This is a genomic window from Flavobacterium ovatum, assembly GCF_040703125.1.
GTDB lineage: Bacteria > Bacteroidota > Bacteroidia > Flavobacteriales > Flavobacteriaceae > Flavobacterium > Flavobacterium ovatum.
Window position 1 is genome coordinate 1,441,784 of sequence record NZ_CP160035.1, and the last position, 57,671, is coordinate 1,499,454.

At 32.8% G+C, this 57,671-nt stretch carries 49 protein-coding genes (2 of these 49 running past the window's edge); 35 read left to right on the forward strand and 14 right to left on the reverse strand.

All coding sequences use genetic code 11. The annotated features are described in order from the left end of the window. The 3 genes in view from ABZP37_RS06200 to ABZP37_RS06210 are tightly spaced (at most 7 nt apart) and all read left to right on the forward strand, a layout consistent with a single transcriptional unit that may run on beyond the window. Positions 1-163: the end of a phosphatase PAP2 family protein gene (locus ABZP37_RS06200; RefSeq protein WP_366186533.1), read on the forward strand. It extends 470 nt beyond the left edge of the window; the window shows 163 of its 633 coding nt (coding positions 471-633); its start codon lies off the left edge, out of view; it ends in the stop codon at positions 161-163. A gap of 7 nt (positions 164-170) precedes the next feature. Next, positions 171-548 carry a GtrA family protein gene (locus ABZP37_RS06205; protein ID WP_366186535.1) on the forward strand — a complete coding sequence of 126 codons (378 nt, stop codon included), beginning with the start codon at positions 171-173 and terminating at the stop codon, positions 546-548. 1 nt (position 549) lies between these two features. Beyond that, positions 550-2,079 carry a glycosyltransferase family 39 protein gene (locus ABZP37_RS06210; RefSeq protein ID WP_366186537.1) on the forward strand — a complete coding sequence of 510 codons (1,530 nt, stop codon included), beginning with the start codon at positions 550-552 and terminating at the stop codon, positions 2,077-2,079. A 75-nt stretch (positions 2,080-2,154) separates the two neighbouring features. On the opposite strand, the gene ABZP37_RS06215 is transcribed toward ABZP37_RS06210, so the two are convergent. Beyond that, a complete protein-coding gene (locus tag ABZP37_RS06215; RefSeq protein WP_366186538.1) occupies positions 2,155-2,544 on the reverse strand; it encodes an SPOR domain-containing protein in 390 nt (129 codons plus the stop codon). A gap of 217 nt (positions 2,545-2,761) precedes the next feature. Between ABZP37_RS06215 and ABZP37_RS06220 the strand changes: the two genes are divergently transcribed. The 25 genes from ABZP37_RS06220 to ABZP37_RS06340 all read left to right on the forward strand — a co-directional run bounded on the left by ABZP37_RS06220 (position 2,762) and on the right by ABZP37_RS06340 (position 35,831). Next, positions 2,762-4,078, forward strand: coding sequence for a cytochrome c3 family protein (locus ABZP37_RS06220; RefSeq protein ID WP_366186540.1), 1,317 nt, complete (start codon positions 2,762-2,764; stop codon positions 4,076-4,078). Positions 4,079-4,162: 84 nt separating this feature from the next. Continuing rightward, positions 4,163-7,219 carry a TAT-variant-translocated molybdopterin oxidoreductase gene (locus ABZP37_RS06225; protein WP_366186542.1) on the forward strand — a complete coding sequence of 1,019 codons (3,057 nt, stop codon included), beginning with the start codon at positions 4,163-4,165 and terminating at the stop codon, positions 7,217-7,219. A 38-nt stretch (positions 7,220-7,257) separates the two neighbouring features. Beyond that, the gene (gene nrfD, locus ABZP37_RS06230) at positions 7,258-8,658 is read left to right on the forward strand and encodes an NrfD/PsrC family molybdoenzyme membrane anchor subunit (RefSeq protein ID WP_366186544.1); all 1,401 of its coding nucleotides are present in this window, start codon (positions 7,258-7,260) and stop codon (positions 8,656-8,658) included. Then, a complete protein-coding gene (locus ABZP37_RS06235) occupies positions 8,651-9,175 on the forward strand; it encodes a DUF3341 domain-containing protein (protein ID WP_366186545.1) in 525 nt (174 codons plus the stop codon). The genes nrfD and ABZP37_RS06235 overlap by 8 nt, the downstream gene beginning before the upstream one ends. 7 nt (positions 9,176-9,182) lie before the next feature. Then, positions 9,183-9,728: a cytochrome c gene (locus ABZP37_RS06240; RefSeq protein ID WP_366186546.1), complete on the forward strand. Its 546-nt coding sequence runs from the start codon at positions 9,183-9,185 to the stop codon at positions 9,726-9,728. A gap of 27 nt (positions 9,729-9,755) precedes the next feature. Continuing rightward, entirely contained in the window at positions 9,756-11,105 is a 1,350-nt protein-coding gene (locus tag ABZP37_RS06245; RefSeq protein WP_366186547.1) for a quinol:cytochrome C oxidoreductase, read from the forward strand. 19 nt (positions 11,106-11,124) lie between these two features. After that, complete coding sequence (locus tag ABZP37_RS06250) at positions 11,125-12,273, forward strand: cytochrome c oxidase subunit II (protein WP_366186548.1); 1,149 nt, start codon at positions 11,125-11,127, stop codon at positions 12,271-12,273. A 31-nt stretch (positions 12,274-12,304) separates the two neighbouring features. After that, complete coding sequence (locus ABZP37_RS06255; RefSeq protein WP_366186549.1) at positions 12,305-14,101, forward strand: cbb3-type cytochrome c oxidase subunit I; 1,797 nt, start codon at positions 12,305-12,307, stop codon at positions 14,099-14,101. Between the two features lie 82 nt (positions 14,102-14,183). Continuing rightward, positions 14,184-15,206 (forward strand): Holliday junction branch migration DNA helicase RuvB, encoded by a 1,023-nt coding sequence (ruvB, locus tag ABZP37_RS06260; RefSeq protein ID WP_366186550.1) that lies wholly within the window; start codon positions 14,184-14,186, stop codon positions 15,204-15,206. A 99-nt stretch (positions 15,207-15,305) separates the two neighbouring features. Continuing rightward, positions 15,306-16,256: a tRNA epoxyqueuosine(34) reductase QueG gene (gene queG / locus ABZP37_RS06265; RefSeq protein ID WP_366186552.1), complete on the forward strand. Its 951-nt coding sequence runs from the start codon at positions 15,306-15,308 to the stop codon at positions 16,254-16,256. A gap of 565 nt (positions 16,257-16,821) precedes the next feature. Next, positions 16,822-17,256 (forward strand): CBS domain-containing protein, encoded by a 435-nt coding sequence (locus tag ABZP37_RS06270; protein WP_366186553.1) that lies wholly within the window; start codon positions 16,822-16,824, stop codon positions 17,254-17,256. 154 nt (positions 17,257-17,410) lie between these two features. After that, entirely contained in the window at positions 17,411-19,690 is a 2,280-nt protein-coding gene (locus ABZP37_RS06275) for an NADP-dependent malic enzyme (RefSeq protein ID WP_366186554.1), read from the forward strand. Between the two features lie 61 nt (positions 19,691-19,751). Then, positions 19,752-20,333, forward strand: coding sequence for a Holliday junction branch migration protein RuvA (gene ruvA / locus ABZP37_RS06280; RefSeq protein WP_366186555.1), 582 nt, complete (start codon positions 19,752-19,754; stop codon positions 20,331-20,333). Between the two features lie 24 nt (positions 20,334-20,357). Then, positions 20,358-27,560, forward strand: coding sequence for a cell surface protein SprA (gene sprA / locus ABZP37_RS06285; protein ID WP_366186557.1), 7,203 nt, complete (start codon positions 20,358-20,360; stop codon positions 27,558-27,560). A gap of 82 nt (positions 27,561-27,642) precedes the next feature. Continuing rightward, complete coding sequence (gene gcvH / locus ABZP37_RS06290) at positions 27,643-28,023, forward strand: glycine cleavage system protein GcvH (RefSeq protein WP_366186559.1); 381 nt, start codon at positions 27,643-27,645, stop codon at positions 28,021-28,023. After that, entirely contained in the window at positions 28,016-28,402 is a 387-nt protein-coding gene (locus ABZP37_RS06295) for a VanZ family protein (RefSeq protein ID WP_366186560.1), read from the forward strand. Before gcvH ends, ABZP37_RS06295 begins: the two co-directional genes overlap by 8 nt. Before the next feature lie 115 nt (positions 28,403-28,517). Beyond that, positions 28,518-30,623 carry a gliding motility protein RemB gene (locus ABZP37_RS06300; RefSeq protein WP_366186561.1) on the forward strand — a complete coding sequence of 702 codons (2,106 nt, stop codon included), beginning with the start codon at positions 28,518-28,520 and terminating at the stop codon, positions 30,621-30,623. A 110-nt stretch (positions 30,624-30,733) separates the two neighbouring features. Further along, a complete protein-coding gene (gene cyoE / locus ABZP37_RS06305) occupies positions 30,734-31,636 on the forward strand; it encodes a heme o synthase (RefSeq protein WP_366186562.1) in 903 nt (300 codons plus the stop codon). Between the two features lie 2 nt (positions 31,637-31,638). Beyond that, positions 31,639-32,226 carry a cytochrome c oxidase subunit 3 gene (locus tag ABZP37_RS06310; RefSeq protein WP_366186564.1) on the forward strand — a complete coding sequence of 196 codons (588 nt, stop codon included), beginning with the start codon at positions 31,639-31,641 and terminating at the stop codon, positions 32,224-32,226. Between the two features lie 42 nt (positions 32,227-32,268). Next, positions 32,269-33,252, forward strand: coding sequence for a cytochrome c oxidase subunit 3 (locus tag ABZP37_RS06315; RefSeq protein WP_366186566.1), 984 nt, complete (start codon positions 32,269-32,271; stop codon positions 33,250-33,252). Between the two features lie 18 nt (positions 33,253-33,270). Beyond that, positions 33,271-33,621, forward strand: a complete 351-nt coding sequence (locus ABZP37_RS06320; RefSeq protein ID WP_366186568.1) for a cytochrome C oxidase subunit IV family protein — start codon at positions 33,271-33,273, stop codon at positions 33,619-33,621. An 85-nt stretch (positions 33,622-33,706) separates the two neighbouring features. Next, positions 33,707-34,354 (forward strand): hypothetical protein, encoded by a 648-nt coding sequence (locus ABZP37_RS06325; protein WP_366186570.1) that lies wholly within the window; start codon positions 33,707-33,709, stop codon positions 34,352-34,354. 4 nt (positions 34,355-34,358) lie between these two features. Then, positions 34,359-35,045: an SCO family protein gene (locus tag ABZP37_RS06330; RefSeq protein WP_366186572.1), complete on the forward strand. Its 687-nt coding sequence runs from the start codon at positions 34,359-34,361 to the stop codon at positions 35,043-35,045. Between the two features lie 8 nt (positions 35,046-35,053). Then, positions 35,054-35,593 (forward strand): DUF420 domain-containing protein, encoded by a 540-nt coding sequence (locus ABZP37_RS06335; protein ID WP_366186574.1) that lies wholly within the window; start codon positions 35,054-35,056, stop codon positions 35,591-35,593. Then, positions 35,586-35,831, forward strand: a complete 246-nt coding sequence (locus ABZP37_RS06340; protein ID WP_366186575.1) for a hypothetical protein — start codon at positions 35,586-35,588, stop codon at positions 35,829-35,831. Before ABZP37_RS06335 ends, ABZP37_RS06340 begins: the two co-directional genes overlap by 8 nt. Before the next feature lie 4 nt (positions 35,832-35,835). On the opposite strand, the gene ABZP37_RS06345 is transcribed toward ABZP37_RS06340, so the two are convergent. Beyond that, entirely contained in the window at positions 35,836-37,233 is a 1,398-nt protein-coding gene (locus ABZP37_RS06345) for a DUF4403 family protein (protein WP_366186577.1), read from the reverse strand. Between the two features lie 718 nt (positions 37,234-37,951). Between ABZP37_RS06345 and ABZP37_RS06350 the strand changes: the two genes are divergently transcribed. From ABZP37_RS06350 to tsaB, 3 genes are read left to right on the forward strand one after another with little or no spacing between them, the layout of a single operon-like run. Next, complete coding sequence (locus ABZP37_RS06350) at positions 37,952-39,325, forward strand: TolC family protein (RefSeq protein ID WP_366186579.1); 1,374 nt, start codon at positions 37,952-37,954, stop codon at positions 39,323-39,325. A 2-nt stretch (positions 39,326-39,327) separates the two neighbouring features. After that, a complete protein-coding gene (locus ABZP37_RS06355; RefSeq protein ID WP_366186580.1) occupies positions 39,328-40,617 on the forward strand; it encodes an efflux RND transporter periplasmic adaptor subunit in 1,290 nt (429 codons plus the stop codon). Between the two features lie 36 nt (positions 40,618-40,653). Then, complete coding sequence (gene tsaB / locus ABZP37_RS06360) at positions 40,654-41,322, forward strand: tRNA (adenosine(37)-N6)-threonylcarbamoyltransferase complex dimerization subunit type 1 TsaB (RefSeq protein WP_366186581.1); 669 nt, start codon at positions 40,654-40,656, stop codon at positions 41,320-41,322. A 10-nt stretch (positions 41,323-41,332) separates the two neighbouring features. On the opposite strand, the gene ABZP37_RS06365 is transcribed toward tsaB, so the two are convergent. Beyond that, positions 41,333-42,157 (reverse strand): mechanosensitive ion channel domain-containing protein, encoded by an 825-nt coding sequence (locus ABZP37_RS06365; RefSeq protein WP_366186582.1) that lies wholly within the window; start codon positions 42,155-42,157, stop codon positions 41,333-41,335. Between the two features lie 104 nt (positions 42,158-42,261). Beyond that, a complete protein-coding gene (locus ABZP37_RS06370) occupies positions 42,262-43,152 on the reverse strand; it encodes a NifU family protein (protein ID WP_366186583.1) in 891 nt (296 codons plus the stop codon). A 150-nt stretch (positions 43,153-43,302) separates the two neighbouring features. Between ABZP37_RS06370 and ABZP37_RS06375 the strand changes: the two genes are divergently transcribed. Together ABZP37_RS06375 and ABZP37_RS06380 are read left to right on the forward strand one after the other, a co-directional pair. Next, entirely contained in the window at positions 43,303-44,301 is a 999-nt protein-coding gene (locus tag ABZP37_RS06375) for a type IX secretion system membrane protein PorP/SprF (protein WP_366186584.1), read from the forward strand. Between the two features lie 13 nt (positions 44,302-44,314). Beyond that, positions 44,315-44,830 carry a gamma carbonic anhydrase family protein gene (locus tag ABZP37_RS06380; protein WP_366186585.1) on the forward strand — a complete coding sequence of 172 codons (516 nt, stop codon included), beginning with the start codon at positions 44,315-44,317 and terminating at the stop codon, positions 44,828-44,830. A gap of 8 nt (positions 44,831-44,838) precedes the next feature. Here ABZP37_RS06380 and ABZP37_RS06385 read toward each other — a convergent pair whose 3' ends face one another. Genes ABZP37_RS06385 through ABZP37_RS06405 form a run of 5 tightly spaced genes read right to left on the reverse strand, consistent with a single transcriptional unit; the run spans position 44,839 to position 48,862 of the window. After that, positions 44,839-45,549, reverse strand: a complete 711-nt coding sequence (locus ABZP37_RS06385) for a LytTR family DNA-binding domain-containing protein (RefSeq protein WP_366186587.1) — start codon at positions 45,547-45,549, stop codon at positions 44,839-44,841. Between the two features lie 43 nt (positions 45,550-45,592). Continuing rightward, a complete protein-coding gene (locus ABZP37_RS06390) occupies positions 45,593-46,651 on the reverse strand; it encodes a sensor histidine kinase (RefSeq protein WP_366186589.1) in 1,059 nt (352 codons plus the stop codon). Further along, positions 46,652-47,017, reverse strand: coding sequence for a DUF4907 domain-containing protein (locus tag ABZP37_RS06395; protein ID WP_366186591.1), 366 nt, complete (start codon positions 47,015-47,017; stop codon positions 46,652-46,654). After that, positions 47,007-47,999 carry a kelch repeat-containing protein gene (locus ABZP37_RS06400; protein ID WP_366186593.1) on the reverse strand — a complete coding sequence of 331 codons (993 nt, stop codon included), beginning with the start codon at positions 47,997-47,999 and terminating at the stop codon, positions 47,007-47,009. The genes ABZP37_RS06395 and ABZP37_RS06400 overlap by 11 nt, the downstream gene beginning before the upstream one ends. Before the next feature lie 14 nt (positions 48,000-48,013). Beyond that, positions 48,014-48,862: a DUF6268 family outer membrane beta-barrel protein gene (locus ABZP37_RS06405; protein WP_366186594.1), complete on the reverse strand. Its 849-nt coding sequence runs from the start codon at positions 48,860-48,862 to the stop codon at positions 48,014-48,016. Positions 48,863-49,127: 265 nt separating this feature from the next. Between ABZP37_RS06405 and ABZP37_RS06410 the strand changes: the two genes are divergently transcribed. Both ABZP37_RS06410 and ABZP37_RS06415 read left to right on the forward strand, forming a co-directional pair. After that, a complete protein-coding gene (locus tag ABZP37_RS06410; protein WP_366187485.1) occupies positions 49,128-50,414 on the forward strand; it encodes a DUF4270 family protein in 1,287 nt (428 codons plus the stop codon). Then, positions 50,415-51,650: an aromatic hydrocarbon degradation protein gene (locus tag ABZP37_RS06415; RefSeq protein WP_366186596.1), complete on the forward strand. Its 1,236-nt coding sequence runs from the start codon at positions 50,415-50,417 to the stop codon at positions 51,648-51,650. 1 nt (position 51,651) lies between these two features. Here the strand turns inward: ABZP37_RS06415 and murI are convergent, their stop codons facing one another. The 5 genes from murI to ABZP37_RS06440 all read right to left on the reverse strand — a co-directional run. After that, a complete protein-coding gene (gene murI / locus ABZP37_RS06420; RefSeq protein ID WP_366186598.1) occupies positions 51,652-52,428 on the reverse strand; it encodes a glutamate racemase in 777 nt (258 codons plus the stop codon). 114 nt (positions 52,429-52,542) lie between these two features. Continuing rightward, positions 52,543-53,043: an OmpH family outer membrane protein gene (locus tag ABZP37_RS06425; protein ID WP_366186600.1), complete on the reverse strand. Its 501-nt coding sequence runs from the start codon at positions 53,041-53,043 to the stop codon at positions 52,543-52,545. A gap of 29 nt (positions 53,044-53,072) precedes the next feature. Beyond that, positions 53,073-54,275 carry an OmpH family outer membrane protein gene (locus ABZP37_RS06430; protein WP_366186602.1) on the reverse strand — a complete coding sequence of 401 codons (1,203 nt, stop codon included), beginning with the start codon at positions 54,273-54,275 and terminating at the stop codon, positions 53,073-53,075. 27 nt (positions 54,276-54,302) lie between these two features. Continuing rightward, positions 54,303-57,068 (reverse strand): POTRA domain-containing protein, encoded by a 2,766-nt coding sequence (locus ABZP37_RS06435; RefSeq protein ID WP_366186604.1) that lies wholly within the window; start codon positions 57,066-57,068, stop codon positions 54,303-54,305. Then, positions 57,001-57,671 carry the 3' portion of an isoprenyl transferase gene (locus ABZP37_RS06440; protein ID WP_366186606.1) on the reverse strand. It continues 70 nt past the right edge of the window, so 671 of the gene's 741 nt are visible here — the last part of the coding sequence; its start codon lies off the right edge, out of view; the stop codon is at positions 57,001-57,003. The genes ABZP37_RS06435 and ABZP37_RS06440 overlap by 68 nt, the downstream gene beginning before the upstream one ends.

Consider the following 57,671-nt stretch of genomic DNA (forward strand, 5'->3'; position numbering starts at 1 on the left):
TCATTTTTTAATTGATGTTTGCGCAGGTGCTGTGATTGGAATTGTATTTGGTGCATTATCTATTGTTTGGTTTGATCTTGTAATTTCTAATTCAAGAGTAAAAAACAAACTTCTTTTTTTTAAGTATCCGGGTAGGACTATGTCTAATTCTTCATCGATCTAACTGAAGTATGGATTTTTTTAAATTTTTAAAATTTGGATTTGTTGGGTTTTCCGGGTTGATTATTGATTTTTTTGTGACCTGGTTTTGTAAAGAAAAATTAAGTCTTAATAAATATTTAGCTAATGGATTCGGGTTTTTATTTGGGGTGACTAATAATTATTTTTTAAATAAGTACTTTACATTTGAAGATACAGATCCGCATATTGGAGCACAATTTATTAGTTTTTTAATTATTGCTATCGTAGGTTTTAGTATTAATACAACCGTTTTGTATTCGTTGCAAAAAAAGACTTCTATTGATTTTTATACTTGTAAAATCTTAGTTACTGTATTGGTTTTCTTTTGGAATTTCGGAGCTAATTCTTTTTATACTTTTAAAATATAGTATGGTTTTAAAAAATAATATTTCAACTATTATTTTGTTTGCTACATTGATTCGTTGTATTGTAGCATTGTCAGTTAGTTTAGGTAATGATGAGATTTATTATTTAACTTATGCTAGGCATTTACAATGGAATTACTTTGATCATCCTCCTTTGGTAGCATTATTAATTCGAGTAACAACTTTCAATTTAACCTACACATCGGACTTTTTTATCCGTTTGGGACCCATTATTTTATCGGCGGTCAATACTTTTTTAATGTATCTTATTGGTAATAAAATAAAGAACCAGCAAGCAGGTCTTGTTGCGGCATTGCTTTATAGTTCGTCAATTTATTCAAGTATTATTGCGGGTTTGTTTATCATGCCTGACGCTCCACAATTATTTTTCTGGATTTTAAGTCTTTATTTTTTAACAGTTGTAGTGAAGGAAGGTAGTTCAAGTAAAATTGTTAATCAAAGTTTGTTGTGGTTTGGAGCCACGGCTGGCTTGTGTGTGATGAGTAAAGTTCATGGTGTCTTTCTGTGGCTTGGATTTGGACTCTATATCATCGTTTATGATAGGAAATTGTTTTCTAAACCTTTTTTATATTTATCAGCATTATTAACGTTGATAATCATTTCGCCGATACTATTGTGGAATATTGAAAATGATTTTATTACTTATACTTTTCATAGTAATCGAATCGTTATTAATCAAGGTGTAAACTTTAATAGCTTTATGCGTGAATGTTTGGGTGGTTTTTTGTATAATAATCCAATGAATTATGGCTTAATTTTTTTGGGTTTATTTGCTTTTTTTAAAAATAAAGTCAGTCTTAGTTTGAATTATACTAGACTATTTTTATTGATGAGTTTACCTTTAATTATTCTGTTACTTGGTCTTTCTTTTTTTAGGGATACATTGCCTCATTGGTCGGGTCCGGGATATACAGCGTTGATTTTACTGGTGGCGTGCTTTTTAGTTGATATAAAAACAAATAGTAGGCTTGTGAATTTAGTTTGGATTGCAAATATTTTAATAGTATTAGTTTGTTTTTTTGGGCTTCTATTTGTTAATTTTTATCCTGGTACACTCGGTAGTAATAAAGAAATAAATTTGGGTCAAGGGGATGTTACTTTAGATCTGTATGATTGGAATTATTTTAAAAAAGAAGTTAAGAGGGTATGTTATTGGGACAATAAGTCTGGTAAAACGAGTACTAATTTTATTGTTAACAATAAATGGTTTCCAGCTGCTCATATTGATAATTATATAGTACAACCACTAGGGATGAATTTTGTAGCGATAGGGGAGCTTAATGATATTCATACTTATTTTTGGATTAACCAACAAAGGAAGGTGTTAAAGCCAGGGGATGATGCTTATTTTATTACTATTTCAAATTCCTTTAAAGATCCTAATTTAATCTATGGAAAGTTATTTGCAGAAATTCATTCACCCGTTGTTATTTGTCAATTTAGATCAGGGAAACCTGTTAGAAATATGTTGGTTTACTTGATGAAGGATTTTAATCCTGAAGCCTTGAAATAATTTTTTATTGTGAATTTTGAGTTTTGCTGATGTGTTTTTATGTACAAACTTTTTTATGCTTAAAAAACATCATATCTATTTTTGAGGTTTGATAAGTAATGAATTTGGGTATTTTTTTTTTATTTCGATCATATATCGTTCAGCTTCAATTCTTGTTCTAAAATTTCCAATCCATACTTTGAAATTTGGAGTATTGAATACGATTGTACCTTCAAGCTCTTTAAAGTCCTGTTTGCAATCCAGAAGTGTTTTTTTTGCACCATCACTACTACCGCTAAACACTTGAAGTTTATAGCGTTGATTTACAGTGATTGAGCTGTTTATTTTTCTTTTTTCGTTTAATAATTGTTCAAACTTGTTGTCTTGCTGTATATTAATATTTTGTTGTTGGGCTTTGGTAATTGTAGCTGTCAGGCAAAGAAAAGTACTTAATATTAAGTTATTAGGGATTGTTGAAATTTTCATAATGCAATGGTTTTTAGGCAAAAGTAGTATTTAATGAAAGAATGTGAAAGTGAATAATTATTTAGAATGGATATAAATTGAAATTAAGGTTATCTTATGGTTTTGAGAATAGTTCATAAGTCGTATTTTTGTCGAGATTTATAATAAAGGGGTAGCTTTTTAATGTAGTTAAGTATTAAAAACTATGCCAATTTTTAGTAGATAATCATTATATAATATGAAAAAGGTGGGTAACCATAATTCGATCTCAAGGAAATTATTTTTTAGCTTTGCTTTGTCGCTGGCTTTTTCCTTAACTTCCTTTGCTCAAGATGCTGCTCCTGCAGCTGCAAATGAAGCTCCTGCGGCCTCGCAAGGTGGCGATCCTGTAAAAGGGAAAGAACTTTTTAATTCAAACTGTGCAGCATGTCATAAAATGGATGCTAAATCAACTGGTCCTGCCCTTAGAGGTATTGCGGACAAGCATGACATGGCTTGGATATACAAGTGGGTGCATAATAGTTCTGAAATGATCAAGTCAGGTGATGCAGCGGCTGTGAAATTATTTGATGAAAATAATAAATCAGTGATGACTGCTTTTCCTCAATTGTCAGAAGGCGATATTGATAATATTATTGCATATACCTCTGAAGAGAAAGCTGAAATTCCTGCTGCAGCAATGGCTTCAGGCGGAGCAGCTACTCAAGGAGATGGTATTTCTAACAGTGTAATTTTAGGAGCTCTTGCTCTTGTAATGGCAATGTTAGTTGTAATGTTATTCTTGGTGAACAAAGTGTTGACTAAAGTGGCTAGTGCAAATGGTATCGAGGTTGTAGTGAAAGAAAAATCAACTCCAATATGGAAAGCGTTTGTTAAAAATCAATTCTTGGTTTTGGTAACTGCGATATTCTTATTGTTGGCAAGTGGTTACTTCGTATATGGTTTCTTAATGCAAGTAGGCGTAGATCAAAACTACGAGCCGATTCAGCCGATTCATTACTCTCACAAAATTCACGCTGGTGATAATGAGATTAACTGTAAATATTGTCACTCTTCTGCTAGAGTTAGTAAAACTGCAGGTATTCCTTCTTTGAATGTTTGTATGAACTGTCATAAGAATATTTCTGAAGTTGCTGAAACTACAGCGACTCCTGAATACAGTAAAGCATTCTACGATGAGCAAATCCAAAAATTATATACTGCGGTTGGTTGGGATAAAGCTACTCAGTCTTATACAGGGAAATCACAACCAGTAAAATGGGTTCGCATTCATAATTTACCTGACTTTGTTTACTTTAATCACTCGCAACACGTTACTGTTGCAGGTATTGAATGTCAAACTTGTCACGGTCCAGTTGAGACTTATGAAATTCAGAAGCAATTTGCTCCTTTGACTATGGGTTGGTGTATTAACTGTCACAGAAAGACCGATGTTAAAATGGAAGGGAATGAGTATTATACTAAAATTCATGAAGAGCTTTCTAAAAAGTACGGAGTTGATAAATTGACTGCTGCCCAAATGGGAGGTTTAGAATGTGGTAAATGCCATTACTAGATTTGTTTATTTTGGTTTAAATAGACTAAAATTCAAATTGCTGATTAAAGAAAATAATAATTAAGATTCTAATATTTATATAAAATGTCATCAAACAAAAAATACTGGAAAAGTGTTGAAGAACTAGACGGAAATAGTTCTATTGTTGAGGCGCTTAAAAATAACGAATTTGTTGAGGCAATTCCTACGGATGAATTCTTAGGGAATAATGAAGCTTTGTCTTCGTCTTCTACATCACGTCGTGATTTTTTAAAGTACGTTGGATTTAGTACTGCTGCAGCTACGCTTGTTGCTTGCGAAGGTCCTGTACACAAGTCGATACCTTATGTATTACAACCAGAACAAATCATTCCTGGTGTAGCTGATTATTATGCTACTTCTATGTTTGATGGTTTTGATTTTGCAAATCTTCTTGTTAAAACACGTGAAGGGCGTCCTATTAAGATAGAAAATAACACCATTTCTGGAGCTAAATTTGCTGCAAATGCAAGAGTTCATGCGTCAGTATTATCATTATATGATAATATGCGTTTGAAAGAGTCAAAGATTGAGGGTAAAACTGCAACTTGGGCTGCTGTTGAGGCGAAAATTAATTCAAGTCTTGTTGATGCAAAAGCTAAAGGTGGTCAAGTAGTAGTATTAACTAATACTTTGGCAAGTCCTTCAACTGAAAAATTAATCGCTGAATTTATTTCAAAAAACCCTAATGCTAAGCATGTGGTTTATGATGCTGTATCTTCTTCAGAAGCTTTAGATGCTTTTGAAACAGTTTATGGTGATAGAGCTTTGGTTGATTATGATTTTTCAAAAGCTAGTTTAATTGTTTCTGTTGGTGCTGACTTTTTAGGTGACTGGCAAGGTGGTGGATATGATTCAGGTTATGCGCAAGGAAGAATTCCTAAAAACGGAAAAATGTCACGTCACTTCCAATTGGAAGCGAACATGACTTTGTCTGGTGCGGCAGCTGATAAACGTTTAGCAATGTCTACTGCGGTTCAAAAACAAGCATTAGTTCATATATATAATGTCGTAACAGGAGCTTCGGCTGCTGTTAATTTAGAAGTTTCAGTTAAAGATGAAGTAACTAAAGCTGCTAAGCAATTGAAAATGGCTGGAGCTCAAGGAGTCTTGGTTTCAGGTATTCAAGATAAAAATGCGCAATTATTAGTTATAGCGATTAATAATGCTTTGGCTAGTGAAGCTTTTAGTACTGCTGGTTCAAGACAAATAAGAAAAGGATCTAACGAAAAAGTAGCTCAGTTAATTAATGATATGAAAGCGGGTAACGTTCATACTTTGTTAATGAGTGGTGTTAATCCAATATATACATTAGCAGATTCAGCTTCTTTTGCTGAAGGGCTTAAAAAAGTAAAAACTTCTGTTGCTTTTTCTTTGAAAGAAGATGAAACGGCTTTGGTAAGTACAGTTGCGGCTGCGGTTCCTCATTATTTAGAATCTTGGGGAGATTTAAGTTTAACAAAAGGTGCTTATAGTATAACACAACCAACTATTCGTCCATTATTTGATACAAAACAATTTCAAGAAGTTTTGATGTCATTAAATGGTGTAAATGGAACGTATTACGATTATGTAAAAGGAACTGCTGCGGGTGTTACTGCAGGAGCAACTTGGAATAAGGTATTACATGATGGTATATTTGTAAGTGGTTCGCAATCTTTATCTGGAGGTGGTGCAGATTATAACGGAGCTGCTTTGGCTTTGTCAAAATCAAAAGCTGCTGAAGGTTTTGAATTGGTTTTATATACAAAAACTGGTTTAGGAGATGGTCAACAAGCTGCTAATCCATGGTTGCAGGAATTACCAGATCCAATTACAAGAGTGTCTTGGGATAACTATGTAACTGTTTCTAATGCTGATGCAAAAACACTAGAATTATCTAATGAGATTGTTGCTAATGGTGGGCTTAATGGAAGTTACGCTACTATTACTACGGCAGATGGTATTAAGTTAGAAAATGTTCCAGTGATTGTTCAACCAGGGCAAGCTGTTGGTACTTTAGGTTTGGCATTAGGTTATGGTCGTAAAGCGGCTTTAAAAGAAGAAATGCAAGTAGGTTTAAATGCTTACGCTTTATATAAAGGTTTTAATGATGTACAATCTGTTAGTTTTGAAAAAGCTGCTGGAGAACATGAGTTTGCTTGTGTTCAAGGTCAAAAAACTTTAATGGGTAGAGGAGATATTATCAAAGAAACTACTTTGGAAATCTTCAATAGTAAAGATGCTAAAGAATGGAATCCTGTTCCTATGGTTTCTTTAGATCATAAAGAAGTTGAAGCAACTACTGTTGATTTATGGGATTCATTTGATCGTTCAATTGGACATCATTTTAACTTGTCAATTGATTTGAATGCTTGTACTGGGTGTGGTGCTTGTGTGATTGCATGTCACGCTGAGAATAACGTCCCTGTAGTAGGGAAATCTGAGATAAGAAGAAGTAGAGATATGCATTGGTTACGTATCGATAGATATTATTCTTCTGAGTCAACTTTTGAAGGTGATAACGAAAGAAAAGAAAATATTTCTGGTTTATCTAGTTCATTATCTACTTTCAGTGAAATGGAAAAAGCAGGAGATAATCCTCAAGTAGCTTTTCAACCTGTAATGTGTCAACATTGTAATCATGCTCCTTGTGAGACTGTTTGTCCTGTTGCTGCAACATCGCACAGTCGTCAAGGTCAAAATCATATGGCTTATAATAGATGTGTTGGTACTCGTTACTGTGCTAACAACTGTCCTTATAAAGTGCGTCGTTTTAACTGGTTCTTATATAATGGGAATAAAGAATTTGATTATCATATGAATGATGATTTAGGTCGTATGGTGTTAAATCCAGATGTAAATGTTCGTTCTCGTGGAGTTATGGAAAAATGTTCTATGTGTATTCAAATGACACAAGCAACCATTTTGAAGGCAAAAAGAGAAGGTAGAGCTATTGTTGATGGTGAATTCCAAACTGCTTGTTCAAGTGCTTGTACAAGTGGAGCAATGGTTTTTGGAGATGTTAATGATAAAGAAAGTCATGTTGCTAAATTAGTAGAAGACGATAGAATGTATCATTTATTAGAGCATGTCGGGACAAAACCAAATGTGATTTATCATGTTAAAGTTAGAAATACCTAGTTAAAAATAATTATTAATTAAGAAACATATAAAGGATTATGTCGTCTCACTACGAATCAACCATTAGAAAACCCTTAGTTATAGGTGATAGAAGCTATCACGATGTAACAGTTGATGTAGCTGCTCCTGTTGAGGGAGAAGCTAATAAACATTGGTGGATTGTATTTACAATCGCATTAACAGCTTTCCTTTGGGGATTAGGTTGTATTATTTACACCGTATCTACAGGTATCGGAACATGGGGTTTGAATAAAACCGTTGGATGGGCTTGGGATATTACTAACTTCGTTTGGTGGGTTGGTATTGGTCATGCAGGAACATTGATTTCGGCAGTATTATTACTATTCCGTCAAAGATGGAGAATGGCCATTAACCGTTCAGCGGAGGCCATGACTATTTTCTCAGTTATTCAAGCAGGTTTATTCCCAATTATCCACATGGGTCGTCCATGGTTAGCATACTGGGTATTGCCGATTCCAAATCAATTTGGTTCATTATGGGTTAACTTTAACTCTCCATTACTTTGGGATGTATTTGCAATTTCTACTTATTTGTCAGTATCATTAGTTTTCTGGTGGACTGGTTTGTTACCTGATTTTGCTATGTTGAGAGATAGAGCTATTACTCCTTTTAATAAGAGAGTTTATTCGATCTTAAGCTTTGGATGGAGCGGTAGAGCTAAAGATTGGCAACGTTTTGAAGAGGTATCTTTGGTACTTGCTGGTTTAGCGACTCCACTTGTACTTTCTGTACATACTATTGTATCGATGGATTTTGCTACTTCAGTAATTCCAGGATGGCATACAACGATTTTTCCTCCGTATTTTGTTGCAGGGGCAGTTTTCTCTGGATTTGCAATGGTGAATACTTTACTTATCATTATGAGGAAAGTTTCAAACCTTGAAGCTTACATTACATTACAACATATCGAGTTGATGAATATTGTTATCATGATAACTGGTTCTATTGTAGGTGTTGCTTATATTACTGAGTTGTTTATTGCTTGGTATTCTGGAGTAGAGTATGAGCAGTATGCTTTCTTGAATAGAGCAACAGGGCCTTACTGGTGGGCTTACTGGTCTATGATGACTTGTAATGTTTTTTCTCCTCAGTTCATGTGGTTTAAAAAATTAAGAACAAGTATTATGTTTTCATTCATCATTTCTATTGTTGTAAACATTGGGATGTGGTTTGAGCGTTTTGTAATTATCGTTACTTCATTGCATAGAGATTATTTACCATCTTCATGGACTATGTTTTCTCCAACATTTGTAGATATCGGAATTTTTATAGGAACAATTGGTTTCTTCTTCGTATTGTTTTTATTGTATGCCAGAACTTTCCCTGTGATCGCTCAAGCAGAGGTCAAAACAATTTTGAAAGGAACAGGAGATAATTATATTAGAGAAAGAGCAAAAAAAGATTCACACCATGAGTAATAAAGTAATATACGCCATTTACAATGACGATGATATATTGATGGATGCGGTTAAGAAAACTAGAGCAGCTCATCATCATATTGAAGAAGTTTTTACTCCATTTCCGGTTCACGGATTGGATAAAGCTATGGGACTAGCACCTACAAGACTAGCTATTTGTTCATTCATATACGGTTGTATAGGTATCTCATTTGCCACTTGGATGATGAATTTTGTAATGATTCAAGATTGGCCTCAAGATATTGGAGGTAAACCAAGTTTCAGTTACATTCAGAATATGCCGGCTTTTGTGCCTATTATGTTTGAAATGACTGTGTTTTTTGCAGCCCACCTTATGGTTATTACTTTTTATATGAGAAGTAGATTATGGCCATTTAAAGAAGCTGAAAATCCGGATGTAAGAACTACAGATGATCACTTTTTAATGGAAGTGGCTATTAACAATAATGAAGAAGAATTAATTTCTTTTTTCCAAGGGACAGGAGCTGTAGAAGTTAAAGTAATTGAAAAGCATTAATTAAGATATGAAAAGGGTATATAAAACAGCACTTTTATTAGGCATCACTATTTTAGTGGCATCATGTCATAATAATAAAGCACCGAATTATCAATACTTTCCTAATATGTACGAATCAGCAGGATATGAAACTTATTCTGAATCTGCTGCTTTTAAAAATGGAAAAGAAGGTCAACTTCCTCCAGATGGTACTATTAAAAGAGGTTTTGAACCGTATGAATATGAAAATTCAACTGCAGGTTATGAGTTAGCGAAGGCTAATTTAAAATCTCCTTTGGATTCATTAGATCGTAATTCTGGTAAAGGAAAAGAGCTTTTCGATATTTATTGTATTAGTTGTCATGGTGCAGCTGGAAACGGTAAAGGGAAGTTGGTTGAAAGAGAAAAATTTCTTGGTGTGCCTAGTTATAAAGATAGGGTGATAACTGAAGGAAGTATTTTTCATGTTGAGACTTATGGGTTAAATTCTATGGGGTCTCATGCAAATCAATTAAGTGCTCACGAACGTTGGTTAGTTGCTGACTATGTTCTAAAACTTAAAAGCCAATTATAATTGTTGAACAAACTGATCGTAATAGATATGTATACATTTTCAAGTAAATTAAAAACTTTCTCTTTTATCCTTATGGCCGTTGGTATATTGGGTATTGGTTATGGTTTTTTGAATGCACCTAAAGATATTCAGGAAGTTGAAACACTTCTTGCTGCAGAAAGTCATGATGGCCATGGTGCTGTACATCATGAAGAAACTAAAGTGACTGATGAAGCCCATGCTGATGCACATCACGACAAGGCAGAAGTTGCTCACCATGATGCTGAACACACTGAACATTTAAATCACGTTTTGCACCAGTTGCAAAATAAACCTTGGGCTGCATTATATGTTGCTTGTATTTTCTTTTTGTTGATTTCAATGGGAGTTTTAGCTTTTTATGCTATTCAAATAGTAGCTCAAGCTGGTTGGTCTCCTGTTTTATTTAGAGTAATGCAAGGGATTACGGCTTATTTACCTTATGGTTCTGTCATTTTCTTTGTGTTTTTAATTTTATGTGGATTACATTTTAATCATCTATTTATTTGGTTAGATCCAGAAGTAGTTGCTCACGATGAATTAATTGCTAACAAAGCAGGATATTTGAATTTTCCTTTTTGGATTGTTCGTGCTGCTATATTTTTAATTGGATGGAATTTATACAGATACTATACTGCTAAAAATTGTTTAGCTCAAGATGAATCTACTGATAATTCTTTTTACAAAAAGAATTTTAAAATGACAGCTGGTTTTATGGTTTTCTTTATTGTTTCTGAGTCTATTATGTCTTGGGATTGGATTATGTCTGTTGATCCACACTGGTTTAGTACATTGTTTGGATGGTATGTTTTTGCTAGTTTCTTTGTAAGTGGTATTACTACAATTGCATTAGTGACTGTGTATTTAAAGTCTAAAGGTTTTTTAGAATATGTTAATACTAGTCATATTCATGATTTAGCTAAGTTTATGTTTGGTATTAGTATCTTCTGGACTTACTTATGGTTCTCTCAATTCATGTTGATTTGGTACGCTGATATTCCTGAAGAGATTACTTATTTTATTACAAGAATTCAATTGTATAATCTTCCTTTCTTTGGAGCGGTTGTTATGAATTTTGTATTCCCTTTGTTAATTCTTCTAAATACCGATTTCAAAAGAATTTCATGGGTTATTGTAATGGCAGGTGTTGTTATTTTAGCGGGTCATTATATTGATTTCTTTAATATGATTATGCCTGGAACAGTAGGTGATCGTTGGTTCATCGGTGTTTCTGAAATTTCATCCGTTCTTTTCTTCCTTGGATTGTTTATATTTGCTGTCTTTACAGCATTGACTAAAGCTCCTTTGTTGCCAAAAAGAAATCCATTTATAGAAGAAAGTAAACATTTTCATTATTAATATTTAAAGAGATAAACAGATGACAAGTTTGTTGGTAATTATAGTTTTAGTTTTATTAGCTGTTGCTTTGTGGCAATTGACTAAGATATTTGATCTTACTCAAGTAGGTTCAATTTCGGACAATTCGCAGGTAGCTAATGATAATGATAATAATGTACAGGGTTATTTAATGTTTGGCTTTCTAGCTTTCCTTTATATATTAACTATTTATGGTTTATTTGCATGGGGTGGTTTAGTTCTTCATACACCAGCTTCTGAACACGGTGCTCTAGTTGATAGCTTGATGAATATTTCATGGGTTTTATTGTTTATTGTTCAAGCAATTACTCAAGTTTTAATTCATTATTTTTCTTTCAAATACAGAGGAAAAAAAGGGCAAAAAGCATTATATTTTGCGGATAATAATAAATTAGAAGCTCTTTGGAGTATTATCCCAGCGGTAGTATTAGCGGGTTTAATTCTTTATGGATTGTACGCTTGGACTAATATTATGTTTATTGATGACGAAGAAGATACTGTTGTAATTGAATTATATGCACAACAGTTTAAATGGTCTGCTCGTTATGCTGGAGAGGATAATGTTCTTGGTAAAGCAAACGTTAGATATATTGAAGGTATTAATACATTAGGTGTTGATATGTCTGATCCAAATGCTCAGGACGATATTGTTGTTTCTGAATTGCATATCCCAAAAGGAAGAAAAGTACATTTTAAAATGAGATCTCAAGATGTGTTACACTCTGCATATATGCCTCACTTTAGAGCGCAAATGAACTGTGTTCCTGGTATGGTTACTGAATTTGCTTTTGAGCCTATTTATACTACATCAGAATATAGAGAATTGCCTTATATGGTAGAAAAAGTGGCTCATATTAATGACCTGAGAGCTAAGAAGTCTATAGAGTTAGTTGCTAAAGGCGGTACTGTTTTAGATCCTTATACTTTTGATTATTTATTGCTTTGTAATAAAATTTGTGGAGCTTCTCATTATAACATGCAAATGAAAATAATAGTTGATACTCCTGAGGATTATAAAAAATGGATTAAAGAGCAAGCGCTATTAGCAGTTCAGGTAAAAGAAGCTAATGCTACTCCAACATCTGCAATAAGTACTGATACAAGTTCAAAAGATTCAGTTGTTGTTGCTCCAGTAGTAGCAGTAAAATAATATTTATTAAGAAAATTTAAAGTAAACATATATGTCAGCAGAAGGTCACGATCACGGACACGATCACGAACACGAACATCATCATAAAGACACATTCATTACTAAGTATATTTTTAGTATTGATCATAAAATGATTGCCAAGCAATATCTTATTACAGGTATTATTATGGGAGTTATTGGAATTACGATGTCTATGCTTTTTAGAATGCAATTAGCATGGCCTGAAGAATCTTTTAAAATTTTCAATATTTTATTAGGTGATAAATGGGCTCCAGAAGGAGTGATGAAGAATGACGTTTATTTGGCTTTAGTTACAATTCACGGAACTATAATGGTTTTCTTTGTGCTAACCGCCGGATTAAGTGGAACATTTAGTAACTTGTTGATACCGCTTCAAATTGGAGCGCGAGATATGGCCTCTGGATTCATGAATATGATTTCCTATTGGATGTTTTTCTTGTCAGCTGTAATTATGTTAAGTTCCTTATTTATTGAGGCAGGACCAGCATCTGCAGGTTGGACTATCTATCCGCCGTTAAGTGCATTGCCTCAGGCAATTCCAGGTTCTGGTATGGGGATGACTTTGTGGTTAATTTCTATGGCTATATTTATTGCTTCTTCTTTAATGGGGTCTTTAAATTATATCGTTACAGTTATTAATCTTAGAACTAAGGGGATGACTATGACTAGGCTACCTCTTACAATTTGGACGTTTTTTGTTACGGCAATTATTGGTGTGGTTTCCTTTCCAGTATTATTATCAGCGGCATTATTGTTGATTTTTGACAGAAGTTTTGGTACTTCTTTCTTCTTGTCTGATATTTATATCGCTGGTGAGGTTTTACATTATCAAGGTGGTTCTCCTGTATTGTTTGAGCACTTATTTTGGTTCTTAGGACACCCTGAGGTTTATATCGTAATTTTACCTGCAATGGGACTTGTTTCTGAAATTTTAGCAACTAATTCGCGTAAACCAATTTTTGGATATAGAGCGATGATTATGTCTGTTCTTGCAATTGCATTTTTATCTACAATTGTTTGGGGACACCATATGTTTATCTCTGGGATGAATCCATTCTTAGGATCTGTGTTTACATTTACGACTCTATTGATTGCAATTCCATCTGCTGTAAAAGCTTTTAACTGGATTACAACTTTATGGAAAGGTAACTTACAATTGAATCCAGCGATGTTGTTTTCTATAGGTATGATATCTACTTTTATTACTGGTGGTTTAACCGGTATTATTCTAGGAGATAGTACATTGGATATTAATGTTCACGATACTTATTTTGTAATTGCTCACTTCCACTTAGTAATGGGGATTTCTGCTCTTTATGGTATGTTTGCTGGAATCTATCACTGGTTTCCAAAGATGTTTGGAAGAATGTTAAATAAAAACTTAGGATACGTTCACTTTTGGGTAACTGCTATTTGCGCATACGGAGTATTTTTCCCAATGCACTTTATTGGATTAGCGGGATTGCCAAGACGTTACTATACAAATACAAACTTTCCATTATTTGATGATTTACAAAATGTAAATGTATTAATTACCGTTTTTGCGTTAGTTGGTGGAGTTTTTCAATTGGTTTTCTTGTATAACTTTTTTAGCAGTATTTTTTACGGTAAAAAAGCAGTACAAAATCCATGGAGATCTAATACTTTAGAATGGACTACACCAGTAGAACATATTCATGGTAACTGGCCAGGTGAAATTCCAGAAGTACACAGATGGCCTTATGATTATTCTAATCCAGGTCATGATGAGGATTTCGTTCCTCAAACTGTACCGATGAAACCAGGTGAAGAAGTTTTACATCACTAGGAATTAAAAAATATTTTAAAAATGCCTTTCTATTACAGAAAGGCATTTTTATTTACTTGAAACTTTATTATATCTTTGTCTGATGAATGAAAATTTAGACCCTACAACAAACGGTTTCGGTTCAGAAGAATTTGATCTCGAAAAAAAGTTAAGACCATTATCTTTTGATGATTTTGCAGGTCAAGATCAAGTACTAGAGAATTTGAAAGTTTTTGTAGCTGCTGCTAATCAACGTAACGAAGCATTAGATCATACTCTTTTTCACGGTCCTCCCGGTTTAGGTAAAACGACTTTGGCTAATATTCTTGCTAATGAATTGGAAGTTGGTATTAAGATCACCTCTGGTCCAGTTTTGGACAAACCGGGTGATTTAGCAGGTTTGTTAACTAACCTAGACGAACGTGATGTTTTGTTTATTGATGAAATTCATCGTTTGAGTCCTATTGTTGAAGAGTATTTGTATTCAGCAATGGAGGATTTCAAGATTGATATCATGATTGAGTCTGGTCCAAATGCTAGGTCAGTTCAGATTAATTTGAATCCGTTTACATTAATTGGAGCAACGACTCGTTCTGGTTTGTTAACTGCACCTATGCGTGCTCGTTTCGGAATATCTTCTCGTCTACAATATTATACTACAGAACTTTTGACTTCAATTGTAGAACGTTCCGCTTCTATTTTAAAGATGCCTATTTCATATGAAGCAGCCATAGAAATTGCTGGACGTAGTCGTGGTACACCTCGTATTGCTAACGCTTTGTTGCGTAGAGTACGTGATTTTGCGCAAATCAAGGGTAATGGAACTATTGATATTGAGATTGCTCGCTATAGTTTAAAAGCACTTAATGTTGATGCACATGGACTGGATGAAATGGACAATAAGATTTTGACTACTATAATTGATAAATTCAAAGGGGGACCTGTGGGATTGTCAACTTTGGCAACTGCGGTTTCTGAGAGTAGTGAAACCATTGAAGAGGTATACGAACCTTTTCTTATTCAAGAAGGCTTTATTATGCGCACGCCACGCGGTAGAGAGGTGACTGACAAAGCTTACAAACATCTTGGGAGAATCAAAACCAATATTCAAGGCGGTCTTTTTTAAATTTAGGAGCTATTTCCTGCTGTCCGCTCTATCTTTTTATGGCTGAAAAAGCCATAAAAAGGATGCCGCTCCCATCAGGGCTAATATGTTTGACTTGTGTTGAAAAAGTATGAACCCTTAAATAATCACGTTATTCCTAAATCAGAAAATACTCAATTCATAAAATCCGAAGCCAAACGCCTCGGTTTTTTGTCTTGTGGTATATCCAAAGCTGGTTTTTTAGATGAAGAGGCACCTAGATTGGAAAGTTGGTTAAACAAGAACCATAATGGTCAAATGTCTTATATGGAGAATCATTTTGACAAACGCTTAGATCCAACCAAACTAGTCGAAGGTAGTAAGTCGGTTATTTCTTTGTTATTAAATTATTATCCTGAAAAAACACAGCTTTCAGATTCGTATAAAATTTCTAAATATGCTTATGGAACAGATTATCATTATGTAATCAAAGATAAACTCAAAGAATTGTTATTCTCTATTCAGTCGACAATTGGAGAAGTTTATGGTCGTGCATTCGTAGATTCTGCCCCTGTTTTAGATAAAGCTTGGGCTGCAAAATCAGGTTTGGGTTGGATTGGTAAAAATAGTAATCTGATTACTCAAAAAGTTGGTTCTTTCTATTTTATAGCCGAATTAATTATAGATTTAGAGTTGGATTATGATCATGCGGTAACTGATCATTGCGGTTCTTGTACTGCTTGTTTGGATGCTTGTCCAACACAGGCAATTGTTGCTCCTTATGTAGTAGATGGAAGTAAATGTATTTCTTACTTCACCATTGAGCTGAAAGAAAATATTCCCGCAGAAGTCAAAGGACAGTTTGATGATTGGGCTTTTGGATGCGATGTCTGCCAAGATGTTTGTCCTTGGAATCGATTTTCTAAAGCACATAACGAGCCTTTATTTGATTCTAATCCTGAGATTTTGTCTATGTCCAAAAATGATTGGGAAGAGATAACCGAAGAAACATTTAGGGTTATTTTCAAAGATTCTCCGTTGAAACGAACGAAATTTGATGGATTAAAACGAAATCTTAAATTTTTGGAATAAAATTTAGGGACGTTTGTTTTTATTGGTGGATTCTCTAATGACTAGATCATTTATTTTAGAGCTAATTGAATGTTATTTCTTTTCTGCATTTATTCTTCAAGTAATAAATTAAAGGATTTAACTCCTATTTTATAGATTGGTTGGTCAACACTACTCAATATGGTTTGTAACACTTGTGAAATAAGCCAATTGCTAAATCCAATTAAGGCAATTTTTTTGGGTACAGCTATTTTGTTGTCATTTATATTATTCCCCCAAGGAAAGAAGTAGAATTGTTGTGTTTTGTCTTTATTTGAACTATAAAAATTTTGACGAAACCATCATGGTTCCTTAATGATTAACGGTGTTAAAACCACAAAATATAGGTAGACTATTGGATAATATAGGTTTTTCTATGTTTTAGAGATAAATAGGTAAAAGTCTAATATCGATGAGAATATTTGATCTATTTCCCTCTTTTAGTTGGTGTTTTGGTTGATAATATCATTTTTATTTTAAATAATTTGAATTTTTACTTTTGCTTTGGTTTTATTTATTTAATTTTATACGTATAAAAATTTTAGATATGACTGTAAATCAAATATTAAGCGTTAAGGGTGGTCAAGTGTTTTCAATTATTTCTGCAATTTCAGTTTATGATGCCTTAAAAGTCATGGGAGAAAAAAATGTTGGGGCATTACTAGTGATAGAGGAAGGTGAAATAGTAGGTATTTTATCTGAAAGAGATTATGCTCGTAAAATTGTTTTAAAAGAGAAAACGTCCAAAGGTACTTTAGTCAAAGAGATTATGGGTACGGGTATAATTACTGTTAAACCTACGGATAGTATAGATTTCTGCATGGAATTGATGAGTGGTAAAAGAATTAGACATTTACCTGTAGTCGATGGGAATGCAGTTTTGGGTGTAATTTCAATTGGAGATGTAGTAAAGGGGATTATTGAAAGTCAAAAAGAGACTATCAATCATTTAGATTCTTATATCAACGGTACACAAATTTAGTTTTGCTTAAAATAGATATTAAAAAAGTCGCAAATTCTTGTGGCTTTTTTTTTGTTATTTAATGCTAAATTGTTTTTTAAGAAAAGATTAAGATAAAAGCTTCCATTTTAAACCAAGACTTATATCTTTGTAAATTAGGATAAAAATCAAGTATATGAACAAGGACAGTAAAAGAAGAGAGGCGTTATTATATCACGCAAAACCTACTCCAGGAAAAATTCAAGTAGTTCCAACTAAAAAATATGCCACTCAAAGAGATTTGTCATTAGCATATTCTCCGGGTGTAGCTGAACCTTGTTTAGAAATAGCGAAAGATGTTGATAATGTATATAAGTATACAGCTAAAGGTAATTTAGTTGCAGTAATTTCTAACGGAACAGCTGTTTTAGGTCTAGGGGATATTGGTCCTGAAGCTTCTAAGCCTGTGATGGAAGGAAAAGGACTGTTGTTTAAGATTTTTGCAGATATTGACGTATTTGATATTGAAGTTGATACTAAAAATGTTGAAGAGTTTATACAAACGGTAAAAAATATTGCTCCTACTTTTGGTGGTATTAATCTTGAAGATATTAAGGCGCCTGAGTCTTTTGAAATAGAGCGTAGGTTAGTGGAGGAATTGAATATTCCTGTGATGCATGACGATCAGCATGGAACTGCAATTATTTCATCTGCGGCATTGATAAATGCTTTAGAATTAGCAGATAAAAAAGCAGAAGATGTGAGAATGGTTGTTTCGGGAGCAGGTTCTGCTGCTCTGGCTTGTGCAGATTTGTATATGTTGTTAGGGGTAAAACTCGAAAATATATTGATGTTTAACAGTAAAGGTTTGTTGACTAAAAACAATTCTGCATTGTCTGAATTACAACAAAAATATGCAAAAGATATGGACTCAATAAGCCTTGAAGAAGCGCTTGTTGGAGCTGATGTATTTTTGGGGTTATCTTCGGGCGATATTATGTCTGCAAAGATGTTGCTTGGAATGGCTGAAAACCCTATTGTTTTCGCCATGGCAAACCCTAATCCAGAAATTGATTATAATCTAGCTATTCAAACTAGGAAAGATATAATTATGGCTACAGGAAGGTCAGATCATCCTAATCAAGTAAATAATGTATTGGGTTTTCCATATATTTTTAGAGGGGCACTAGATGTTCGTGCATCTAAAATTAACGAGGCAATGAAAATGGCTGCTGTCCAAGCCCTAGCTTCATTGGCTAAAGAGTCCGTTCCAGAACAAGTCAACGTTGCTTATGGTGCTACTAAATTAGTTTTTGGTAGAGAATATATTATTCCAAAACCTTTCGATCCAAGATTGATAGCGATTGTTGCTCCTGCAGTGGCTAAGGCTGCTATGGATTCTGGTGTGGCTAAACATCCAATTACGGATTGGGCAAAATATGAAGAGGATTTATTAGAACGTCTTGGAAACGATAATAAAATGCTTCGTATGATTACCAATAAAGCTAAAATGGATCCTAAGCGCATTGTTTTTGCGGAAGCAGAACATTTAGACGTTTTAAAAGCAGCACAAATTGTTTTAGAAGAAGGCGTTGCTATTCCTATTTTGCTTGGTAATAAAGAAGTTATTTCAGAATTAAAAGAAGAATTAGGTTTTGATGCAGAAGTTGAAATTATAGATCCAAAAGATAAAGAAGAGTCTCCAAGAAGAGATCGTTTTGCTGAAGCTTATTGGGAAACACGCAAAAGACGTGGAATTGCATTGTATGATGCTCAACGATTAATGCGTGAGAGGAATTATTTTGCAGCCATGATGGTTAATACAGGTGAAGCTGATGGTTTGGTGACAGGACATACAAGAAGTTATGCAACGGTATTAAAGCCTATGTTACAACTGGTTAATAAAGCAGCTGGGGCGTCGATAGTAGCCACTACTAATATGATGATGACGGCAAGAGGGCCTATGTTCTTGTCTGATACTGCTGTAAATATTGATCCGACAGCCGAAGAATTGGCGAAAATAGCTTTGATGACAGCTAAAACAGCAAGAATGTTTGGAGTTGAACCAGTAATTGCTATGGTTTCTTATTCTAATTATGGTTCATCGACAAATGCTAGAGCTTCTAAAGTTAGAGAAGCAGTTGCGTATTTACATGAAAATCATCCTGATTTAATTGTTGATGGTGAAATTCAATCTGATTTTGCCTTAAATCCTGAGATGTTAAAACAGAAATTTCCTTTTTCTAAATTAGTTGGGAAAAAAGTTAACACTTTAATTTTTCCAAATTTAGACTCAGCAAATATTACATATAAATTGTTGAAAGAGTTGAATAAAGTGGAGTCAATTGGTCCAATTATGATGGGAATGGGTAAACCTGTTCACATTTTTCAATTAGGAGCAAGTGTGGAGGAAATGGTCAATATGGCGACAATTGCAGTATTGGATGCTCAAGAAAAAGGGAAAAACAAAAAATAATTTGAAGTTCTTTTCAATGGAAGTTTAGTAGAACTTTTAGCGAATTATATTTAATAAATAAATGATAGCACATTTACAAGGGAAATTAGTTGAAAAAACACCAACTGATGTGGTGATAGACTGCAATGGAGTAGGGTATCATGTGAATATTTCATTACACACCTATTCCTTATTACCTAACTCTGATTTTGTTAAATTATTTACCCATCTTCAGATAAAAGAAGATGCTCATACTTTGTTTGGATTTATAGAAAAATCAGAAAGAGAAATTTTTAAATTATTATTATCTGTTTCAGGAATTGGAGCTAGTATTGCTAGAACCATGTTGTCTTCATTGAATCCACAACAAGTAACCAATGCAATTGCTTCTGGTGATGTTACAACTATTCAGTCGGTTAAAGGAATTGGGAGTAAGACAGCTCAAAGAGTGATTTTGGATTTGAAAGATAAGATGATCAAGTTGTATGATATTGATGAAATTTCAATCTGTCAAAGCAATACAAATAAAGATGAAGCGTTATCTGCACTAGAAGTTTTAGGATTTGTACGTAAAACATCCGAAAAGATTATTGAAAAAATCGTAAAAGAAGATCCTGATGCATCTGTTGAATCGATTATCAAGCAGGCTTTAAAAAACTTTTAAATAAAATTAAAAAACACGAATTGTATGTATAGGATTTATACTTTTTTGCTGGTTTTATTTTGTGGTTTTGTATCGCAGGCTCAAGAAAATGAAATTGCTCAAGATACTGTCAAAAAGGGATATTCTCTTGGAAAGGTTGAGTTGAAAAAACCTCAGAGTATTCTCTCGGCATATACTTATGACCCTGTAACGGATAGATATATTTATACTAATTCAGTTGAAGGGTTCTCTATTAGTTATCCAATCATTTTGACGCCAAAAGAATATGAAAGCTTAGTCCTGAAAGAGTCTATGCGAGATTATTTTAAACAAAAATCAGATGCAATTGATGGTAAAAAAGAAGGAAGCGAAGAGGCGAAGAAAGATTTACTTCCTAAATATTATGTGAATTCTGGTTTTTTTGAATCGATTTTTGGCGGAAATACAATTGATGTAAAACCAACGGGCTCTGTTGAAATGGATTTAGGAGCACGTTACTCTAAACAAGATAATCCATCTTTTTCACCAAGAAACAGGTCTAATCTCGCTTTTGATTTTAATCAAAGAATCAGTATGAGTTTAATGGGGAAAGTAGGAACTAGAGTAAATGTTAACGCTAATTACGATACTCAATCTACTTTTGCTTTTCAAAATTTACTAAAGTTGGATTACACTGCAACTGAGGATGATATCTTTCAGAAAATTGAGATAGGTAATGTAAGTATGCCTTTAAATAGCTCTTTGATTCGTGGAGCCCAAAGTTTATTTGGTGTAAAAGCACAGTTGCAATTTGGTAAAACTACTGTAACAGGTGTGTTTTCAGAGCAAAAATCACAAACCAAAAGTGTTGTAGTTCAAGGAGGAGGGACAATCCAGAATTTTGATGTTTTTGCTTTGGATTATGATAATGACAGACACTTTTTCTTGTCGCAATTTTTTAGAAATAAATACGATAATGCGCTTAAAAATTATCCATTCATCGATAGTAGAGTTCAAATTACAAGACTAGAAATTTGGGTTACTAATAAGCAAAATAGAGTGACAACGAACTCTAATAATTTAAGAAATATTATTGCGCTTCAAGATTTGGGAGAAGGTCAAATCACTGGTATTCCAGATTATGAAGTGGTGATTTTAGACCCCTCTACAGGAATGTTTAATAATCCAATTGATTCCCCTTCTGACAATTCAAATAATAAGTTTGATCCAACTAAAATTGGTGTTGGTACTAGTTTCTTAAATAGTAATATTCGTGAAATAGCCACTGCAAATTCTGGTTTTAATGGGTTTACACCTAGAGAAGGCCAAGATTATTCTAAATTAGAAAATGCTAGAAAATTGTTGCCTAATGAATATACTTATCATCCACAATTAGGATACATATCTTTGCAACAACGATTATCAAATGATGAAGTTCTTGCAGTAGCTTATGAATACACCATAGGTGATAAAGTTTATCAAGTGGGGGAATTTGGTAATGATGGTGTAGAATCTACAGTTGTAACGGGAGGTAGCTCTTCCGGTCAAGCAGTTATTACTCAAAGTTTACTATTGAAAATGCTGAAAAGTAATTTGACCTATGTTAAGCGTAAAGCGATGTCAATAGGAGGAATAGAAGTTGAAGTTTCAACTCCAATCTGGAACTTGATGATGAAAAACATTTATCAAATCCCAGGTGCTTATCAAGTCAAACAAGAAGATTTTAGATTTAATATTTTATATACAGATCCGTCTCCTTTAAATTACATTACTGAAGCTAAAAATACTGCTGGAGTAATTGTTCCTTTCCCTTCTAATCCTGCTGCTGCTAATAAAGTAGCTGAGACTCCATTGTTGAAAGTTTTCAATCTGGATAAGTTAAACTATAATAATGATCCTCAAACTGGTGGAGATGGTTTTTTTGATTTTATGGAAGGATTAACTGTGGATTCTCAAAATGGGAGAATCATTTTCACGACCAAAGAGCCCTTTGGAGAATTGCTTTTTTCTAAATTGAAAAACCCATCTAGTGCAGAGAATTACAATGATCCTACTACTTATAATGAAAATCAGAAAAAATATGTTTTTCGAACTATGTACCGTAATACCCAAGCAGGTTCATTAGAAGATAGTGATAAAAATAAATTCTTATTAAGAGGTAAGTATAAATCAACTGGAGGTGATGGGATTCCTATTGGGGCATTTAACGTGCCACAAGGTTCGGTGGTAGTTACTGCAGGAGGTCGTAAATTAGTGGAAGGTGTCGATTATAGTGTGAATTATCAACTGGGGCGTGTTCAAATTTTGGACGCCTCTTTGCAAGCGTCTAATACTCCTATTAATATTTCCCTAGAAAATAATTCAATTTTTGGTCAACAAACGACCCGTTTTATGGGAGTAAATGTGGAGCATAAAATATCAGATAAATTTGTTGTTGGAGCAACTTTATTGAAAATGTCTGAAAGACCATTTACACAAAAATCAAATTATGGACAAGAGTCTGTAAATAATACTATTTTTGGATTTAATACAAATTTTTCTACCGAAGTGCCTTTCTTTACTCGATTAGTAAATAAATTACCTAATGTAGATACGGATGTTCCTTCTAGCTTGTCTGTAAGAGGTGAAGTTGCTTTTTTGAGGCCAAATGCATCTAAGATCGATAGCTTTAATGGCGAATCAACCATTTATGTTGATGATTTTGAAGGCTCGCAATCTACTATTGATATGAGGTCTCCTTATGCTTGGAGTTTGTCTTCAACTCCAGAAAGAAATGCTTCGAGTACTTATGATTTTGGAGGTAATGCCAATGATTTAAGTTATGGTTTTAAGAGATCTAAATTAGCATGGTATTCAATAGATCCAGTTTTTTACACTTCTAAGCCTGCAGGTGTGTCTAATAACGATTTGTCGTTGAATAAAACTAGAAGGGTGTATAGTGAAGAGTTGTATCCATTAACAGATATTGCTTTAGGACAGACACAAGTAGTAAGTACTCTAGATTTAACATATTTCCCTTCGGAAAGGGGGCCCTATAATAATAATGCGAATTATGCTTCGAATCCAAAAGAGAATTTTGGAGGAATTATGAGAGCCATTAACTCCACTAATTTTGAGCAAGGAAATGTTGAATATATTCAGTTTTGGGTTCAAGATCCATACGTAGGAAAAGGAGAGGTATCATCAGTTAATACCGGAAAACTGTATTTTAACTTAGGAGAAGTATCTGAGGACATATTAAAAGATGGTAGAAAACAATTTGAAAACGGATTAGGTCCAGATCAAATTTTGACTAACCCACGACCAATTTGGGGAGATGTACCAGCTTCACAGTCATTAATTTATGCGTTTGATACAGATGTGAATAATCGTGCCAATCAAGATGTTGGTTTGGATGGTTTGTCCAATGGTAAGGAGGCAGAAGTATATACAAACTTCGCTTCTGAACCTGATCCAGCTGCCGATGATTATACTTTTTATCTAAATACAACGGGAAGTATAATTAACAGATATAAGAATTACAATGGGGTTCAAGGGAATTCAGCAGTAAATATTACCGATGCGAATAGAGCTTCAACTTCAGTTCCGGATGTTGAAGATGTAAATAGAGATAATACCATGAATACCATTAATGCTTATTATGAATATAGCGTTGATATGAAAAAAGACATGAGTATTGGGGAGAATTATATCACTGATATTCGTGAGACTCAGGTTACTTTACCTAATGGAGAAACAACCCCTGCTAGATGGATTCAATTTAAAATTCCAATTGCTAAGCCTCAAAATACTATTGGGCAAATTGATGATTTTAGATCCATTCGTTTTATGAGAATGTTTGTGACTGGGTTTGATGAAGAGGTAACGCTACGTTTTGGTTCATTGGATTTAGTGAGAGGTGATTGGAGAAGGTATGGCAGTACTCTTGATTTTAATGATACTAATGTTGATGATGATGGTACTAATTTAGATGTAATTGCGGTAAATATTCAAGAAAATAATACACGTTGTCCTATTAATTATACACAACCTCCAGGGGTGGTTAGGGAACAATTGTATAATAATAATACAATAATTAATCAAAATGAGCAAGCCTTGTCTCTAAGGGTTTCTGGGGATGGATTGGAGCCTAAAGATGCTAGAGCTGTCTATAAAAACGTAAGTATTGACATGCGTCAGTATAAGAGATTGAAAATGTTTTTACACGCTGAGTCATTGCCTAATCAGTCTTTATTGGGTGATGATAAAATGGTTGGTTTTATTCGTTTTGGAAATGATTTTAATCAAAACTTTTATCAGATTGAGATTCCTTTAAAAGTGACTATTCCTTCAAATTGTTCTCCTTTAAGTGCTGAATTAGTTTGGCCTGAAAGTAATCAGATTGATTTAGCATTATCCTTATTAACGAAATTAAAAATCCAATCAAAGATTATTGATCCTACTACCTTGCCTTTGGATGGAATTTACTTTCAAAATGAGGAAGATTTAGATGGTTCCGCTAGTTCAAAAACAAATAAATTACGTTTAGGAGTGAAAGGTAATCCGAATTTCGGATTAGTACGTACTTTGATGGTAGGGGTGAAAAGTAACGCTACAGATGCAGAAGGAAAAATTAAAGGGGAAGTTTGGTTTAATGAACTTCGATTATCTGAGATGGACAATGCTGGTGGTATGGCGGCATTATTAAATGTGGATACTAATTTTGCTGATTTAGCTACTGTATCCGCTACAGGTAAAAAGAGTACAGTAGGTTTCGGTGCTATTGAGCAAGGTGCAAATGAACGTAGTCGTGAAGATATTCAACAATATAATATTGTAACTAATATTAATTTAGGAAAGCTATTGCCTAGTAAATGGGGGATTAATTTGCCGTTTAATTATTCAGTAGGAGAAGAAACTATAACGCCTTTGTATGATCCTTTTAATGCTGATATTAAGATTAAAGAATTGTTAGAAAACACAAATAGTCAGGCTGAGAAAGATAATATTGTTAATAGAGCTGTGGACTATACAAAACGGACTAGTATTAATTTTATTGGAGTAAGAAAACAAAGGAGTCCTGAGCAAAAACAACATGTTTATGATCCTGAGAATTTTACTTTCTCTCAATCTATTAATAAAGTAGAACGTCATGATTATGAAATTGAGGATTATTTAGATCAGCAAGCTTTGACTGCTGTGGATTATTCGTATAGTTTTCAATCGAAAGCTATTGAGCCTTTCAAGAAATCTAAATTCATGAAGAAAAGCACTTATTGGAAGATGTTAAGCGATTTTAATTTTAATTATTTACCTTCTAATATCACTTTTAATACAAATATTAACAGGCAATACAATCGCCAACAATTTAGACAAGTGGATGTAGAAGGTATAGGCCTTGATCCATTGTATAGAAGGAATTTTGCATTTAATTACCAATATGGAGTAAATTATAATTTAACGAAATCGTTGAAATTAAATTACACGGCCTCATCCAATAATATTGTAAAAAATTATTTAAATGAGGATAATGAGCCTATAGCTGATTTCTCAATTTGGGACGGATATTGGGATAGTGGAGATCCGTTTAATCATACACAACAATTAGTGGTGAATTACGAATTACCTATTAATAAGATTCCTGTATTTAGCTTCGTTAAAGCAAATTACACCTATACAGGGAATTATAGCTGGCAACGTGCTTCTACGTTTTTATCCGAATTAGAAATTGACGGTTCCGTATATAATTTAGGGAATACTATTCAAAATGCTAGAGCACACACTCTGAATAGTAGTTTTAATATGGATATGCTTTACAAATATTTAGGGTTAACTAAGGCGAGTAGCAGGCAATTAATGAAGCCTAAAACAATACCAAAGCCTGGTGAAAAGGTGACGAACATTACAGCAGCTAGGCCTGATGCTAAGCAAAGTCCGTTTGTAGATGGATTGATGGGGGTTTTGACAAGTGTAAAAAACATTCAACTTAATTATACCGATAATAGTGGAACAGTTTTGCCTGGTTTTACACCTGGTCTAGGCTTTTTTGGTTCCTCAAAACCAAGTTTAGGCTTTGTTTTTGGTAGTCAAGATGATATTCGATTTGAAGCGGCTAAGAATGGTTGGCTGACAGATTATCAGGATTTTAATCAAAATTTCACACAGGTTAATAATAAAATATTGAAAGTAACCGCAAATGTCGATTTGTTCCCTGATTTAAAAATTGATTTAAATGCAGACCGATCGTATTCTAAGAATTTTACCGAGCAATATGATGTGTCTTCTGACGGAACGTATAATTCACGTTCTCCATATACATATGGTATGTTCTCTATCTCCACGGTTATGATTAAGTCGGCTTTTTCTACTAGTGATGAGAATATTTCAGAAGTATTCAATGAGTTTAGAGATAATAGGCTTGTGGTGGCAAATCGTTTGGCTACTGAAAGAGGGATAGATGTAAATAATCCGGCTAATTTAGATGCAGAAGGTTATCCGATAGGTTTTGGGAAAAATAATCAAGCAGTTTTGTTGCCAGCGTTTTTGGCAGCTTATACTGGGGGAGATGCTTCGAGTACTTCACTTGGTGCTTTTAGGAATTTTCCAATTCCAAACTGGTCTGTGAAGTACAACGGTTTGATGCGATATGAGGTTTTCAAGAAGAATTTCAAGCGCTTTTCTTTGCAACACAATTATAGAGCGTCATATACTATTAATCAATATCGTTCTAATTTTAAATATGATGATAATCCAAATGGAACTGATGATAGTGGTAATTTTTACAACAAAACATTAATTTCGAATATTAACTTAGTAGAGCAATTTAGCCCGCTAATTCGCGTTGATTTTGAATTGAAAAATGCATTTAAATTCCTTACCGAAATTAAAAAAGATAGAGCGTTATCGATGAGTTTTGATAATAATTTATTAACAGAGGTAAAAGGTATTGAGTATATCATAGGTTTGGGTTATAGATTTAAAGATGTTATTTTCTCTTCTAGGTTAGCTGATAATCCAACGGGAGTAATAAAAGGTGATATCAATATGAAAGCAGATTTATCTTATCGTAACAATCAAACTATTGTACGTTATTTAAATTATGATAATAACCAATTAGCGGCGGGACAAAATATTTGGTCTTTAAAGTTTACTGCGGATTATTCGTTTAGTAAAAATTTAACTGCCATATTTTATTATGATCACTCGTTCTCCAAAGCAGTTATATCGACTTCATTCCCGTTAACAAACATTCGATCTGGTTTCACGCTGCGTTATAATTTTGGGAATTAATTTTATAACTAAATAGAATTTGTATAGAAGATTGTTACATTTGCAAAATAAAATTCAATTATCAATTATCAATTAATTTAAAATGAGTATACCGTCAAATTTAAAGTACACTAAAGATCACGAGTGGGTTAGTCTAGAAGGAGATATAGCAACTATTGGGATTACCCATTTTGCACAAAAAGAATTAGGTGATATCGTTTATGTAGAGGTAGAAACTTTGGATCAAGTTCTTGAGAAAGATGAAGTTTTTGGTACTGTTGAGGCTGTAAAAACAGTTTCTGATTTATTTCTTCCCTTGGCGGGAGAAGTTATAGCATTTAATGATTCATTAGAAGATACGCCTGAAGCTGTGAATTCAGATCCTTATGGAGCTGGATGGATGATAAAAGTAAAAGTATCTGATGTGGCTGATTATGAAACTTTGCTTTCTGATGCTGATTATAAAGCTTTAATAGGTGCTTAAGAAATTATTCTTGTCCGCAGCTACCTTATGGACTTCCATTGTACTTGTTTTATGTTTAATACGATTAGATGGAGCCCCACAAGTTGAAGTTGTGAATTTTGATAAATACATTCATGGTGTTTTTCATTTTATTTTTACAATGCTTTGGTTTTTGTTTTTCAAATTGCATTTTAAAAAGGAGAATAAATTCAAGCCTTTTGTAGTTTCATTTTTGCTCTCAGTATCGTTTGGTGTATTGATTGAAGTATTGCAACAATGGTGTACACAAAGTCGTACTGGTGATTTGCTTGATGTTCTAGCAAATATGTTTGGGGCGACTGTAGCAATAGGGCTATTCTATATATTAGATAGTTATAAGTTTTTGAGTAAAATATGTTAATAAAATCCCGCCTTGGTGGGATTTTTATTTTAGATGTCTATAAGAATCATTAGATTTGAATTGGTTCTTGTTATTGATTTAATAATTTAATGGTGTAACTGCGATTTATATAATTATGAAAAAAGTTTTTTTTACCTCCCTTCTGTCTTTGTTAGCTTTAGTATCTGTTGCTCAAAGTATAGATTCTAATTTTCAAGAACGCTTTCCTGTTTTTGGTAAGTGTGAAAATTTGAATAATAAGGATCTTGAAGTTTGCTTTTATACAAAAGTGCAGGAATTTATTTTTCAAAATTTTATTGTACCTCCTCATTTAGTTAAAAAAGACTTTAAAGGTGTCGTAGAGGTTCTTTTTGAAGTGGATGTAAACGGTGTGTTTCAAGTTATTTATGTTAATGCAGTTGATGATGAGTTAATCAAAGAAACCAAAAGAGTTTTTAGTAAATTCCAAAAAATTCAACCTGCAACTTATAGCGGAAAAGCAACCTATTCTAAATTTAATATTTCGGTTTCTATTCCTTTACGAAGTTCAGAAGTTGAAAATGCTACGGTAAAAACGGATCCTACTTTTATTAGAAATAATGATAAGCAACTAACGGAGTTAGAAAGTTTGGTTTATAAGAAGTATTCTAATCCTGAATATGAAAGTCATTTGAATATTCCTTTTTCGCATAGTTATTATGCACAATTTGACGGTGCTTTAAATCAAATAGGGAGTAATAATCATACTGCTTCTAAACCTTATACTTATGCTGAGGTGTCTAAATACTACAATATTAAAGACGCTAATGAGAGTTTGCAAAAGAAAGCATCTAGTTGGTGGTCAAAGAAACTGTGGAATGAAAACATGGTGGCTATTCAAGGGGAAGATTATTGGTTTAATGTTAATCCAATTTTAGATTTGCAGGTAGGGAAAGATAGTGGTAGTGAGTTGCCTTATACTTATGTAAATACAAGGGCAATCAACTTTAGAGGAGGATTAGGGAATCAATTAAACTTTACGACTACCATATTTGAAAGTCAAGGTCGATTTTCGGATTATTTTAACCGTTATGCGGAATCAATTAAACCTGCGGGAGGGAATCCAGCAATTATTCCAGGTATTGGAATATCTAAAAAGTTTAAAACAGATTCTTATGATTTTCCTTTGGCGGAAGCTAATTTGACTTTTACGCCTAATAAATTTATTGATTTGCAATTGGGTTATGGGCGTAATTTTATAGGGGATGGATATCGTTCTTTGTTGGAAACTGATGGAGCTAGTCCTTATCCTTTTTTTAAAATCAATACTAATTTCTGGAAAATTAAATATACGAATACCTATATGTGGTTGAAGGATGTTCGTCCTGAAGTTACGATCGATCGTACTTATGCGACTAAATTTATGGCAAATCATTATTTGAGCTGGAATGTTTCAAACCGATTGAATTTAGGTTTCTTTGAGTCAGTAATATGGACCAATACTAATGATAGAGGTTTTGATGCTAGCTTTGTGAATCCAATTATTTTTTATCGTTCGGTAGAGTTTGCCTCTTCAGCACGAACAGGAAATGCATTGTTGGGGGTAACGTATAAATACAAATGGAATAATCAATTGAATTTTTATGGGCAATTTCTTTTGGATGAGTTCTCACTTGGAGATATTAAAGAAGGCGATAATAGTTGGAAAAATAAATTTGGTTATCAGTTAGGCGCTAAATATTATAATGCATTTAAAATAGATAATTTATTGTTGCAGTTAGAGTATAATCATGTACGTCCTTACGTGTATTCTCATAGTGATCCTATTACAAATTATGGACACAATAATCAAAACATAGGGCATCAATGGGGGGGTAATTTTAAAGAGTTAATTGTAATTGCTAGATATCATAAAAATCGTTTTTTTGCTGATGCAAAAATTACAACGGGAACTCGAGGGTTTGATATCTCTAATACAGGAGTTAAAAGTAATTATGGTAGTAATATTTATAGAGATTATGATTTAGATCGTTATGCTGATGCTGGCGTGAAAGTTGGACAAGGAAATAAGGCTAAAATCTTTATCGGAGATGTTCAGGCCGGCTATTTAGTGAATCCCTCAACCAACTTAAAGTTGTTTGTGAGTTATATTTATAGGAATTTTGAACCTGTACAAAATACTGCTACTATTTTTAAAGAAAGTACTAATTGGTTTAATCTTGGGCTTCGTGCTGACGTGTTTAATTGGTATTTTGATTATTAAATAATCTGAAATAGAGTTTTAACTGTTTTTAACTGAAAAATCTAAAACCTAGATTCTATATTCTCCAATCTAATTTGTACATTTGCGCCAGTCTAAAAAATTAAGTTCAGTTGAATTCTATATCAAATACATTTTCTGTTAAATCCCTTTTTTCTGATTTTAAAGAAATAACAAAAGCAGGACTTGCTATTAGTGTTTTATTTTCCTCAATTGCAGGGTATTTTTTAGGGTTTAGCGAAGAGAATCCTTTTCAATGGTCAGTTTTGATAAAGCTTGCTATTGGCGGATATTGTATGGTTGGTGCTTCAAATGCTTATAATCAGGTGATTGAAAAAGATTTGGACTTATTGATGGATAGGACTAAAAATCGTCCAGTGCCATCAGGAAGAATGTCTTCTCGAACCGCCTTGATTGTGGCAACAATATTGACTTTAGTTGGTTTAAGTCTGCTGTATATGATCAATCCAAAGACAGCAATGTTTGGTGCGATTTCAATTTTTTTATATACAAGTGTTTATACTCCTTTGAAAACAGTAACTTCGTTATCTGTTTTTGTTGGTGCTTTTCCTGGAGCGATACCTTTTATGTTAGGATGGGTGGCCGCTACAGGTGATTTTGGAATTGAAGCCGGGACTTTGTTTTTGATTCAATTTTTCTGGCAATTTCCTCATTTTTGGGCTATTGGTTGGTTTTTATATGAAGATTATGAGAAAGCAGGTTTTTTCATGTTGCCAACTGGGAAAAAGGATAAAGGAACTGCATTGCAAGTTATATTATATACCGTTTGGTTAATTGTTGCTTCATTGTTACCTGCATTAGGTTATACTGGACAATTGCATATTGGATTAATAGCTGCGGCTTTAGTTTTTTTATTAGGACTGTGGATGTTGTATTATGCGGTGCAATTGTATAAGTTGAGAACTGCAAAAGCGGCAAGAACATTAATGTTAGTGAGTGTGTCTTACATTACTTTATTGCAGCTGGTTTATATATTTGATAAATTTTTAAGATAATTATGGAGATAACAATGACAAGAGATGAACATCAGTCAAGAACAGCGCGTTCGTACAAGATGATTCTGTTGTTTGCTATTATTAGCATGGTGATGATGTTTGCGGGGCTTACAAGTGCATTTATTGTGAGTAAGTCAAGAGTAGATTGGTTGAAGGATTTTGATTTTCCTTCTGCTTTTTTTGGGAGTACAGTGGTGATCATTGCTTGTAGTCTGACAATTCATTTGGCTAAAAAAGCAATACAGAGAAACAACCGAATAATGACAACTGCATTTTTGTCGGGTACTTTAATGTTAGGTCTATTGTTTGTTGCTTTACAGTTTGTAGGGTTCTCTCAATTGATTGCAATGGGTTATTATCCTACAGGTGCATCTAGCGTAATTACTACAACATTCTTGTATGTTATAGCAGGTGTGCACTTGTTGCATCTTGCTGGCGGTGTAATTTCATTGCTAATTGTAATTTATAATCATTTTAAACAAAAGTACAATTCAACACAAACTCTTGGTATAGAACTAGCTGTGATCTATTGGCATTTTCTAGATTTATTATGGGTGTGTTTATTTGTATTTTTATATTTCTTTAAATAAGAAAAAAACGTAAATTTGGGAACTTTTTAACGAATAACTTTTATGGAAGCGACAGTTACTACTGCAAATAGTCAAGACAAGACATGGGGAGGCGGCGCAAGCGAGCCAATGGGAGCCAGTTATGGTAAATTAATGATGTGGTTTTTTATCGTATCAGATGCCTTAACATTCTCTGGATTTTTAGGAGCCTACGGTTTCTCTAGGTTCAAATTTATTGAAACGTGGCCGTTGGCCGATGAAGTGTTCACTCACTTTCCATTTATGCATGGGGTGTCTGCTCCAATGTATTATGTGGCCTTAATGACTTTTATCTTAATTTTCTCATCTGTAACAATGGTTTTAGCTGTTGATGCAGGTCATCAATTAAAAAAGAGTAAAGTTGCTGTTTACATGTTTTTGACCATTATTGGAGGTCTGATATTCGTTGGCTCTCAAGCTTGGGAATGGAAAAACTTCATCAAAGGTGAATATGGTGCAATTGAAACTCATGGTGGTAGTTTGTTGCAATTTGTAGATAAAGAAGGGAAGCGTGTTGCTTTAGCTGATTTTGCTGCAACCTTGCCAGAAGAAAGAGAGAGACATACTTCAAATAAAGGGGCTTGGTTTGTAAGTGAATCTGATTTGCCTTCTTATTCAGTAGCTGAGGTTCAAGCGGGGTTTAGTGCTCATCCTGATGTTTTAATCAGAACTGAAGTGATTAATAAGGATACGAAGCAAAAAACTATCTTAAGTAGAGAAGAGTCTGTTGCACGTTTAGCACAAGCTAAATATGTTGTAGAAGGAGCTAATCTAATTAGGAATGAATACGGAAGTAAATTATTTGCTGATTTCTTTTTCTTTATAACTGGATTCCACGGATTCCACGTATTCTCTGGAGTTATAATTAATATTATTATTTTCTTCAATGTTCTTATAGGAACTTATGAAAAACGTAAGAGTTATGAAATGGTAGAAAAAGTTGGTTTGTATTGGCACTTTGTTGATTTAGTTTGGGTGTTTGTATTTACAGTTTTCTATCTAGTTTAATTTTTTAAAAATATTATTATGTCACACGCACATGAATCTAATACAGGGAAAATCTGGAAAGTTTTTGGGATTTTATCTTTTGTAACAGTTGTAGAAGTAATTTTAGGGATTGTAAGACCAGATAGTTTGTATTTTACACACTTCTTAGGATTGAGTATTTTAAATTGGATTTTCTATATTCTTACTGTTTTTAAAGCTTATTTCATTGTTTGGTCATTTATGCATATGGAAGGGGAAACTTCTTGGTTGAAAAACGCAGTTGTTATACCTTTAATTTTCTTAGTATTATATTTGCTTTTTATCCTTTTAACAGAAGGTGATTATATTTATGGGGTTTTTAAAGATTCGACTATCAAGTGGAATTTTTAACACTATATTAATTCAAACTAAAGGTATTCGTTTTTCGGATACCTTTTTTTTTGCTTACTTTTGTGTTTTTAAAAATCATACTTCAATGAAAAAAAACATAGTTCTTTTTATACTTTTTATTCTGCCCATTGTTGCTTACCTTTTTTTTGCATCCGGTGTTAATGGCTTTACCAAATTAGATGTAATTACTCCCAAGGTGTCTGATTTTGGTCAATGGCAGTCTTTAAATGGAGAAGAAGTTAAGCTTGAAAATAAAATAACTATTTTGGGTTTTGGTGGGGTTGAGGTTTTAAAAAATCGAGGAAATCTTTTTAATCTGAATGAAAAAATTTACCAACGCTATCATACGTTCGAAGATTTGCAATTTGTAATGGTTTGTCCCCTTGGTACTGAAGAGGATATAAAAAAAATTATGGATGCCTTAGATGAATTTACAGATGTTTCACATTGGCATTTCTTATTTACTTCTCCTGAAATAATTAATGAATATTATAGTCAATTACATTTAAAAGGGCATTTAGATAAATATTCGGGAACTCCAAATGTCTATATTGTTGATAAAGCAAGAAACGTAAGAGGTCGAAAAAATACAGATGAATATAAAGAGGGGTATAGTACTTTTCATCCTGCCGATTTGAGTAATGAGATGTCAGATGATTTTAAAGTGATACTTTATGAATATCGTGCTGCTCTTAAGAAAAATAATAATGCTTCTAAGCAACTTATAAAATAGTATTATGTTTAAAAATAAATCCTATATAGGAATCTCGTTTATTGTTTTGATTTTCGGAATATATGCTGTTCCTAAAATCGTTGACCGTCTTCAATCTGGTGACGTGGTTAAAGCGGATCGATTAGATAAAGTTTCTTCAAAATCTAATTCAGATAATAAATTAGTTGAAATAGGTCCTGCGCCAAAATTTGAATTAATAAATCAAAATAATATTAAGATTAGTAATGAGGACTATAGAGGGAAGGTTTATGTTTTAGAGTTTTTCTTTACTACTTGCCCGTCTATTTGTCCGAAGATGAATCAAAGCATGTTGGTTCTTGAGAAAAAGTTTTTTGGTAATCCTAATTTCGGTATCGCTTCTATTACTATTGATCCAGTTCACGATACTGAAGAAGTGTTGAAAAATCATGCAGAGTTGCTTGGTGTTAAATCTTCTAATTGGCATTTTTTAACCGGAGATAAAAATGTTATTTTGAGTTTAGCAAATAAAGGTTTTAATTTATATGCTGCTGAAAATGATAATGTAGTAGGAGGTTTTGAACATTCTGGTCTTTTTGCTTTAATTGATAAAAACGGGAATATTCGTTGTCGTAAAGATGAATTTGGAAATCCTATTTTGTATTATGATGGACTGGACAAAAATGGAGTTAGAGATCTGCAACAAGATATTAGTATGTTATTACAAGAATAAAAAGTAAAATGGAAAATCAAGATTTAGAACAAAAATATAATAAGTGGATTGTTTTACTTTCAATAACAATTCCATTAGTGGTTGCGTTGTTATTTGGCGTTAATTTGAGGCAGTTAGGTTTTGATGTTAAACCACTTTCCTTTTTACCACCAATATACGCGACAATAAACGGAATTACTGCTGTTGCTTTGATAGTGGCTGTAATGGCAATTAAAAATGGAAAGGTGAAGTTGCATGAAAATTTGATGAAAACAGCTATAGCTTGCTCTATTGCTTTTTTAGTGATGTATGTAGCTTATCATATGACTTCCGATTCTACTAAATTTGGTGGGCAGGGAATTATTAAATATGTTTATTATTTTATTTTAATTACTCATATTATTTTATCCATAATAATTATCCCTTTGGTTTTGATAACTTATGTTAGAGCCTTAGCAAAAGTTTTTGATAAACATAAAAAGATTGCTAAAGTTACTTTTCCTATTTGGTTGTATGTTGCCGTAACCGGTGTTGTTGTTTATCTTATGATTTCTCCATATTATGCGTAGTTTGTTTTTATTTAAAAAGGGAAGGCTTAAGTCTGTTTTCTTATTTCTTGTTTCTATTTTGTTTTCTCTTTCTGCCAATGCCCAATGTGCTATGTGTAGAGCTTCATTAGGTGGAGATGCCAATAAAATTCAAGCCGAGGCTGTTAACGATGGTATTGTTTACTTGATGGTTATCCCTTATTTGTTAGTAGCGGGAATAGGATTTGCTATTTATAAAATGCGAAAAAATAAAAAATAAGTTTTTATTTCAGTCCATTGATATTAATATCAATTGTTCCGTTTATTTTTAAATTGGCTAAAATAGCATTGTTGGTTAATTGGATTTTTTGAAATTCAATATCTTCCATTTTGCCATTTATATAAACCCCCGTCATTGGTGAATAGTTATTAAGGTAATTCCAAATAGTTTTTTTGCCTTCGTCTAAATTTGGTTTTATAGAGTATCTACAGCTTTCTTGTATTTTCTTTAAAATGATTCCTTGTGCAAGCCAGTTAGCTGTTCTCATTAATCTGCTTTTCGTGTCTAAAACGTAGTTTAAATCGTCAAAATAGATTTCTTTTTTGATTTCGTTGTATTTTGGGAACCCTACTAAGTATATTGTTCCATTTACAGACCCTAATACTTCCAAAGCGATTACCATTTTGCCGTCTTTATGCCATAAGTTTACATTTTGGACCTTTATCTTTTTATTTCCTGTTCCAAATTCTTGTCCCTGAAAATTTTTGGTCATTATTTTTGAAGCATCATTATAACTGGATACTGCAATGATATTAGTTGTAATTTGATTTGGTATCTTGGAAACAGTTTTTAAAATTATTTTAGAGGAATCAAAAATGGATTCAGGCTTTCGACCGATAAGGGTTTCCATGGTGCATTTTAGCCCCATTTCCACTTGTACAGATTCTTTTTTAAATTTTAAGTCACTGGCGTAGATTTCAACGGGATTTAATCTTAGCCAACTTTCATAGGATTCGTTGACTTGAAAAGGATTGCTAATTTTTTCTAAGGCAGTTAATACATTGGGTTTGAAATCCATAGACTTTTCAATGGCTTCATCTATTTTAGTTTCAATTTTAGCTTTAAATAATTTTAAAGCAGGATTGATGAGATAAGTTATTGGAACGTTTCTTCCCATGATAATCATCGTAGGTGTTTCATTCCAGTCTAATGATTTTAACTCCGTTTTTGTTTTTAACTTCCAGTTGTATAAAGAGCAATTACTTGTTAAGGTGATTAGTCCATTTAAATTAAATTCTCGAATATCATACATTTCAATACCCATTTGTTTGGTTCCAATTCGGTATTTTACTTGCGCTTTTAAAGGTAAAACAGTAATTATTTTATTGTTTTCATTGCGGATTTTTATAGGAGCTAGTTTCCATATTTTAATTTCCAAATCATCATCTTCTATGGCATTGTCTTCATAGATTAATCCGTTTAAATAAGAATTTGTTTTATTTTCAATGTCTTGTATTTTAATAGTTATTGGTAAATTAATAAACGAAGGAGTAGTTTCGTAGATTACAGGTATTGCATTATCAGGGTCTGGTTTTAATGTGTTTAATTGTTGTAAACTCCCGCAGGAGTTGAAAGTTATTGTGATTAATAATAATATAGGGACACTAAGGATCTTTGTCATTTTATAAGTTTTAAAAGGAGTAAAAATACTTAAATATAATGTTATAATTGTTTGTTGTTTTTTAGAAAGGATTAATTTTTTTTAGATTACTAGTGTTGGCAAATTAAATTTCAAAATCCTGTATATTCTTATAGTTTCATCTTGAATCTTCTCTTTTGTTTTTTGTAACAATAACTTATTTTTTTGTTGTTTAAATGTTTTTACAGATGAATTTTTCTAATAAAATTTTTTTTAATGTCATTTGGTCGATTATTATTGTTTTTCATCGATTATAGTGTAATTCTTTCAAATGCATCGTTTGTGATTGATTAAATGAATCCTAATCTTTGTAGAATGTTTTTGAACAAAAAATGTTGCTTAAATATAATAAATGAATAACTTGTAAAGTATATAAGGTTGTTAGTCATTGTGTTGGTTTTGTTTTGAGTCTTTAATAATTTTAAAATATTTTAAAAACCATTTTGAATTAGTAAGCTTTAAATGTCTCAAACTTTATATAAGGAGTAGGATGTTTTTATTGGTTTTAACTTCCGTTTAGTTTGCTAGGCGGAAGTTTTTTTTGAATACTACTTTGCTGTTTCTGGATTCTTCAATTTGGTTGTAGCGTGTGATTGTTTTTAGCTTTTTATCAAATTGATTAATGGCCTTAATGGTTATTTACTTGCCTTAAAATTGCTACATTTGTATGATAACGTTAGATAGTTCTGTTTAAAAAATCATGAGAAAACTAATTGGGATTACTTCAGGTCTGTTTTTTATTTGTAGCACTGCCTTAAATGCGCAATCTAAGAAATGGTCTTTGGACGATTGTGTGAAGTATGCAATGGATAATAATATTTCCATACAATTAACCGAATTTGAGTCCAAAACTGCAACGATTAATGCCAAAGAAGCTTTTGGTAGTTTTCTGCCTTCTGTAAATGCTACTGGTTCTCACTCTTGGAATATAGGGTTAAATCAAGATATTACAACAGGGCTTTTGCAAAATAAAACCACTCAATTTAGTTCGGCTAGTGCTTCCGTTGGAATTGATATATATAAAGGATTGCAAAATCAAAATACTAGAAGAAGAGCTAATCTCTCGATTGTATCGGCTCAATATCAGTTACTAAAAATGAAAGAAGATATTTCGTTGAATGTAGCCAACGCTTATTTACAAGTACTTTTTAATGTTGAAAGTTTAAAGATTCAAAAGGAACAATTAAATATTGATGAGAAACAGTATCGTCGAACTGAAGATTTAGTAAAAGCAGGTACGATTCCCCGTGGTGATTTATTAGATAGTAAGGCGACCGTAGCTTTAGATAATCAAAAGCTTGTTAATGCGTCCAATTTGTTGTTGATTTCCAAATTAAGTTTAACACAATTGTTGCAATTAAAAGATTTTAAAAACTTTGATATAGTTGAAGAAAACGAATTTACTGTTCGATCCAGTATTTTGATGGAAACCCCTGAATCTATTTTAGATGTTGCAAAGGAAAAAATGACTGATATAAAAATTGCTCAAACTAATTTAGCTATTGCAGAGAAGAATGTTGCAATAGCGAAAGGGGCATTACAGCCTGTTTTAAAAGGTTTTTATAATTTCAACACTCGAATTTCTTATGCAGACATTGCGCTTAGAGATACAAATGGTTCTGTAATTGGAGTACAATCTGCGCCTCCATTTTTTGATCAGTTTAGTGATAATAAAGGACAGTCATTTGGTGCACAACTTAATGTTCCGGTTTTTAATGGTTTTTCAGTACGAAACTCTATTGAGCGTTCTAAAGTGGATTTTGAAAAATCTAAAATAGCATTGGAACAACAAAATCTAGATTTAGAACGTAATGTTTATACCGCATTTACAGATGCGAATGGAGCTTTGAAATCCTATGAGTCGGCTTTGGAATCATTGGAAGCTAGGCAAGAATCATTTCGTTATGCAAATGAGAAATTTGAAGTAGGTTTAATGAATTCTTTCGATTTAAGTCAATCTCAAACGTTTTTGTCTAATGCGCAGTCAGAAGTGTTGCGAACCAAATACGATTATATTTTTAAAATTAAAATATTGGAGTTCTATTTTGGAATTCCAATTGTCAAATACCAGTAATCATGTCAAAGAAAAGATTGTATTATATAATTGCCATTACTGTAGCTGTAATAGGTATTTTAATATTACTCGTAAAAAAAGGAGTGATAGGAAATCGTAACGACGGTAAAGAAGTCGAAATTGCTACAGTATTGACTAGAACTATTGTCGAGACTGTTTCAGCAACGGGTAAAATTCAACCTGAAATTGAGGTGAAAATTGCCTCTATGGTTTCTGGTGAAATCACTGCACTTCCTATAAAAGAAGGTCAATTAGTCAAAAAAGGAGATTTGTTGGTAAAAATTAATCCTGATTTATATACTTCGAGTTTGGACAGAACGAAGGCGGGTTTGTCTAGCTCTAAGTCAAATTTGGCACAAGCTGAAGCGCAGTATAAAGAGTCTAAATTGAACTACGATAGAAATAAAATTTTATTTGATAAAGGAATTATATCTAAGGCAGATTGGGATAAATCTGTAGCTACTTTTGAAGTGACCAAAGCAAGTAAACAAGCAGCTTTTTTTAATGTTCAAAGCGCATTAGCATCTGTTAATGAAGCGCATGATAATTTAGGGCGTACGTTGATTTACGCTCCAGCTGACGGAACCATTTCGATGTTAAATGTAGAGTTAGGTGAAAGGGTTTTAGGTACTCAACAAATGGCTGGTACTGAGATTTTACGGGTAGCTAATTTGAATAATATGGAAGTAGAGGTGGATGTCAATGAAAACGATATTGTTAAAATCAAAGAAGGTGATAGTGCTACTATTGAAGTCGATGCTTATTTGAAAAAACAATTTAAAGGTGTTGTAACGAGTATTTCAAATTCGGCCAGTAATAATTTAACGGCAGATCAGGTTACCAACTTCAAAGTTAAAGTGCGGATTTTAAAAGAATCCTATCAGTATTTATTAGTGGATAGGCCTAGTGCTTATTCTCCTTTTAGGCCTGGTATGACGGCAACGGTAGATATAATTACCAAAACAAAAGTAAATGTGCTAAATGTCCCTATTAGTTCTATTGTTGTAAAATCAGATACGAGCTCAACCAAAGAAGTTAAAGAAGAAGCAGTTTTAGAGACCAATGAGAAAGTTGTGAAAAAAGATAAAAAACTAGAATGTGTTTTTGTGAAAATTGGAGAAAAGGCAAAGATAAAAATTGTAAAAACTGGAATTCAAGACGATACTAATATTGAAATTATAAGTGGTCTTAAAAAAGGAGATGTAGTTATTACGGGACCTTATAACACGGTTTCTAAAGAATTGAATTCAGGTGATAAAATAGTTTTGAAGAAGGATAAAGAGGGGAAATAGGGTTATATTTGCATCTTAAACCCATTTTAATAACACATGAGTTATATTTTAAATATTGAAACGGCTACCAGAAACTGTTCAGTAGCGATTGCTAAAGAAGGAAAAACAATTGTTTGTCTTGAAATTGCTGAAGAAGGCTATTCTCATGCTGAAAAATTACATGTGTTTATTGAACAAGCTTTAAAAGAATCTGGAGTTTCCTATCAAGAATTGACAGCAGTTGCTGTAAGTCAAGGTCCTGGTTCTTATACAGGATTGCGTATTGGTGTTTCGGCGGCTAAAGGTTTGTGTTATGCTTTGAATATTCCTTTAATTGCTGTAGATACATTGAAATCACTAGCTTCTCAAGTTACTGTTGCTAGCGGATTTATTGTCCCAATGCTTGATGCGAGAAGGATGGAGGTTTATAGTGCCATATTTTCTTCTGATTTAAATGTTGAAAGAGAGACCCAGGCCGAAATTATAACGGAAGATTCTTTCTCTGTAATCCAAGAACCAATTTATTTTGTTGGTGACTGTGCTAATAAATGCAAAATAGTCTTGAATAAGCCTAGTTTTATTTTTTTGGAAGAAATTATTTTTCCATCGGCTAAAGACATGAGCGCGTTGAGTTATGAGCAATATAAAAATAAAGCCACAGTAGATGTGGCTTATTTTGAACCTTTCTACCTGAAAGATTTTATGGTTACAACTTCAAAAAAATAATTGTAATAATTTAATTAGCAGCAGATTTTTCTTTTACAAAGGGTTGGATAATAATGCCAGCTTTGTCAAAAGCATTTTTACAATTCTCTAAAGTCTCCGTGAATACACTTCCATAATCTTCCTTATTTGCCCATGGTCTTACAGCAAGTTCTATGGCGCTATCTGTTAGGTTTTTTACAAAGACATCTGGTTTTGGTTCTTGAAGTACTTTTGGATTGTTGTTTAATATGTCAAGAATGATGTCTTTTGCTTGCTTAATATCTGAATCGTAAGAGACAGAGAAAGTTAAATCAGCCCTACGAGTACCTTTGATAGAATAATTGGTAATAATGCCATTAGATAAAATTCCATTCGGAATGAAAACCACCTGATTGTTTGCAGTAGTTAATTTGGTAACAAAAATTTGAATTTCACTTACAGTTGCTATCATGCCTTGAGCTTCAATCAAATCACCGTCTTTAAAAGGTTTGAAAATAATAATCAACATTCCGCCTGCAAAATTAGATAAGGAACCTTGTAGCGCTAGACCAACAGCCAATCCCATTGCACCTAGAATGGCGACAAATGAAGATGTTTCGATTCCGAGTTTAGAAATGAAGGTTACAAATAATAATACTCGTAATGCCCACAGTAAGATGTCTCCAAGAAATTGTGATAATGTTACTTCTAGTTTTCTTTTGATCATTATTTTTCTAACCAATCTATTGATGATTCTAATGGCATAAAGGCCAATAAAAAGAATAATAAATGCAGAAATTAATTTGGGTGAATACTCAATTATTTCTTGGATTAAATTGTTGCCATAACTGGCTATGTAATTAGGGTCTAAATTCATAATGGATTTAATAAAAAACCTTCTGCTAGAGAAGGTTTTGAGTTTGTACTAAATGTGATAATTAACTTTTGTACGCTATTTGCGATAGTTTAAAAGTGTGAGTTTTAAACTGCTTCTACACTTATTTTTTCGTCGTTTAACATGCTTCTTAGCATGTTTTCGATTCCGCTTTTTAGTGTAAATGTTGACGATGGGCAACCATTACAAGCTCCTTGCATAATTACTTTTACGGTACCAGTTGTTTCGTCATAGGAGTCAAAAGCAATGTTTCCTCCATCTGCCTGAACTGCAGGTTTTACAAATTCTTCAAGAATGTTGATGATTTTTTGAGAAGTCTCATCTAAGGAATCAAAGTTTGCTTCTTTAGTCGCTTCGTTTTTTACTTCATTAGGAATGAAATTTTCATCAAAGACAATTCCTCCATTCTCAATGTAATGTTTGATGAATGTTCTTAGTTCCAAAGTGATTTCTTCCCAACTGTTCAGTTCATATTTTGTAACTGAGATATAATTCTCATCAATAAAAACTTCTTTTACAAAAGGAAATTTAAACAATTCTTTTGCTAATGGTGAAGCAGCTGTTTCGTCAATGTTTTTGAACTCAACTGCATTTTTAGTCAGCATTTTGCTAACTACGAATTTCAGCGCTGCAGGGTTTGGAGTGGTTTCACCGTAAACAGTAACGGGTTGTTTTTTTGTTTTGTTTTCCAAATTGATGATGCTGCCTCCATTGCTTACAAAGAGTTCGATTTGTTCTGCAACATCTTCTTTAACATCATTCCAATCCACAATACTGAATTTTTCAATAGCAACAAAATTGCCTGAAATATAAACTGTTTTTACAAATGGGAGGTAGAATAATTGTTGCGCCAGAGGAGAAGCTTTAGCCTCATCAATATTTTTGAATTCAAAACTCTCATTTTTAGTGATAAAATCTTCAAATTCAAACTTTAATATAGTTGGGTTTTGTGTTTCTTTGATTAAAACTTTTGTCATGATTTTTTAAATTTTTACAAATTTACTAAAGTTATTTTCTATGATTAACTATATTTGGTATATTAATGGATAAATTAACTTTATTTTAAATGTTAGGCAGTTTTTTTGTTTGTTTTAAGTAATTTTAAATAGTCATTTTAAATATTTTCAATGTTCTCAAAATTTAAATTAGTCATAGTTTTATTTCTTTTCACGAGTTTTTCTTTCGCTCAAGAAGGGATAGCTGTATATTCGGATTATTTATCTGATAATTATTATTTGATCCACCCTTCTATGGCAGGAGCTGCGAATTGCGCTAAAGTAAGATTAACGGCACGTAAGCAGTGGTTTGATCAATCTGATGCTCCTTCATTACAAACATTAAGTTTTAATGGAAGAATTAGTGAGAAAGCGGGCGCTGGAATTATTCTATTTAATGATAAAAATGGATACCATTCTCAAAAAGGTGTCAAACTTAGTTATGCTTACCATTTGATGTTTTCGAGAGATGAAGTTGATTTGAATCAATTGTCTTTCGGTATTAGTGCCGGTTTAATTCAAAGTCAATTAGATGAAACTCAGTTTAGACAATCCGGTAACTTTGATCCCTTGATAAATGGTACCGTTATTCAAAAAGACTCTTATCCTAATTTTGACATTGGTATGTCATATAATTTCTTAGATTTTTATGCTCATGCGACTGTAAAAAACCTAATGGAAACAAGGAGAGATATTTATTCTGAATTTGAAAGTGATAATTTGAGAAAGTACCTTTTAAGTGCGGGATATGTTTTTGGGAATGAGGATGGGATATTATGGGAACCTTCCGTACTACTACAATCAGTAAGCAGGACACAAGAGCGTTCATTTGATTTAAACATCAAAGCATATAAGGCGATGGACTTTGGGACGGTATGGGGCGGCTTATCTTACCGTAGAAGTATCGATGGTGCAAATTACTCCAACGGAACAGGTACGTCTACACAACATCTTCAATACATTACTCCAATTGTTGGTGTGAATTATAATAATTTCATGTTTGCATATACTTATTCACACCTTTCAGGGGCAGTTAAATTTGATAATGGTGGTTATCACCAAATCACCTTAGGTCTTAACTTATTTTGCAAAAGAGCTAAGTACGAATGTAAGTGTCCTGCTATTAACTAATTATTTTTTTATCATGTTGATTAAGTCTGTTAACGGAGTTTCTCCGCAAATTCCCGATGATTGTTATGTGGCTGAAAATGCAACGATAGTAGGAGATGTTAGTTTTGGGGATTCTTGTAGCGTATGGTTCAATGCGGTTATTCGCGGTGATGTGAATTTTATAAAAATAGGGAATAAAGTAAACATTCAAGACGGAGCAGTGATTCATTGTACTTACCAAAAACACCCAACAATTATTGGTGATAATGTTTCAATTGGTCATAATGCCATTGTTCACGGTTGTACGATTCACGACAATGTTTTGATCGGAATGGGGGCAATTGTAATGGATAATTGTATTGTAGAAAGTCATTCTATAATAGGCGCAGGAGCTGTGTTAACTCAAAATACAGTAGTTACTGCTGGTTCTATTTGGGCGGGTGTTCCTGCTAAAAAAGTAAAAGAAATTAGTCAGTCAGATTTTGCTGGTGAAATTGAGCGCATTGCTAATAATTATGTGCTGTATTCTAGTTGGTTTAAAGAAGAGTAATCTTTTATTTAGATGTTTATTTTTTCAAAGAAAGCTGTTTTGTAACTTTCGCTAATTGGAATCCTTTTTTCGTCAATAATCACCTTGTTCTTTTGTATTGATTTTACATGTTTGATATTAATGATGTAAGATCGATGAATTCTTGCAAAACCTTTAGTAGCTAGAGTTTGTTCCAATTTAATGAGGCTAATTAATGTAAGGATGTACTTGTGATCTGTGGTGTGTATTTTTACATAATCTTTCAATCCTTCGATATATAAAATATCAGAATAATTTAATTTTATATTCTCATAATCAGCTTTTACAAACATAAAATCTTGCTCTAATTCAGATGAGACAACGGTATTGATGTTTGTTGTAATGGCTGGTTTGTAGAGTTGTTGTGCTCTTGCAACAGCTTTTAAAAAGCGATTGAATGGGATTGGCTTAACCAAATAGTCCACTGCGCCTAAATTAAAACCTTCTACGGCATAATTTTCATAAGCAGTAGTGAAAATGATTAAAGGTTTTTTATCAATTGCATTTAAAAAGTCAATTCCAGAAAAATGAGGCATTTCAATATCTAAAAAAATTAAGTCCACACTTGTTTGATTTATTACTGATATGGCATCAATAGCATTGTTGAAAGTGGTAACCAATTCAAGTGAGTCAACACGACTAACAAATTCCTTTATTAAATCAACCGCTAGTGGCTCGTCATCAATAATTACACATTTCATATTTTTGAATTTTTTGTTAATAGTGTCAATACAAGGAAACAGTTTAAGTATTTGCTTTTTTGACTTGATCTAGATTTAATTTCAGATGAACACTATAGTTTTTATTTTGCTCTAGGATTGTTAATTGATGCGAATTTGGATAAAGTAAATTGAGTCTGCTTTCAATATTATTCATTCCTATTCCAGAATTGTCTGGGTCTTTGTTGAATTCTTGAATCTTGTTTTCAATCCAAAAATCGAGATTGTCATCTTCAATAGTGATTTTTATCTTCACATAAGCAACCCCTTTATAATTGGTTCCGTATTTAAAAGCATTCTCAACAAAAGCAATTAATAACAAAGGTTCTATTTGTTTGTCTTTCGTGTTTCCATGAATATTAATATAGATGTTTTCAATATTATTCAGTCTTAATTTTTGTAATTCTATGTAGTTTTTGATATAATTTATTTCTTTTTCTAAAAATACAGTTTGATTATCAGTTTCATAAAGCATATAACGCATCATTTCAGATAAGGTGACGATAGCGTCAGGAACTTTATCTGATTTTTGATATGCCAATGAATAAATACTATTTAAGGCATTAAATAAAAAATGGGGATTGGTTTGTTTTCTTAAATAATTTAGCTCTGTCGCCGTTCGAGTCGATTCTGCAATCAATTTGTTTTGTTGATTGGTATAATATTCAGAAAGAGTCTTTATAACCGTGCTTCCTGCGGTAATAAAAAGATAAAATAAAATAGGCAAGAATTTCATAAAAAAATGAGGCCTTCTTTTTGGGGTAAAATTTTCTATTGGATGATCTTCAAGATGTATTTCATGAGGGAAGAACGCAAGGCGAATCATCAGAAATAAAACGATAATTGCAAAGAGAATCATCAAATATTCCCATAGTTTTTTTTGTAAAAGAAATCGGGGAACTAGGTAGTAAAAATTGACGTAAAATAAGCTTATTCCTGAAATCCACTGAAAGCAAAAATCACTATTGATATTTGATTTGTTTTCGTAGAACGGAATTAATGCTGCCAGAATAAATAAGCACCAAATAATACTATGGATAAGTATTTTGTTTGAAATAGTATCTTTTATTTGTTCTAGCTTCATTTATATCTTTATCGACAATAAATTTAAGTCATTTTTGGTTACTGTTGGAGATAAATTGTTGTTCAATTTTTGCAAAACAAGCTCTCCAACTTTCATTGCGTCCCTTTTTGATTTGAAACTACTGTTGTTTTCTACCGCTGGTATAATGGTTTGTTTAATGATTATTTTATCATTTTGAGTTATCGTATAGCCCCATCCATTTTCAGTTTTTATGGTGCTAACACTCATTCTGGATTTATAATTGCAGGAAACCAAACATAGGTACATTGCCAAAAAGAAGGCGTATTTTGCTAGTTGTGAATAGCCAAAAGGCTCCTGGTTATTGAACCAGAAGCGCTTTGTGTTTTTATTATTATTAATTGTCATAATCTGATTGTTCCTCTAATGGTTTGAATTCCCAAGCATCATCAAAATAGGAAGAGCCTGATTTTCCAAGTAAAACAAAACCTCTTTGATTGATGGCAAAACCAATTGCATCCGTTCTCGCAGATCCTTCTAGAGAAGTTTTATCGTTCCAAAGGTCAGTTGTAGGGTTGTATTCCCAAATGGTTTTCGAATATTCACCACATGCAATATAGCCCAAACCATTCATAGAAAAACTCACGGCGTTTGATCTTGTGATTAAGTAAGTGTCATGATCGTCTTCGGAATCGTCTAAGCTTCTTTTCTTTGTCCATACTTCTGTACTTGGGTCAAATTCCCAAAAATCGGTTTGATAAGCACCGCTGTTAACCCCAGTTCCTAAGTACGCTTTGTCGTTTATGACAAATACTGTTGCGTTTCTTCTTTTGTTTCCGCCAAAACCACTTACAAGCATCCACGAGTCAGTTGTTGGGCTGTATTGATAGAAATCTTTTAGATAGTTTCCGTCGTATCCTGTACCAAAATATGCTTTGTTGCCAACTTGAAATCCTACAGCAGAATAACGAGCAGTTCCACCAAAATCTGATTTTTTTGTCCAGATATTTGTCATGGGATCGTATTGGTAAAAATCTTTTAATTTATTAGTTCCGTCATAACCTAGGCCAATATATCCCTTGTTGTCTAATTGAAATCCTGATGCTGCGCTTCTAGCTGTTCCAATGAAATTTGCCTTTTGTTCCCAGTAATCACCATCAGAGTTGTATGCCCAAAGATCGTTAAGATATTCGTCACCAGTATAGCCGGTAGTTACAAAGGCAAAACTTCCAATAACAAAACTGGTTGCGCTAGAGCGAGCTGGACCGTCAAAAGAAGATTTTTTTACCCAGTTGCCTAATAATTCTTCATCGTCGTCAGTGCTACAGCTAACAAATGATATACTGATTAGAAGTGCTGTGAAAATTGAAATTTTTTTATAAATATTCATGTTTTTTAGTTGTATTAGAGTTTGTATTTTATGCCGAATGAAAGGATGTATCCCTTGCTGTTATTTAAGTCGTTTAGTAGATTGTTTTTTTGGTCAATTGCTATGAATTTTTTATTAAAATCGTATCCACCTTTTAAATTTAAATACCAATTGGAATCTACATTTCGTTCATATTCTAACTGTGTATTTAAATTTGAAAACTCAACTTTTGAAAGAGTTGTCAATTTGTTTGAAAAAGGTGATTGATCAATGTTATAAGAACTTCCGCTGAATGAGGTTGTATATATAAATTGGTTTCTGGCGTTGTTTGAATATGAAAAACTTGTGCTAGGGAAACCAGCATCAATAGATAATTTTTGGTTTACTTGGTGGTGAAATGTTATAGTTGGTAAAATTTGAGTTTTGCCAAAAATGGTATTTCTTTGAATTCCTAGCTTCAAAAAGTTTTTAGGGTTAAAATGATATTCTATTTCTAATCCTCCTAATAGTATGATGTCTGAAGCTCCGAAATCTTTCTGAAACCCAGCTGCAGGGTTGAAATTGAAATTTAATTTAGTTTTTGATGAAAACTCATGTTCAATTCCAATATTATATGCGATCCTATTAAATGAATTAAGTTGTTCCGCATAATTATAATTGGTCATTTTATAATCAATTGAGATGTTCAGTAATTCTACCGAGTTGATTAATGCAGTTTTAGGATTAATGAGTGTCTTGGCAGATACTTTAATTTTGTTTTCATTTTTATTGAATATACTTGTTGATTGTGTATTTGTATTTGCATCAATATCATAAGTCTGTTGAGCTGATATAAATGAGGTAGCAATCATAAATAATAGGTTTGTAAATGTGTTTTTTGTCATGAACTCTGTTATTGGTTCAAAAATAGATTTATAATTAATTTTAAAAAAAGAAGATATATGAATGGTCCTTTTTCATAGACAAACACCCCTAAATATCAGTTAAAGGTTTTTGTGAAAGTTGTTGTGATGTTGTAGGTTAAATCAAGTTACTGATAGATTAAAAATGTATACTCGTATAACTTATTATGTGTCTTCAATCCCTCTCATTTATATTTGTTGAAAAACATTTATGTATAAGCGGTTTCTAATACTAGTTTTGAGTATTGTGATAGTTTCTTGTGATTCAGATATTGATACAGGTACTTTTGTTGTTGGTTCAGATTATTTAGAAATTAACAACAATGTGATACTAGTGGATACAATGACTGTTGATGTGTCTACAATTCAGTTGGATTCATTGGTGACTTCTAGTAAGTACCGAATAGCGGTGGGGAGTTATGACGATCCTATTTTTGGAAAAGTTCAAGCAAATAGTTATTTTCAGTTGTCAGGAAGTACGTACGCTGTTAATGCCAGTAGTTCAGATACCGAAGGGGGGAATTATGTTTTTGATTCTATAAGGATGGTTATGAAATTAGATAAATATTATTATGGAGATACTACCCAAGTACATTCCTTTAGTATCCATCGACTTCAACAAAAGGTAAAAACTACACTAGAGGATGGTACTTTTCATAATGATTCAAATTTAACGTATGACAGTGAGAGCTTAGGTACCGTTTCTTTCAAACCGAAACCGAATAGTCAAGATTCTGTAAGTGTGGTATTGAGTAATGATTTTGGAAATACACTTTTTCAAAAATTAAAATCCAAAGAGATAACGAATACAGATGAATTTATTGAATATTTTAAGGGTTTTGTGATTAAGGCGTCAGCAACTAATTCTTCCAATGTTATAGGTTTTAATTTGTCAAGCGAACTAAGACTGTATTATTCTAAATATTTATCCCAAAGCGAAAGTTCCCTTTTAGTAACATTTGGTATTTATGACGGAGCAAAACAGTTTAATAATTTTTCTTTAGATAAAAAGGGGACTTTAATAGAGAATTTGCCAAGTTCTACATCCAAATTATCAAGTGTAGTCACAAGTAATAAAGGGTTTGTCCAATCAGGGACGGGTATAGCTTGTCGGGTTGATTTTCCAAATATTAAACAATTAAAACGATTGTATGAAAATGGCGTCATCGTAGATGCTCAATTTACGATTAAGCCTGTTAATGGTACTTATTCTAGCAAATATCCTTTGCCTGATTCTTTACAAGTTTATGTGTGCGACAATTTAAATAGGATAAAAAGGAGTCTTACTTCCTCATCCGGTTCGACCTTGTATGCTGTTTTGAGTAATAAAACAGATGAGTTTAATGAGAATACGGGTTACAAATTATCATTAAGTTCGTTTTTGCAAAGTGAGTTGGTAAAGCTTTCTGATGCCAAATCGTCATTAGTTTTTGTTTTGCCTAGTATAGCTAAAGGGGTTAATAGATTAGTGCTAGCAGATCAGAAAAGTAAAGAGAATAAACTTCAATTAAAAATCTATTATATATCTTATTAGATGAAAATTAAAATAATATTAGTGTCAGTTATGTTGATCATAACTGGTTTTGGTTTTGCGCAAAGTGTTTCTAGTTCTCCTTATTCTTTATTTGGATTAGGTTCTGAGTATGATGCTGATTTTGGCGGACTACCAGGAATAGGCTCTTCGGGTATTGCTTTGCCTTCGAATAAATTTATAAATAATTTAAATCCTGCTTCTTTGGGTTTTATGTATCAGAACCATTTTTTATTCGATGTAGGTGGAAAAGCGATTGTTACTAGCTATCAAGATGCGTCCAATAAAGAAACTCGAAATAATGTTCAGTTTTCTCATCTAGCTTTTGCTTTTCCTATAAGCCAGAAGTCAGCTGTTAGTGTAGCTTTAAAACCATACACTAGTAGTGCTTTTAAAATATCTAATATGTCTTTAGGTATTAAAGATAGTAATGAGAACTATTTGTATAGTGCTACTGGAACTGGAGGTTTAAATGATTTTGATGTTTCTTATGGTTATAGAGTTAGTAATCGTTTTTCATTGGGAGTTAAAGGCTCTGCTCTTTTTGGGAGCTCTTCAGTTGCTGAAAATTATTTGATTCAAAGTACTTTATTATATATAGACAAAACGACAAATTATAGTGGTGTTCGTTTAGAAGCAGGTTCTCAGTTTGTAATTGATTCTACGTTCACAATAGGGACAACGTTTAAATCTCCAACCAAAATTAATGCATCAAAAGTTGAATCCATTAGTTCGGTTACAAGTTCTAGTACCGTTACAGTAGTTTCAGGACTTTCATTGGATGTGAATGATTATGTGATGCCGCTAGAAGTAGGCTTTGGTCTTAGTAAAAAAATTAGGAAAAATTATAATTTTTCTATGGATTATCAAAAAAGCTTTTGGTCTAGTGTTAATCAATCAGCTTCTTATGGTGTGTTTACGAATCAGGATAAGTTAGCACTTGGATTGTCTTTTGATAAAGAAAAAAAAGGGAGATCTTACTTTGATCATATTAAATATTCAACGGGTTTTAATTATGACACGGGTTATCTAGAAGTTGATAGTAAAAAAATTAAAAATGTTGCTTTTTCTGTGGGTGTTTCTTTGCCAATAGATAATACATTTTCAATGTTGAATATCTCTTATTCTTATGGACAAAAAGGGAGTGTAACCAGCGGTTTGATTAAAGAAAATTATCACAAGATATCACTAAACTTAAGTTTAGATGGTCTTTGGTTTGTGAAGAGGAAAATTGAATAAACTAAAAATCTTTTTGAATAACATCGTAAGTAGTACCCAATATTTCTTTTAGAACTGCAGGATTTGTATTCGTATAAAAAACAGGGTTGTTATTTTTTAAAGATGAAACCCCTACTTTATTGTTCAGTAGATTTTGAGTTTGTCTGGCAACAGCTTGTCCAGAATCAATGATATGAATGTGATCTGGAAGTATCTTTTTTATTTGGGGAATAAGATAAGGGTAGTGACTACAACCTAATACCAAGTAGTCAATATCAGCTTGAATCATTGGCTGTAAATAAGAGTTTAGCAGTTCTGTCATCTCTGGGGAGTTAATTTTGCCTCCTTCAATTAGTTGTACTAATCCGTGTCCTACTTGTTCCAGTATTTTGGTCGTTTGAAATTTATCAGCAGTCTTATTAAACAACTCACTAATTAGTGTGCCTTGAGTTGCTAGGATTCCTATTTTTTGCGTTTTAGAATTTAGGGCAGCTGGTTTGATTGCTGGTTCAATACCTATGAATGGTACTTTGTATTTTGCACGCAGTTCTTTTATTGCATTTGTTGTGGCGGTATTACAAGCTACAACAATGAGCTTACAGTCCATTTGGAGTAAAAAATCAGTGTTTTTTATGCACAAAGCAATGATTTCATTTTTAGTCTTTTGACCGTATGGAGCATTTTTGCTATCGGCTAAATAGATAGTTTTTTCGTCAGGTAATAAATGGTAAATTTCTCTCCATATTGAAGTTCCTCCAATTCCAGAATCGAATATGCCTATAGGTTTGTTATTATCCATCAAAACAAAGTTAAGTGCTCTTTCTTGATTTTCCTAAATAGTTTTATTAAAAAAAAAGCGTTCTATTTCAACAGTTGAAATAGAACGCTTTTTATAGTTTTATAAATTTGATTTCTAGAAACCTAAATCTTTTTTTACATCTGCAGTAAGGTTTGGACCATCAGCAAGTAAAAGAGTAGAGCCATCAAGAATGTATTGAAAACCTTTAGCTTTTCCAACTTTTTGGATAGAAGCTCTTACTTTTTCCATTAAAGGTTTTACGATATCTGATTCTTTTTGTTGTAATTCTTTTTGAGCATTGTCTCTAAAGTCAACAATTCTTTTTTGCATGTCTTGTACTTCTTTAGAACGATCTCCATTAACAGCGTCAGTTACGGTAGCTGATTCAGCTTCGTATTTTTTTAATTTTGCTTGGTATTCTTCAACCATTTTTTTATAGTCGGAATCATAAGTACCGCTTAATTTTTCAAGTTGTTTTTGTGCGTCTAACATTGCTGGCATTTTAGCCATGATTTCACTAACATCGACGTGAGCTGATTTAGCTTGTGCATTAATAGTTTGATTTGCTCCTAGAATAAAGATTGCAGCAATTAATAAAGTTTTAATTTGTTTCATCGGTTTAAAAATATTAAGTAATTATTTAGTTATTGTTTTAATTGTATTTCTCTTGCGTTTTTAATTGAATCCCGTACTTGAAGTGCTTTTTCTCTTTTTTCTTCAAGCTCTCTTTTACGTTCTTCTAGTAATTTTTTTCTATCTTCTAATGCTTGTGCTCTTGCATCAAGTGGCTCTCCTTTTTCAATTTCCACTTTTTTGGCGGTAGTGGTACTTACAGGTTTGCTTGTTTCTGTTTTGGTTTCTTCTGTTTTAGTAGAGGCAGAAATCGTGCCAGTTTTTTGAGCTTCTCTTTCTTCAAGCAGTTTGGCTCTTTTTTCTTCGGCTTCTTTTTTTCTGTTTTCGACAGCTTCTTTACGTTCTGCCAGTATTTTAGCTCTAGCGTCAGCTTGTTCTTGTTTTTTAGCTTCTATTTCTGCAGCTACATCTTTTCTATCTATTGTAGTTGATCTTTCAGATGCTTCTGCTGTAGTCCCAGCTTTTTTAGCTTCTCTTTCTTCAATCAGTCGAGCCTTTTTATCTTCAGAGTCTTTTTTCTTTTGTTCAGCAGCAATTTTGCGATCTTCTAATATTTTTTCTCTTTCAGCTTTTCTAGCATCTAAAGCTTTTTGTCTATCAACTAAATTAGGATTCACATCAACAGCATCTTCTTTTTTCTCTTTTTCTATTTCTGCTTGAAGTTGTTTTTTAGATAATTGTTCTCTTTTGTTGGAACGATTTATAATTCGCAACACTAAGTCACTAATGTCATATCTTTTTGCAGCGAATATCATTGTGAAATCAGAAGTTTTGTCAAAAATGAAATCATATTTTTGTTGTTCAGCAACATCTTGTATCGCTGTGAAAACTTGGTCTTGAATTGGTTTAATCAAGTCTGTCTTTTGAGTAGTCAAATTTCCGTTAGGACCAAAACGTTGTTGTTGTAAATTCAATACTTCAGTTTCAAGAAATTTAATCTCCGTTTCTCGTTCATCTATCAAACCTTTCGTAAGTAATGCTTTTTCTGCTTTAAGGGCTTCTTTAAGTTTATTTACTTCATTTTTTTTGATTTCAATTTCTTGTTTCCATTTTTGTGCTTTTTGCTCTAGTTGTGCGTTAGCTTCAATATAGTTAGGAACATTTTGTAAAATATACTCCATATCAATATAACCAATCTTAGTTCCTCTAGTTTGAGAGTAAGCAGTATTGAAATAGACTAAAATTATAACTAAAACTAAAAAATATTTTCTCATAGCTTAAAAATTAGAAACAATAATTTTTTAAAATTGTTGACCAATGATGAAGTGGGTTTGCCATCCACTTTTATCAGTTTGCCCAGTGGCTGCATCAAAACCATGTCCGAAATCAATTCCTAGTAATCCAAATGCAGGCATGAATACACGTAATCCAACCCCTGCTGAACGTTTTAAGTCAAATGGATTGTAAGTGTTGAAATTTGCAAATGCATTTCCAGCTTCCATAAATGCCAGGGCATAAATTGAGGCGGATGATTTTAATGTGATAGGATATCTTAATTCCATTGAGAACTTATTGTAAACAGTACCTCCAATTTGTTGACCAAAACTAGTACTGGTTTTGTCCTCAATTATTGGAGTTAATGAATTGTTTTGGTATCCTCTTAATTGTATCGTTTCTCTACCGTCCATAGAATAATTGGCTAATCCATCACCACCTACATAAAATCGTTCAAAAGGAATCACACCTCTATCTTGATTGTATGCTCCTAAAAATCCAAATTCAGTTAATGTTCTAAGTACTAATTTACCATAAATTTTGGTGTACCAATCAGCTTTGAATTTTATTTTGTAATATTCCAACCAATTAAATTTCTTTTGATCCACTTTTGAGACGTCTGCAACTGCATCTTTGTAGTCAGAAACTCTATTAGGTGTGGGATTTGTAGAAGTTGGCACAGCTTCTACGTAATCTCCGGGGCTTACAATTTCGCCATTAGTACCTGTGTAAGCTGTACCGCTATAAACGTATTTGTTTTCCTTTTCGTCGCCTAATGTCGCATAATTGATCCCATTCAACAAGGAGTATGGGAGGGAGAATTTACCTGACAAACTAAATTCTGAACCATAAGTTGGGAATATTGGGTTGACTCCTTTATTATTACGTGTAATTCCAATGGTATAAGATACATTTCTTGATGTTCCATCTCCAAATGTAAATAGACCAGTGTTGTAATTATTTAAATCATAATGTTGGTAACTCAAACTTTGTGAAAGAACAAAGAAATCATCTGGTACAGTTAATCTTTTAGCAAGTCCTACAGATAAAGTCAAGATGTTAAAACTTTTACTCTTGTCAACACCAGATGAAGAAAGGTAATTTGTTAAGAATTGCTTACTGTAAGATAAGGAAGTGCTGAATTGAACTGGTTTCTTTTGTCCGAACCAAGGCTCAGAAAAAGACAGACTATAAGTTTGGAAATAGGTACTTGCTTGTAGTCTAAGGGATACTTTTTGTCCGTCTCCCATAGGTAATGGTTTATATGCATCTTTATTGCCTAAATTTCTAGCTGAGAAATTGTTAAATGACAACCCTAATGTTCCAATGAAACCACCACCACCGTAACCTCCTTGGAGTTCAATTTGGCTAGATCCTTTTTCTACAAGATTATATTCAATGTCTACTGTACCCGCTCCTGCATCTACATTTTTAAATTTAGGATCTATTGCTTCAGGATCAAAGAATCCTAATTGACCAATCTCACGAATGGTTCTAACTAATAATTCTTTACTGTATTTTTCACCTGGCTTAGTACGTAATTCTCTATAAATGACACGGTCATTTGTTTTGTCATTTCCAACCACTGTAATTTTGTTGAAGTAGGCTAGAGGTCCTTCAGTGATTCTTATTTCAAAATCAATGCTGTCATTAGCAGTTTTTACTTCTACTGCATTAATACTGGAGAATAAATAACCATTATTCTGGTATAAATTGGTGATATCTTCTCCGTCAGGTTTTGTCTTGTCTGCAATTCTTTTTTCAAGAAGTACTCCATTATACGTTTCTCCTTTTTTTACGCCTATTAAACGACTTAAAAAGTGGTCTGGATATACTGTGTTACCCAAGAATTTGATGTTGCCAAAGTAGTATTTGTTTCCTTCTTCTACATTAATCTTGATAGATAATAAATTTTTCTCTTTGTTGTAAGCAACTGTATCAGAGATTATTCTTGCGTCTCTATATCCTTTTTCTTTGTAAGATGCAATTACCTTTTCTAAGTCTTCTTTGTATTTTGATTTGATGAATTTAGATGCTTTAAAGACACGGAATATGTTTTTTTGTTTTGTGTCTTTCATTGCTTTACGCAATGTTTTGTCAGACAACTTAGTATTGCCTATAAAGTCAATTTCGTGGATTTTTATTTTCTCTCCTTTATCGATAGCTACAACCATGTTAACCTGGTTGATAACTGAAGTGTCAATAACGGTGTTGATATTTACTTTTGTATTGAAATAACCGTCTTTTTTGTACTTGTTCTCGATGTAGTTTTTGGAAGTTGTAATTAGATTTTCATTAACGACTTTGCCTTGGGTAAGACCATTATCTTTGATTAATGCATCTACTTTGTTCTTTTTAATTCCTACAAATTTAACATCATTTAGCTTAGGTAATTCTTTTATGTCTAAGTCTAAATAGATGCTGTCGCCTTCTATTTTATTTACATAAAATGCAATTTCTTCAAAAAGGCCAAGTTTTCCAAGTTTTTTGATGGCACTACTGATTTCTTCACCAGGAACAGTTATAGTTTGTCCTTTTTCTAGTCCTGCAAATGTAACGACAGTCTGGTCGTTAAAGCTTATTTTGTTAGTAAGTGAAACTTTTGCAATGATATATTTTTCGCCATTATCAAAATCGGGTCTTTTTTGAGCTTTGATTTGCGAAAAACTCACCAAAATTAAAAAGATTAATACTGTTTTTATATTTTTGTTCAACACTAAAAAATTATTTAATTTGTTCACTTGTTTTTCCAAATCTGCGTTCTCTTTTTTGATAACTAATGATAGCCTCATATAAATCTTGTTCTTTAAAGTCAGGCCATAAAATATCAGTAAAGTATAATTCTGCATAGGCTATTTGCCACAACAAAAAATTACTTATCCTATGTTCTCCACTAGTGCGAATTAATAAATCGACATCTGGTAAATTATGCGTGTAAAGATGCTCATTTATAATTAAATCGTCAATAGAGTCAATTGAAATTATATTATTTTTAACTTTATCACTGATATTTTTAACCGCATTGACAATCTCTTCTCTGGCGCCATAACTTAGTGCCAAAGTAAGCGTCATGGTAGTGAAATCTTTTGTTCTTTCTTTTACCGCATTCAGTTCGTTTCGAACAGAAGTTGGAAGTTGGTCAAAGTTTCCTATGGTGTTTAATCGTATTTTTTTGTCTTCAAGAGTTGATAGTTCTTTCCTTAGTTGTTTAACCAAGATCTTCATTAAGGTGTCAACTTCTATTTTTGGTCGATTCCAGTTTTCAGTTGAAAATGCATATAAAGTTAGGTTTTTAATCCCCAACCTATTGCATGTGCGAATGATGTCTTTTACAGATTCGCTACCTCTTTCGTGTCCCAAAGCTCTTAAAAGGCCTTGTTTTTTGGCCCAACGTC

Bases quoted from the DNA above. Each gene is read 5' to 3' on its own strand.
- ABZP37_RS06205 (WP_366186535.1), top strand. From the start codon at position 171: ATGGATTTTTTTAAATTTTTAAAATTTGGATTTGTTGGGTTTTCCGGG.
- ABZP37_RS06210 (WP_366186537.1), top strand. From the start codon at position 550: ATGGTTTTAAAAAATAATATTTCAACTATTATTTTGTTTGCTACATTG.
- ABZP37_RS06215 (WP_366186538.1), bottom strand. From the start codon at position 2,544: ATGAAAATTTCAACAATCCCTAATAACTTAATATTAAGTACTTTTCTT.
- ABZP37_RS06220 (WP_366186540.1), top strand. From the start codon at position 2,762: ATGAAAAAGGTGGGTAACCATAATTCGATCTCAAGGAAATTATTTTTT.
- ABZP37_RS06225 (WP_366186542.1), top strand. From the start codon at position 4,163: ATGTCATCAAACAAAAAATACTGGAAAAGTGTTGAAGAACTAGACGGA.
- nrfD (WP_366186544.1), top strand. From the start codon at position 7,258: ATGTCGTCTCACTACGAATCAACCATTAGAAAACCCTTAGTTATAGGT.
- ABZP37_RS06235 (WP_366186545.1), top strand. From the start codon at position 8,651: ATGAGTAATAAAGTAATATACGCCATTTACAATGACGATGATATATTG.
- ABZP37_RS06240 (WP_366186546.1), top strand. From the start codon at position 9,183: ATGAAAAGGGTATATAAAACAGCACTTTTATTAGGCATCACTATTTTA.
- ABZP37_RS06245 (WP_366186547.1), top strand. From the start codon at position 9,756: ATGTATACATTTTCAAGTAAATTAAAAACTTTCTCTTTTATCCTTATG.
- ABZP37_RS06250 (WP_366186548.1), top strand. From the start codon at position 11,125: ATGACAAGTTTGTTGGTAATTATAGTTTTAGTTTTATTAGCTGTTGCT.
- ABZP37_RS06255 (WP_366186549.1), top strand. From the start codon at position 12,305: ATGTCAGCAGAAGGTCACGATCACGGACACGATCACGAACACGAACAT.
- ruvB (WP_366186550.1), top strand. From the start codon at position 14,184: ATGAATGAAAATTTAGACCCTACAACAAACGGTTTCGGTTCAGAAGAA.
- ABZP37_RS06270 (WP_366186553.1), top strand. From the start codon at position 16,822: ATGACTGTAAATCAAATATTAAGCGTTAAGGGTGGTCAAGTGTTTTCA.
- ABZP37_RS06275 (WP_366186554.1), top strand. From the start codon at position 17,411: ATGAACAAGGACAGTAAAAGAAGAGAGGCGTTATTATATCACGCAAAA.
- ruvA (WP_366186555.1), top strand. From the start codon at position 19,752: ATGATAGCACATTTACAAGGGAAATTAGTTGAAAAAACACCAACTGAT.
- sprA (WP_366186557.1), top strand. From the start codon at position 20,358: ATGTATAGGATTTATACTTTTTTGCTGGTTTTATTTTGTGGTTTTGTA.
- gcvH (WP_366186559.1), top strand. From the start codon at position 27,643: ATGAGTATACCGTCAAATTTAAAGTACACTAAAGATCACGAGTGGGTT.
- ABZP37_RS06300 (WP_366186561.1), top strand. From the start codon at position 28,518: ATGAAAAAAGTTTTTTTTACCTCCCTTCTGTCTTTGTTAGCTTTAGTA.
- ABZP37_RS06310 (WP_366186564.1), top strand. From the start codon at position 31,639: ATGGAGATAACAATGACAAGAGATGAACATCAGTCAAGAACAGCGCGT.
- ABZP37_RS06315 (WP_366186566.1), top strand. From the start codon at position 32,269: ATGGAAGCGACAGTTACTACTGCAAATAGTCAAGACAAGACATGGGGA.
- ABZP37_RS06320 (WP_366186568.1), top strand. From the start codon at position 33,271: ATGTCACACGCACATGAATCTAATACAGGGAAAATCTGGAAAGTTTTT.
- ABZP37_RS06325 (WP_366186570.1), top strand. From the start codon at position 33,707: ATGAAAAAAAACATAGTTCTTTTTATACTTTTTATTCTGCCCATTGTT.
- ABZP37_RS06330 (WP_366186572.1), top strand. From the start codon at position 34,359: ATGTTTAAAAATAAATCCTATATAGGAATCTCGTTTATTGTTTTGATT.
- ABZP37_RS06335 (WP_366186574.1), top strand. From the start codon at position 35,054: ATGGAAAATCAAGATTTAGAACAAAAATATAATAAGTGGATTGTTTTA.
- ABZP37_RS06340 (WP_366186575.1), top strand. From the start codon at position 35,586: ATGCGTAGTTTGTTTTTATTTAAAAAGGGAAGGCTTAAGTCTGTTTTC.
- ABZP37_RS06345 (WP_366186577.1), bottom strand. From the start codon at position 37,233: ATGACAAAGATCCTTAGTGTCCCTATATTATTATTAATCACAATAACT.
- ABZP37_RS06350 (WP_366186579.1), top strand. From the start codon at position 37,952: ATGAGAAAACTAATTGGGATTACTTCAGGTCTGTTTTTTATTTGTAGC.
- ABZP37_RS06355 (WP_366186580.1), top strand. From the start codon at position 39,328: ATGTCAAAGAAAAGATTGTATTATATAATTGCCATTACTGTAGCTGTA.
- tsaB (WP_366186581.1), top strand. From the start codon at position 40,654: ATGAGTTATATTTTAAATATTGAAACGGCTACCAGAAACTGTTCAGTA.
- ABZP37_RS06365 (WP_366186582.1), bottom strand. From the start codon at position 42,157: ATGAATTTAGACCCTAATTACATAGCCAGTTATGGCAACAATTTAATC.
- ABZP37_RS06370 (WP_366186583.1), bottom strand. From the start codon at position 43,152: ATGACAAAAGTTTTAATCAAAGAAACACAAAACCCAACTATATTAAAG.
- ABZP37_RS06375 (WP_366186584.1), top strand. From the start codon at position 43,303: ATGTTCTCAAAATTTAAATTAGTCATAGTTTTATTTCTTTTCACGAGT.
- ABZP37_RS06380 (WP_366186585.1), top strand. From the start codon at position 44,315: ATGTTGATTAAGTCTGTTAACGGAGTTTCTCCGCAAATTCCCGATGAT.
- ABZP37_RS06385 (WP_366186587.1), bottom strand. From the start codon at position 45,549: ATGAAATGTGTAATTATTGATGACGAGCCACTAGCGGTTGATTTAATA.
- ABZP37_RS06390 (WP_366186589.1), bottom strand. From the start codon at position 46,651: ATGAAGCTAGAACAAATAAAAGATACTATTTCAAACAAAATACTTATC.
- ABZP37_RS06395 (WP_366186591.1), bottom strand. From the start codon at position 47,017: ATGACAATTAATAATAATAAAAACACAAAGCGCTTCTGGTTCAATAAC.
- ABZP37_RS06400 (WP_366186593.1), bottom strand. From the start codon at position 47,999: ATGAATATTTATAAAAAAATTTCAATTTTCACAGCACTTCTAATCAGT.
- ABZP37_RS06405 (WP_366186594.1), bottom strand. From the start codon at position 48,862: ATGACAAAAAACACATTTACAAACCTATTATTTATGATTGCTACCTCA.
- ABZP37_RS06415 (WP_366186596.1), top strand. From the start codon at position 50,415: ATGAAAATTAAAATAATATTAGTGTCAGTTATGTTGATCATAACTGGT.
- murI (WP_366186598.1), bottom strand. From the start codon at position 52,428: ATGGATAATAACAAACCTATAGGCATATTCGATTCTGGAATTGGAGGA.
- ABZP37_RS06425 (WP_366186600.1), bottom strand. From the start codon at position 53,043: ATGAAACAAATTAAAACTTTATTAATTGCTGCAATCTTTATTCTAGGA.
- ABZP37_RS06430 (WP_366186602.1), bottom strand. From the start codon at position 54,275: ATGAGAAAATATTTTTTAGTTTTAGTTATAATTTTAGTCTATTTCAAT.
- ABZP37_RS06435 (WP_366186604.1), bottom strand. From the start codon at position 57,068: ATGAGGCTATCATTAGTTATCAAAAAAGAGAACGCAGATTTGGAAAAA.